We start from the raw sequence: 57,671 nt of genomic DNA, 5'->3' as shown, positions 1-57,671 counted from the left end.
CACCTCGCGCGGACGCGAGTGGTGCGTGCAGATGATGACACAGTCGAACGTCGTGTCACCAATCGCCGCCCACGTTACTAGCCATGCGGGGGGCAGGGCAAAGCACTTCGGCGTGGTGGCGCAACGTCCGGGCGCCAGGCGCGTTAGAGAGGCGTGGGGGCTTCGGCCTCCGTCGGTCGGGGACGGCCGGGAGCGGTCGGCCCGCTGCCCACCACCCCGCCGTTCGTCGTCCGTCATCCGTCGCATCCGCGGTCGTCCGTGGTGGTCCGTGATGGTCCGTAATGGTCCGTGATCATCAGCGGTCGTCAGGGGTAGCTACGGGCAGCCAGTGAGCTTCCGTGATCGTCAGCGGTCTCACTGAGCGTCCGTGAGCGCCCCGCGGCCCTCCTGTGGGCGACCGTCCGCGATGCAGAGATACAGGAGCCCGCATGCTGCGCCGTCTCGCCCTCACCACCGTCGTATCGCTCGCCGCGCTGTCCACCGCCGTACCCGCCGCGACCGCGTCCGGTCCGCTGCCCTCGGCCCTGCCCACCTCCGGGCCCCTCTCCACCGCCCACCCCGCCCTCGGGCCGCTGCCCGTGCCCCTTCCGCCGCTGCCCTCGTTCCTGGACGGCGGCGGCGCGGGGAAGGACGAGCCCGCCGCGCGGACCCGGCTCACCGTGACCGTGGAGCGTTCCGGGGTCGCCGGGGCCGACGGGACGTTCGAGCTGACCTGCGGGCCGACCGGGGGCACCCACCCGCAGCGGCAGGCCGCCTGTGACCGGCTCGCGGAGGTCGGGGCCACGCGGGCGGGGCAGGAGCTGTTCCGGCCCGCGCCGGAGGGCACCATGTGCACCATGATCTACGGCGGCGACGCCTCCGCCCGGATCGTCGGCACCTGGGAGGGCCGGGCCGTGGACACCACCGTGACCCGGGGTGACGGCTGCGAGATCGCGCGCTGGAACAACCTCGTGCCGGTGCTCCCCGACCTCCGATAGCACCCTCTCCGGGCCCCTCTCCGGGCTCCTCCGCTGAGCGTCCGCGCACGTCACAGAGTGCGCGGACGCTCACGTCATAGGCCCATGGCGTACACCGCGTGCACAGAACCTTGGTGAGAGCTCCCCCTCATCCGCCGCCCCCGGACCCTCCCCTGGCCTTAGACTCCTCCAGTGACAGTCTGCGGCCCGAGGGGCAAGATGGGGCCCGCTGTCGGCAAGGTGCGGTAACCAGGGAGGAAGCGTCGTCGTGAGCAGCAGGCCATCCCGAGGCACTGCTCGCCTCGCAGCCATACTCGATGCCCTCCCGGACGGGCTTCTGCTCGTCAATTGCAACGGCACGGTCGTCAACGCCAACGCCATCGCCCTTGAGATGTTCGAGACCCCGGGCACCGCGCTCGTCGGTCGCGGACTGCTCGATCTGCTGCCGGAGTTCGACTCCAAGCTGATCCCGGGATCGATGCGCCGGCCCGAGGCTGCGGACGAGCAGGGCAGGACCAAGCCGACGCGCATGATCGCGCGCCGCACCGACCGGCACGAATACCCCGTCGAGGTCACCAGCGCCAGCCTGGACAGCGGTCAGGCCGCGTACAACGACATCCACTCCAGCTACACCGGCGACGAGCTCCTCATGATCGTCGTACGGGACCTCTCCGGCACCGTCGACACCGAGGCCGAGCTGGCCCGTTCGCAGCGCCAGACCGAGATGATCCTGCGCGCCGCCTCCGAGGGCGTCGTGGGCACCGACACCGACGGGCGCGTCGTCCTCGTCAACCCCGCCGCCGCACAGATCCTCGGCTTCCGGGCCAGCGACCTCGGCGGCCAGGAGCTGCACCCGCTGATCCTGCACTCGCGGGCGGAGGGCGAGCCGTTCCCGTACGAGGAGTCGCCGCTCGCCGACACCCTCAAGTCCGGGCGCAAGCACCGTGTGCGGAGTCAGGTGCTCTGGTCCAAGAGCGGTGCGCAGGTGCCCGTGGACCTGACGACCGCGCCGGTACGCGACGGGGACCAGCTCGTCGGCGCCGTGATGACCTTCACCGACCGCAGGCCGTACGAGGAACTCTCCGCCCAGCACAAGAACGTCGTCGCCGAGCTGACCACGAGCCACTCCGACGAGGTCACCGCGCTCAAGGAAGCGCACGCGGCCGAGCTGGAGGCGCTGACGGAAGCGCACGCCACCGAGCTGGCCGACCGGACCGAGCGGTTCGCCGCCGAGCTGGAGGAGCAGGCCGAGCGCCTCGCCGCCCTCGGTGGCCGGCACTCCCAGCTCACCGCCGTCCTCGGCGGCTCGCTGCGCGGGCCCCTGGAGGAGCTGCGCGGGGAGCTGTCCATGCTCGCCGCGGACCCCGCCGGGCAGCTGTGGCCCGAGGCCAACCAGATCCTGCACCACCTCGCCGCCGGGTACGCCCGGATGACCACCCTGGTCGACAATGTGCTGGGCTACCAGCGCCTCGACGCGGGTGTGGAGGGGCTGCACAAGGCCCCCGCGATGGTCGACGGGATCGTGACGGGCGGTATCGACGGGGCGGTGGAGCTGATCGGGCCCGGGCGCGCCCAGTTCGCCGTGCACGCCCCGCCGATCGAGGCCGAGGTCGACGCGCGTCAGCTCGCCACCGCTCTCGCCCATCTCGTCGCGGACGTCTGCGGTGTCGATTCGACCGGCAAGACCCGGGCCGTCTCCGGGGGCGGATACGTCGATTCCACCGTCGTCGTGGCCGCCGCCCAGCGCGGTGACGTCGTCCGGATCGAGGTGCGCGGGCCGTTCCCCGGGGGGGACCCGGTGCACGAGCCGATCGTGCGCGGCATCGTCGAGGCGCACGGCGGGGTGCTCCAGACCCACGAGATGCCGGGGATGAGCGGAAGCGCGTACGTGCTCGACATCCCGATCGGCGCCGGCTCGGGCACCGTCGCGCCCCCTGACGTGCCGGTGGAGCCGTCCCTGACTCCGCCCCCGCAGACCTCGCAGCCCTCGCCGTCCGAGGGTGTCGGGGCGCCGGGCGTCACCAGTGGCGGGCGGCGCCGGGCGCGCCGGTCGTCGACCGACGCGTTCCTGGGCAGCCCGGGCGGTGCGCCCGAGGCCGACGGCGCGGACGCGGGGTACCGGGGCGACGGTCCCGTCGCCGAGCCGACCGGGCGGCGCCGGGCGCGCCGGGACCCGGCGGCCCCCGAGGAGCAGGCGGCTCCCGAGCTGATCCCGGCCCAGCAGAGCGAGGGATCGGGGCGCCGGCGCGGGCGGCCCAGCCCGGCGGAGACGGGTGCGATGGGGAGTGGGGCGGTAGGCAGCGGGACGGCAGGCAGCGGGACGGCGGGGAACGGGGCGGCGGGCAACGGGCCTGTCAGCAACGGGCCCGTGGAGATCGCTCCGCCCTCGGTCGGGCCTGCTTCGGTCGGCACGTCTCCGGTCGGTTCGCCCTCGGTCGGGCCGACTCCGGTTCCCCCGACCGGAACCGGAATGCCGGGCGGCGGGCAAGGGGGCGCCCAGCGGCAGGCACAGCAGCAACCGCAGCAACCGCAGCGCCAGGCTCTCGCGCTGACCTCCGCCGCCCCCTCCGAAGGTTCCGTCGTCACCGCGGCCGAGGGTGCCCAGGGCGCCGGTGGGCGTCCGCAGCGCGGGCAGACCGTGCCGCCGCAGGGCGTGCCGGTGGACCCGCAGCAGCCGGTGCCCCCCACCGGGCGGCGGGCGCGGCGCGAGGGGGAACACCGCCCGGCGCTCCCCGCCCTCGCGGCCGGTCACGGCAGCACGGGCTCGGAGGCGGGCCGGAGCGGCCACGACGACCGGAACCAAGCCCAGGAGGAGGCCCTCGCGCTGAGCCAGGCGCCGGCCCAGGGGCAGCCCCCGGCTCAGCAGCCCGGTGGGCGCCGGGCCCGCCGAGCGCTGGCCGCCGCCCAGGAGCGCACCGCCGCCGAGGCCGGTCCGCGTACCGCCTTCGCCCTGCCGCCCGCCGACGCGGACCGGGCGCCGGTCGCCCCGGGGCAGGCCCCCGAGTCCGTACGGGCACCGGGCGCCACCCCCGTACCCCCGCCCGGCGACGAGAGCCACCACGAGCGCACCGCCCCCGAGGCCGCTCACGCGCCCCCGCCGGCCCACCCCGGGGCACCGCACGCCCCCCGCGGCGACTGGTCCGGCGCCCCGGCCCAGGACCCGGGTGACGGCGTACCGCCCTTCGGCCCGAACGCGGCGCCGGACGAGCAGCCCTGGGCCCCCGCGCCGCGGACTCCGGACGCGGCCTCCCCGAACGGCCCCCGCCCCGCCCCGGACGACCGTTCCCGGGGCGGTAACGGGCAGACCACCCACGCCACCGGCACCGCGGCCGTCCCCGCGGCGCACCCGGCCGACGACGCCACCGGCGATCCGGTGCCGGACGCGCGGCGGCAGTCGCTGCCCGCCGAGGAGCCGATGCCGGGCGGAAACCCGGACTCCACCCAGGGGCGCGCGTTCAGCGTGCGGACGCTGGGTCAGGGCGTGCCGTTCGCCCAGCACCTCACCCACCAGCAGAACCAGCCCGCCCAGCCCAACCAGCCCGCTCCCCCCCACCAGCAGCACCAGAGCCTCGGCGGTGCCGGCCGGCGCCGTAAGCTCGCCGCCCCGCCGGAGGGCGAACGCCCCACGGCACAGCCCCCCGCCACCGGAACGGACCTCGCCGCCCCCGTTCAGGGCTCGCAGGGCCGGCCGGGGCAGCAGGGGCAGCAGCAGGGCGAGCCGGGACCGCAGGGCCGGTCGCACGGCCAACAGCCCCACGGCGCCCAGCAGCCCCCTGCACCCCAGTCACCCCAGCACCCGGAGGCCCAAGGGTCCTCCGCCACCGCTCATGGCTCGGGACAGTTGCTAGCGCCCGCGGTGGCCGAGGGGCGTGCGTACGCCATAGGGGCGCCCGACGAGGGCGCCGAGGGTCCGGAGCCGCTGGACGGGCCCGGCGGCGCGGTCGAGGTGGCCAACCGTCCGCAGCCCCGCCCCCTCGACGACGAACTGCCGCCCGAGCCGCTGGACAACCCGCGCCGGCTGCTCGTCTGGCCCGCCCCCGACGTCCCGACCCAGCAGGCGCTCAGCGACCGTGGCTACCGTCCGGTGATCGTCAACTCCCGCGAGGAGGTCGACGCCCAGATCGCCGCGTTCCCCGCCGCGCTCTTCGTCGACCCGCTGACCGGGCCCATCACCCGTACGGCGTTGCAGTCGCTGCGCCAGGCCGCCGTCGCCGCCGAGGTTCCGGTGCTGGTCACGGCGGGGCTGGGGCAGGCGACCCGGGAGGCCGCGTACGGGGCCGACCCGGCCGTCCTCCTCAAGGCGCTCGCCCCCCGCGACAGCGAGCAGCACCCGCCTCGCGTCCTCCTGATCGAGGAGCACGAGGAGATCGCGGCGGCGCTGGCCCAGACCCTGGAGCGGCGCGGTATGCAGGTCGCCCGGGCGGCGACCGACAGCGAGGCCGTCGACCTGGCGGGCCGGATGCGGCCGAACCTGGTGGTCATGGACCTGATGCAGGTACGCCGTCGGCGCGCCGGAATCATCGACTGGCTGCGGGCCAACGGGCAGCTGAACCGCACCCCGCTGGTCGTCTACACCTCGGCCGGGATGGACCCATCGGAACTGCCCCGGCTCGCCTCCGGGGAAACCGTTCTCTTCCTGGCGGAGCGGTCCACCAGCGACGAGGTGCAGTCCCGGATCGTCGACCTGCTGGCGAAGATAGGCACCAACTAGACCGACCGGGACACCGAGGGCGCATACACAACAGGGCGGGGGCGGTACGGAGTTCCCGTACCGCCCCCGCCCTGTCTGACGTCCCCGGCTCTGTCCCCCGGCCGCCCCGCCCTGTTGCACGTGAAACAGGTGAGGTTTCACGTGAAACAGGCGAGGCAAGGCCTCAGAGCTGCGTGACGTCCAGCTCCCCGGCCGCGTACTGCTTCCGGATCACCTTCTTGTCGAACTTGCCGACGCTCGTCTTCGGCACGGCCGGGATCACCGACCAGCGCTCCGGCAGCTGCCACTTGGCGATGCCCGACTCGGCGAGGAACGTCTTCAGCGCCTCGTAGTCGGTCTCCGTGGCACCCTCCTTGAGCACCACCGTCGCCAGCGGCCGCTCGCCCCACTTCTCGTCCGGTACGGCGACGACGGCCGCCTCCGCGACGTCCGGGTGGGCCATCAGCGCGTTCTCCAGCTCGACGCTGGAGATCCACTCGCCACCGGACTTGATGACGTCCTTGGCCCGGTCGGTGAGGGTGAGGTAGCCGTCGGTGCTGATCACGCCGACGTCGCCGGTCTTCAGCCAGCCGTCCGCACTGAACTTGTCCTCGGGGCGCAGGTGCTCGCTGTCAGCCCCGCCGTAGTACGCGGCGGCGATCCAGGCGCCGCGGACCTCCAGCTCACCGGCCGACTCGCCGTCCCACCGCAGGTGCTCGCCCGCCGGGCCGACCAGCCGGGCCTCCACACCGGCCGGGAAACGGCCCTGGGTGACGCGGTACGGCCACTCCTCCTCGGCACTCAGCCCGGCGGGCGGGTGGGCCATGGTGCCCAGCGGGGAGGTCTCCGTCATGCCCCAGGCATGGCAGAGCCGGACGCCGAGCTTGTCGTACGCCTCCATCAGGGAGGGCGGGCAGGCCGCGCCGCCGATGGTCACGTTGGCCATGGAGGTGAGGTCGCGCGGGTTGGCGGTGACCTCGGCGAGGAGGCCCTGCCAGATGGTGGGAACCGCGGCGGCGTGGGTGGGGCGCTCGCGCTCGATCATCTCGGCGAGCGGGGCGGGCTGGAGGAAGCGGTCCGGCATGAGCATGTTGACGCCGCTCATGAACGTGGAGTGAGGCAGCCCCCACGCGTTCACATGGAACTGCGGGACGACCACCAGCGTGGTGTCCCGGTCGGTCAGCCCCATCGACTCGGACATGTTGACCTGCATGGAGTGCAGGTAGATGGAGCGGTGGGAGTAGACGACGCCCTTGGGGTCCCCGGTCGTACCGGAGGTGTAACACATCGCGGCGGCCTGGCGTTCGTCCAGCTCAGGCCAGTCGTACGTGGTCGGACGGCCCGCGATCAGCTCCTCGTACTCGTGCACCCGCGGCGCGACCCCGGCGAGCGCCGAGCGGTCACCGGGGCCGGACACGACCACGTGCTCGATACTCGGCAGGTGGGGCAGCAGCGGCACGAGGAGCGGCAGCACCGAGCCGTCCGCGATCACCACCTTGTCGTCCGCGTGGTTGACGATCCAGGCGAGCTGTTCCGGCGGCAGCCGGAGGTTAAGGGTGTGGAGCACGGCCCCCATGGAGGGGATGGCCAGGTACGCCTCCACATGGACGGCGTTGTTCCACATGAGGGTCGCCACCCTCTGGTCGCCGTCGATGCCAAGCTCGTCGCGGAGCGCGTTGGCCAGCTGGGTCGCGCGGATGCCGATCTCGGCGAAGGTGCGTCGGTGCGGCTCGGGTTCGCCGGTCCAGGTCGTGACCTGCGACTTCCCATGAATCGTCATCCCGTGGTGCAGGATGCGGGTGACAGTCAGCGGTACGTCCTGCATGGTGCTCAGCACGGCGTCCTCCCGGTGGGCGCTACGCGGCAGTAAGGTTGCGCTGATTCTGCGCACATACCACACGGTATGTCACTACTCGCGGAAAAAATTCCTGTCCGGGGCCCGTGTGGGGGAGCGTACTGAGTGATCCCGATCAGCGGATCGGCGTCAGCTCCGGGTCCTCGCGGAGCTTGCCGAGAGCGCGGGAGACGGCGCTCTTGACCGTACCGATCGACACGCCCAGCACCTCGGCCGTCTGTGCCTCGCTGAGGTCCTCGTAGTACCGCAGGACGACCATCGCGCGCTGGCGGTCCGGGAGCTTGAGCACCGCGCGCCACATCGCGTCGTGCAGCGTCTGCTGCTCGGCAGGGTCGGGCGCCGGGATGCCGCCCTGCTCGGGCAGCTCCTCGCAGGCGAACTCGTCGACCTTGCGCTTGCGCCACTGCGAGGTCCGCGTGTTCAGCAGGGCCCGGCGTACGTACCCGTCCAGCGCGCGGTGGTCCTCGATCCGCTCCCACGCGACGTACGTCTTGGCTAGCGCGGTCTGCAGCAGGTCCTCCGCGTCGCACGGGTTCGCGGTGAGCGAGCGCGCGGTGCGCAGCAGGACCGGTCCCCGGGCCCGTACGTACGACGAGAACGACGCGTAGGGCGGGTGCGGGTGGTGGTGGCCGGCGGCGGTGGCGGAGGCCGCTCTGGAGGCGCCCGTGCAGACTGGCGTGGTCATGCAACCCACGCTAGGAGCGGGGCCCGTCCGGGGGATCGGCCCCAGGTCCCGAAGCGCCGTCCGCCTCAGGTTGTAGGGGCGGCGCGCCCTCCACCTCCTGAAGGTGGACGGGCCCGCGCCCCGCCGTCAGGGTCCGTCCCCGACTCCGGCCGGGGCGGTTCAGCCGTCCGCGCCGAGGACCAGCCCGGACGTCGGGACCCCCGTACCGGCCGTGACCAGGGGCCTCGCCGCCCCCGCCACCTGGTTCACCGACGTACCGCGGATCTGCCGGACGGCCTCCGCGATGCCGTTCATCCCGTGGAGGTACGCCTCCCCCAGCTGACCCCCATGGGTGTTCAGGGGCAGTACGTCCGCGGCGACGAACGCCCCGCCCTCCCCCGGGCCGCAGAAGCCGAACTCCTCCAGCTGCATCAGGACGAACGGGGTGAAGTGGTCGTAGAGGATGCCCACGTCGATATCGGCCGGGCCGAGTCCCGAGCTCCGCCAGAGCTGCCGGGCGACCACACCGCTCTCCGGCAGACCGGTCAGCCCGTCCCGGTAGAAGCTCGTCATCTGCTCCTGCGACCGGCCCGCACCCTGTGCCGCCGCCACGACGACGGCGGGCGGCCGGGGCAGATCGCGAGCGCACTCCACGCTGGTGACGACGAGGGCCTGGCCGCCGTCCGTCTCCTGGCAGCAGTCGAGCAGCCGCAGCGGCTCGACGATCCAGCGCGAGGCGGCGTGGTCGGCCGACGTGATCGGTTTCCCGTAGAAGTACGCCGCCGGGTTCCGCGCCGCGTGCCTCCGGTCGAGGACCGCCACATGCCCGAAGACCTCCGGTCCCAGGCCGTACGCGTACAGATAGCGCTGGGCCGCCATCGCCACCCAGGAGGCGGGGGTGAGCAGCCCGGACGGCAGGTTCCAGCCGAGCGCCGCGCCCTCGGCGGTGGGCTCGCGTCGCTGGACGCCGGAGCCGAAGCGGCGGCCGGAGCGCTCGTTGAACGCCCGGTAGCAGACGACGACGTCGGCCACCCCGCTCGCCACCGCGAGGGCGGCCTGCTGGACGGTCGCGCAGGCCGCGCCGCCCCCGTAGTGGATGCGGGAGAAGAAGGACAGCTCCCCGATCCCGGCCGCCTGGGCGACGGTGATCTCCGGGCTGGTGTCCATGGTGAAGGTGACGAGGCCGTCGACGTCGGCGGGGGTGAGGCCCGCGTCGTCGAGGGCGGCGCCCACGGCCTCGACGACGAGCTTCAGTTCGCTGCGGCCGGAGTCCTTGGAGAACTCGGTGGCCCCGATGCCGACGATGGCCGCTTTCCCGCCGAGGGTGTCGGGCCTGCGGACGCTCATGCGCCGGCCTCCCTGGTGATCGCCACGGTGACCTTTCCGGTGACGTGTCGCCCCATACGGTTGTCGCCGGCGACCGCGACCTCTATGAGGGCGTGCTTTTCGCCGTCCAGAGCCACGATGCGGCCGGTCAACCGCATGACGTCGCCGGGGTAGTTGGGGGCCCCTAGCCGGATGACCACCTTCCGGAGGCCGGCGGTGGGCCCGAAGTGGTCGGTGATGTAGCGGCCGACGAGCCCGTTGGTGGTGAGGATGTTCATAAGATGTCCGGTGAGCCCTTCTCCCGGGCCAGTTCGGCGTCGTGATGCACGTCCTGGTAGTCGCGGGAGGCGATGGCGCCCGCGACGATGAGGGTGCGGGTGACGGGGATCTCCAGGGGCGGCAGCTCGTCGCCGACGCGGTACGCCTCCGTCATGACGCGCCCTCCATCCGGTCGCTCCCGATCAACAGGCCAAGCTCCTGGTGGACTTCGCCCCCCGAGCCGAGGTACGCGTCGAGCTGGCGGCCCCAGAGGAAGTGCCGGTGCACCGGGTGGTCCAGGTCGGCCCCGGTGCCGCCGTGCAGGTGCTGGCCGGTGTGCACGACCCGCCGGCCCGCCTCCGACGCCCACCGGGCGGCCGTCAACGCCTGCGCCGCGTACGCCATGTGCTGGTCACGCCGCCAGGCCGCCTCGTACGACGTGACCCGGATGGCCTCGGCGTCCATGGGGGCGTCGGCGGCACGGAGCAGGACGCCCTGGTGGGTGGAGAGCGGGCGCCCGAACTGCTCCCGGGTGGTGGTGTGCCGGACGGCCCGGGCGAGGGAGCCCGCACAGACGCCCGCCTGGAGCCCGGCGAAGGCGATGCGGCTCGCGGCGAGCACCGCGGAACAGGCCCCCGGGCCCGTACCGAGGGACTCTTCCCGTACGCCGTCGAGGCCGAGCCGCCCCGCCGACCAGGGCGCGGTCGTCTCCACGGGCGCCACGGTCACCCCCGGCGCCCCCACCTCGACGACCCACACATCCCGCTCGGCGTCCGCGACCACCACATGGGTGGTGTCCCGTAGCCACGGCACCCAGGGCACGGACCCGGACAGCGCCCCGTCCACCGCCGTCACTCCGCCCCGCGCCGGAAAGGCGCCCGTCGCCACCGCCGTACCGTCGCGCAGCGCGGGCAGCAGGCGCTCCCGCTGCTCCGCCGTACCGTGCTCGGCGACCGCGAGGAGCCCGTACACACAGGTCGCCGCCAGTGGGACCTGGGCGGTGGTACGGCCCTGTTCCTCCAGGAGCAGGACCGGACCGAGGAGCCCGATGTCCTCCACCGCGCCGGGCAGCCCGGCCGTGCACAGCTCCTTCCACAGCCCGGCGTCCGTCCCCGTCCCGGCGGCCACCAGCCGCTCGTGCGTCGACAGATCGCCGGAGATCCGCGCGGCCAGACCCTGCGCCGCGGCCTGCTCCTCGCTCGGGGTGAAGTCCATCTCAGCCGCCTTCGCTCGCCCGGAAGACCGGTAGTTCCAGGCCGGGGTCGGTACGGAGGAACTCCAGCCGTACGGGCAGGCCGACGCTGACCTTGTCGTACGGCACCCCGGTCACGTTGCCGACGACGCGGACGCCCTCGGCCAGCTCGATGAGCGCGACGGCGTACGGGCCGCCCTCGCCCGACGGGTCGAAGGCGGGGAAACGCGGGTGGTGCATCACGACATGGCTGAACACCGTGCCCTCGCCGCTCGCCTCGACCGTGTCCCACTCCAGTCCGGCGCAGGCGTTGCAGCCGGGGAGCCAGGGGAAGCGGAGGGCGGTGCAGCTGGTGCAGCGCTGGATGAGGAGGCGGTGCTCGGCGACCCCGGCCCAGAATCCGGCGCTGTCGCGGTTGATGACGGGCCGGGGGCGCAGGGGCGGCTCCTTCTTCCGCTGCGCGGGCCGGTACGTGAGGACGCGGAAGCGGTGGGTCCCGGCCGGTTCGCCGTTGGCGCGAACGTTCATGCGGGTGGTGACGAAGTACCCGGTGCCGAGCTTGGTCGTCTTGCGCCGGGAGACGGACTCGATCACCGCGTCGAAGGTGATCCGGTCGCCGGGCCGCAGCGGCCGCAGGTACTCCTGCTCGCAGTCGGTCGCCACGACGGAGGTGTACCCGGCGCCGTCGAGCAGGCCGAGCATGTCGTCGTACGCCGTCGAGCGGCCCGTGCCGTCGTCCGACTCCGAGTCCTTGGAGAGGCCGCGCATCGTCCAGGCCTGGAGCATGGTCGGCGGGGCGACGGCGTCGGGGCCCCGGTAGGCGGCCGAGGTGTCGCCCATGGCCTCGCACCAGTGGCGGATCATGGGCGCGTTGACGGGTCCCTGCCGGTGCCGGCGGTGGCGGCGGGGCGGCCCGCGTAGCCGGTGAGCCGGTCGTACAGGGGGTCCGGGGCGTCGGCCCGCGCCCCCTGGGTGTCCTGCGGGCCACTCATCGCCGGCCCCGCGTCATCCCGAGCCGCATCGTTGCGACCATCTCGCGCCGCACTTCGCTCACGCCGCCGCCGAAGGTGTTGATCTGCGCGGCCCGGTTCATCCGCTCCAGCTCACCACCACCACCCGCACCACCACCGCCGCCGTCGGCGCCCGAGCACCCGGGCGACCCGCCCCGGAGGAACGCGGCCTCCCCCACCACCTCCTGGCACATCCGGTAGACCTCGACGGCGCTCTCGGTCCCCGCGAACTTCACGCCGCTCGCCTCCCCGGGGGCCGGAGCGCCCGCCCCCACGGCGCCGACCAGGCGCCAGTTCAGCAGCCGGGTCGCCGCGAGCCGGACGTACGCCTCCGCGAGCCGGGCGCGTACCCACGGCTCGTCGATCCGGCGGCGCCCCGTGGCGGGGTCGGGGGTACGGGCGTGGGCGAGGGCCTCCTCGGAGAAGTCCTCGGCCTGCATGCCGATGGCGGCCTGGGCGACGCGTTCGTGGTTGAGCTGGTTGGTGATGAGCCCCCACCCGTCGTTCTCCGCACCGACGAGGTTCGGGGCGGGGACGCGTACGCCGTCGTCATACGTGGCGGTCGTCGTCAGCCCGCCCACCGTCTCGACGGGCGTCCAGGAGAAGCCGGGATCGTCGGTGGGCACGAGGATGATCGAGATACCGCGGTACCTGGGAGCGTCAGGGTCCGTACGGCAGGCGAACCAGATCCAGTCCGCCTGCTGGGCGTTGCTGGTGAAGACCTGCTGGCCGTCGATCACCCAGTCGTCGCCGTCGCGCAGGGCGCGGGTGCGCAGGGCGCGGGTGCGCAGGGCCGCCAGGTCCGTGCCGGCTTCCGGTTCGCTGTATCCGATGGCGAAGACGAGGTCGCCGCTCAGGATTTGGGGCAGGAAGTACGCCTTCTGCTCCTCGGTGCCGTACTTCATCAGGGTCGGGCCGACGGTGTTGAGGGTGACCATGGAGACGGGAGCGCCGGCCCGGTACGCCTCGTCGAAGAAGACGAACTGCTCGTCGGGCCCCCGGCCCTGTCCTCCGTACGCGACGGGCCGGCCGAGGCCGAGCAGGGAGTCGGCACCGATCCGGCGCAGCAGCCTGCGCTGTTCCGCCGGGTCGTCCTGCCGGCCTCCCCCTTCGGGCAGCACGGCCGCGAAGTAGGCGCGCAGTTCGGTACGCAGCCGCTGTCGGCGCTCCGTCGGGGCGAGGTGCACGGCGGGCCTCCAGGGGGACGGATCACGGCAACCGAACGGTTTCTGACTGCCCGTCAGATTCATCGCCCCTGTCAAGAGCAACGCGGACAGCCCGCACGGAGCACCGGAGTGCCGCCGCACGGGCTGCTGTTCGGACGACCGGAACCCACCCCCCGGGAGGTCCCGGACGCCTGATCACCGAAGAGATGTCACGGAAGGGGCGTCACGGAAGAGGTTTCACGAAGGAGGCGTCGCCGAGGAGGCGTCGCCGAGGAGGCGTCACCTGCGGGTTCATCACCAGAAGAACGGGGTGAAGTTCACGTCGACGCTGTGGTCCGACTGGTCGATGGCGGTGAAGGCCGAGCCGCTCACCTGGGCCGAGGTGTTCTGGTTCGACGCTCCCGAGCCGACGGCCTGCTGCTGGGTCGTCGCGTTGTTGCCGGCGTTGTCGCCGCCGACCCCACTGCCGCCGATCGTCGCCACGGCCGCGTTCGATCCGTCGTTCGCGAAGGAGCCGTTGTCCGCCAGGGCCACCCCGCCGCAGAGGGCGACGGTCAGGGACAGGGCGGCGACTGCGGCGAGAACACGAGCGGTACGGATGCTTGCCAGGTGAGTTCCTCCAGGAGCGGGAAGTGCCGGCTTCATAGGTTCATGTGCGGCTGGTTCCGGAGAGTTGGCCGACCGCTCCGGTGCTGGTCACGACGTCGCGTGAGCAGAGTTGCCCAGCACTCCCCGGCGAACCGTGCCGGGCCGCCTGATTCCCTCGCACGAATGAGGAAGGCGCGCTAAACCTCCTACGCACCGGAGCAGGCCCGGCCACCCGCCGCGCTCGCCTCACCCCTTGCCCCGCAAAGGAAGAAGCGTTCCGCCACCTGCTCCCGTCGACCCCCTCCGCATGGCTTCTGCGAGCAGGGGGCCCGCTAGAAGGTGTACCGGGTGTGACTGAACACCCTGCCGTCGTGCCCGAAGCCGTACGCCGTGACGGGTGCCACCGCGAACAGCAGGTCTCCGCCCTCGCGGATGCTGTCGCCGAAGCCGAAGAAGGCCCCCTCCGACGAGGTGATGTGGTCCCCGTACTGCGTTTCGAACGCGGCGATGGCCTCGCCCTGCCGCGCCGGATCCGTCACCTGCTCCGCCGTGCCCTCGACCACGATGTCGAGACCTCCGGCGAGCGAGCCGTGCCCGGTGGTGAGTGCGCAGTGGGCGTTGCCGGCCAGGTTCTTGGCCTTCTGCTCGCCCGGCCCGGTGCTGAAGTACAGCGTTCCGTCGTGCCAGGCGGCCATCAGCGGCGTGACGCGCAGTCGGCCGTCCGGCCGGACGGTGGTGACCCAGAAGACCTCGGCGGCCCGCAGCCGGCTCTGGGCCTCTGCCCAGTCGGTGGCGGTGACGTTCTCCGCGCCGGGGCGCGGGTTGAGCGCGGAGCTGTATCGGGAGTCGAGCTCGGTCCTGGGCTGCTGGGGAGTCATGCGGAACTCCTTCCCTCTCCTTACGACGAAGGCTACGCAGCCCGGCCCGGCGGCGCTCGGCCCCACTTCCCTTATTCGAACGCGTGTACGAGAATAGAGCCATGGCCATCATCGACCGGCAGACCGCCACCCTGGCCCTCGCTAACGCCCTCTCCGCCGCCGGGCGCGGGCTCCCCGTCTTTCCCCTGTCCGCCGGCAAGCTCCCGGCCCTGCGCTCCCCGCACCGGGGCGAGCAGCCGCCGACGCGCTGCCGGGGCGAATGCGGTCTGCCGGGCCACGGGGTGCACGACGCCACCACCGACCCGGCGGCCGTGCGCGCCCTCTTCGCCGCCGCGCCCCGGGCCACCGGCTACGGCATCGCCTGCGGCCGCGCCCCGCATCGCCTCATCGGCGTCGACCTGGACATCGACACCGCGTACGGCAACGACTCGGTGGGCGCGCTCCGGCAGCTGGCCCTCCAGCACCTGTTCACCATCCCGCCGACGGTCACGGTGCTCACCCCGAGCGGCGGCCGCCACCTCTGGCTCACCGGCCCCGCCGACGTGACGGTCCCCAACTCCGCCGGCCGCCTCGCCCCGGGCATCGACATCCGCGGCACCGGCGGCTACCTGGTCGGCCCGGGCTCGGTCACCGCCCACGGCCACTACCGCCTGGCCCCCGGCACCGCCCACCTCACCCCGGCCCCCTGCCCCCGCGCCCTGCTCCGCCTGCTCACCCCACCACGCCGCCCGACCACGGCCACCGGCGCCACGGGCCCGACGGAGGCTCCGGGCCGCCGGGGCGAGGGCTTGATCCAGTTCGTCCTGGCCGCCCACGAGGGCCAGCGCAACACCCGCCTGTTCTGGGCGGCCTGCCGCGCCTACGAACACGGCTTCGGCGACGCCCTGGCCGACGCCCTCACCGCCGCGGCGATCCGCACCGGCCTCACGGAACAGGAGGCCCGCGCGGCGATCGCCTCGGCGGAGCGGCTGACACGGGGGCGGGGCTGACGGGGTTCGGGCGGCCGCGCTTACCGAGGACGGCGGCAAGAGAACGGCCCCCGACCGATCCACCTGGTCAGGGGCCGTTCATCTGCGGTGGGTGTGGGATTTGAACCCACGGTGACATCGCTGCCACGACGGTTTTCAAGAGAGTGCTGCGAGCAGCGACTTCGTCGTGCATGACCTGCACGTTCCCCCACCTCCGGGTCACTCACCGCCGCTGGCGGTCCACACCTGGTCCACTAGCCCATCAGATACCTCTAGGCAGGTGCTCAGACGGGGCGAGCGTCTGGGTGATCCAGCGCGCAGGCGCCTTGGCAGGAGTGGAGCTCCGGTGCTGGTGGCGGGTCTCCTCGCCACGCGCGTTGCGCAGCACGCCAAGAGTCGAAGACTCCAGGTAGTTGATCAAGCAGGCCCTTGGCAGCGAACAATGCAACGCTCGCCACGCCCGAGCCGGCCAGAACCCAGAGCGTGATGGTCACATCCACTGGTTCCATGCTCCTCTCACCGTCTGACAACGCGTCCGTTGATGGGGACACGCTCCAAGGGAAGCTGTGCGTCCCAGCTGTCCACCAGCCCCTCGGACGTTCCTGCTGAACTCCGGACAGTCGGCTCACCGCGCCCTAGTCTGAACGGAACTGAGCTGGACAGTTGTGGCCGATGCTGGACGACTCTGGACAGGCGGCGGCAACGAACCATGAGACGGGGCGGGGCGATGGATGACTCCCTGGCGAAACAGCTGGGCCGCTTGCGTGTCCGGGCTGGCAACCCCTCGCTGCGAGACCTGGAGAAGCTCACCGATCGCCAAGGCAGAAGGATGAGCCGGGCCTCTATCCAGGATAAGTTCTCCGGAACTAGTGGTCTGAAAATGGTCCAGGTGCTGGCTCTGGTTCGAGCATGCGCCGACTACGCGCATTCGATCGGCGCTCCACTTCCGCCTGAAGATACCGACGAACAAGTTTGGCAAGAAAAGACAGCACACCCCACTGCGCCCAAAAATCGGCATGCCGTTGAGCCGCCACACGAGACGGACCCCCAGGAATCCCTGGATCAGAAGACCGGCGACCCATCTGATCTAGAGGCACTAATCCCGCCCCTCATCAACGCAGGCATGGACGATATTGCAAATCTCGTAAGACAGGGGGCAGGCCAACCCCTAGAAACATGGCTGCCAGCTGTCGTTGTTGCACTCGGCCACGCACATATGGATTACCAAGGTTTCCTCAACTTGGCCGCCCATGCACCACCTGGCCAGATAGTGGAAATCCTCGAATCGATCGCCGAGGACGGTCCCGAAAATATCGGCAACCGATACTTTCAGACCTGCCTGCTGACTCAGCACCCCTCCGAAATACCCAAGCTTCTAGTCGCACTTCGCCGGTCCGAAGGGGAGCTGAGCTTCTGGTACGCACATAATTTCGTTGACGCCATTCTCGGCAAAGGCGACTGGCTAGGGGGCACCAGGCCAGATCTGGCCGAGGTCCTGAAAGCGCTGCGCGCGGCCACACTGAAGGACGACGCCGATAAACTCGCAGAGGATATCGGGCTGCACGCATGGCCCAGAATAACATTGGCGACCGCCGGAGCTATCCCTGAAGCCTTTCTCGGGGATCGAGAGCTCATCCTACATGCAGGATCACAGGGTGGACCGCATCGACTCTTGAGGTTGATCGACTGTCTGAAAACAGAGGAGATTCCGGGAATCGAATCGCACACGACACTGGAATATCTACTGGCAGCGGTACCCAAGGGCAAGCATGCGGATTTCTCTCGCATGCTCAACGACGCCGGAATGCAGCCCGAGGCTCAAAGATTGCTGGAACTGGAAACAGAAATTCCATTCTGACACTCTGGCAACTGCGGCATACATAGAATGCACACCCCCGGTCCACATCAGACTCGGGGGCGTGCGCGCGTAGGTCAATTAGCGGGTGCTCTTCCCCCACTCACATCTAGCGATGATCAGCTGCACGCCTTCTCGATGGCCTCGAAGATGTCGGCGTCGGTCTCCTGCTGCCAGGACGGCAGGTCAGGCCAGTCCGCCACGTAGCCCGGCTTCGGCTCCTCGAAGTGCTTGAACATCTGTGCCGTCCAGCACGTCGCGACGAACCGGCTCTTCTGCTCGCGGGACAACCTCGACGTGTGGCCACCGCTGATCTCGATGAACTGTCGGACCTGGTCGTAGACCGAGCCTGCGGCCTCGCGCTCCCACTGCGGGGTGTCTTCCCACGGGGTGACGTAGCCGGCCTTCGGCTCCCCGTGGAAGTGCTGGTGCACTCCCGCGATCCAGGTCTCCCGGAACAGTCGTGCACCTTCGGTCTGCGACATGCCTACCCCTCTCGTCACGGCGTGCTCAGCGTGGCGATCTCCGCCCCCAGCTCCGCTACGCGGTGGTCGCGGCTCAAGGGGCCGAACTCGTCGCACAGGGCTTGGAGTCTACGGGCGACGTACCCGGAGGCTGAGGCTCGGGCCAGGCCGATGGCTTCCCGCCCGTACGCAAGAACCTGATCGGGGTCACGCCGCTTCGCGCCGATGGCGGCCAGGCTGGTCAGCACTGCGCCCCGGCGCCGATACGACTGGCCCGACGCAAGGGCCGTCTGCGCCAGTGCGGTCTTCAACGTCGTCTCCGCCAGGTCCAGGCGTCCGAGCTGCACATACCGCGCTCCGCGTTCCTCGGCCAGGCGGGTGCCGTCGAACCGGAGCCATCCGCCGTTCGTGCTGTCCGCGGTGAGGTCCCTAACTTGCTCGGCCTGGTCCAGTGCGCGTTCGCACGCTGTGAGGTCTCCAAGGCCGGCGTACGCCTCCGCTTGGACCGACGCGACCCAATGCCGCGTCGATAGGTCGTTGTCCCCTCGACCGGCCAGCCGTTCGGCCGCACCCAGCATCTGCGCCGCCTGGCGGTAGCGCTGCTCGGACATGTCCACGTAGGCGTGGCGTACGAGGGCACAGGCCCACAGGTCGTACGCGCCCGCGTCTTTGCTGACCGAGGCCGCGAGAGAGTACGAGGCTGCGGCGTCGGTGTACCGGTTGCCGTCGAAGGCGACTTCGCCGGCCATCTGGAAGAGGTCGGCCGCCGCGCTCAGGAGGGGGCGGGAACTGCCTCGACTGGCGGCCAGTGCTTCGTTCAGAGTCGTCAACTGGTCACGGATGACGGGGTAGACCGAGCCTTTGGAACGTGCCAGTTGGTAGACCTGCCATAGGTGGCTGTTCATCCGCTCGAAGTCGGCGGGCATCCCCCTCAGCACCCCGTCGGTGAGGGCTTCGGCCTCGTCGACCGGCAGGGCCGTCAGGGCCCCGCTGACGGTGAGGATGCGGAGGAATTCACGGCGGATCATTTCGTCGGGGTCTCCCGCGCTCGGGTGGTCACTGGACTGCTGCCCTGTGGCCTCCTGCCCTGCGGCTCGTAGCTCTGTCAGGAGGGCGTCAAGCTCTTGGAGGCTGACTTCGAGGGCGATGGCCAAGCCTCGCCGCTGGGGTGGCTGCGGTTGGATCCTGCCGCTCTCCCAGCGTCCGACCGTCGTGCGGTCCACGCCGAGTAACCCGGCCAATTTCTCCTGACTGTAGCCCAGGGTCTTGCGCCGTTCGGCTAGCCCCATGAGGCCCCCTTCCCGCGACTTCGAAGCCTGCGGAACCCGTGCACGGATCTGATCCAAGAATGCGGCATGTATGCCGTGGAGTCTGTCGACTTCCAGCGGTTTCCTGGGAGTTGTCGCGAACGGACCGGGCATGAGGCAGCGGAAGGGTGCGGATATGGCAACGCAGAACGGCGCTGAGGGACACGTCCACGAACGGCTATCTCGGCCTCTCGACCTCGTTGCGAAGCCTCGCCTCCTCATGACGCTTCGGGTGTCCCGCGACTCCGGTCGTACGTGGTCTCAGACGACGCGTGTCCAGTCGGGTGACCCGTATGTCATCCTCTCGGACCCGGGCCGCTACCCGCCGTGCGAGTGCCCGCGCTGTGGCGGCCAACCGGTATCCGCCCGTGTACTCAGCCCGGCGGACGTCAAGCCGGGGGCGTCGTAGTGGATGCCTTACAGCAAGCACGACGGAGCCGCCGTCACCCGCGGGGTTGGCGCCAACAGCTCGCTGTATTGCTCTACTTCGTCGGCGTGAGCGTCGTGGTGGTCGTCCTGGCCCTCGCTGGAGATCCCGGCTACTGACCCTCAGATCTCCGGCTCGCGCTTCCTGAGCGCGTCCGGGGTGGATGCACCACCCGCAAGTGGTGGATGCCCCACCTACCTGGCCCTTTCTTCTGTATGGAGTTCCTACGTGGAAAGCGCACCCCTCGCCCCGTCCCAGCGCCTTCGCCCCCCTCGCAACGAGAGCTGCGGGGACTGCGGAGGCAGTGGTGCCGACTCGTCCGGCCGGAGCTGCGGCACGTGCAACGGACTCGGCGAGATCTACTGCCGCGCTGGCCGTCAGGGCTTGCGCGTGCCGTCATGTTCCGTGATCTGGAAGGAAGGGCACTGATGGCCCACGCTCTGATCGCTTCCCCGTTCCTCGACGGGCATCTACTCCTCAAGCCCGGAGCTCGGTCCGGGGCCCGGATCCCCGCAGCCGACTACAGGGAGCTGCGGACAGCCGCAGCCGATGGCGAGGCGCTGCCCGCATGGACGGTGCAGACCGCCGCCGAGTTGTGGGGCCTGGATCTCATCGGCCGACGCGCGCAAGGCACAGTGCTGGTGCGTGAGCCGTCCCCGTACGGCTACTGCCGCGCCTCCTGGGAGATCAACCTCGGCTGCAACTTCGGCTGCAAGCATTGCTACCTCGGTGAGCGCCCTTTCTCCGGCCTCGGCTGGGAGGACAAAGTGCGGCTGCTGGACATCATGCGCGAGGCTGGTGTCCTCTGGCTCCAGATCACTGGCGGCGAGCCCACCATGGACCCGGACTTCCAGGGCGCTTACCGGTACGCCTGGCAGGCCGGGATGATGCTCACCATTTCCACCAACGGCTCGTTGCTCTGGCGGCCGGACCTCCTCAAGCTCTTCCGGGACTGCCCGCCCTACCGGCTGGTCGTCAGCATGTACGGGGCGAGCGAGGAGTCCTTCGACACGCTCACCCAGCGCCGTGGTGCGTGGAAGGCGTTCCGGCGCGGCATGGACGCTGCACGCGAAGCGGGCCTGCCTCTGCGCATCAACGTCGTGGTGACGGAGGACAACGCCTCCGAAGCGGACGAGATGGCCGCCCTCGCCGATGAGTGGAACGTCGAGAACCACGCCTACACGAACATGACGCCCACGATCTACGGCGGCGGCGAGCCGCTGCTCGCCCAGTCCGCCGCCCATCTGCGGCAGCGCAAGCCGTTCGCCGGCTGCAACGCGGGACACACCTTCTTCCACGCCGACCCGCACGCCAAGGTGTCGATCTGCAAGGTCGGCCGGGACGACCAGATCGACCTCATGGCTGAAGGCGTCGACGGCCTCACCCGGCTCGGCGCGATCGCCGACCGCCTCATGCTTCGCACCGGAGGGTGCGAGGGCTGCGCCCTGTCCGGCACCTGCCGGGTCTGCCGCCCCCTGGCCAAGCACTACCAGGAAGCCAAGGCGCCGCTGCACAGCTACTGCCAACACGGCGACAAGGAGAACGCATCATGACACCGCCCGTACTGGTGGACCTTCTGCCCGGACCGCCAACCTCGGCCCGCCGCGCGGCGCCGCCCGTCGCAGCTCTCACGGTGACCGCCGTCCTGGACCTGGACGACGTCGTGGAGAGCGCGGAGTGCTCCTGCGACGCCGGCGACGACAACCCCCACTGACCGACAGATCCAGTCGGTTCCGCTCAGGCCCTGGCGTGTTCGCGTCGGGGCCTGAGCCCTGACTTGCCGACCGCTAGGGTGCCGCTCATGCTCTTCCGCTGGGACTGGCTGCGGCCGGTACTGACCGCGCCGATCGTGCCGACTCTCGGCCCCGTCCACCCCCACGTCCTCACTGTGGACCTCTTCGAGGACACACTGCGCGCGGCCGTCACCGACCGGTCCTTCCTTCACTACGACAAGGACCGACGCTGGAGCAGCGAGAAGGACGAAATGGTCCTCCGCGGCGACGTGGTGCATCAGCCTGACCACACCCTCATCCCCACACTGACCCGGCGCGGACCCGACACCGTCAAGGTCTTCGCCTACGGGCACCGTGGCAGCGTCGTGGATGAAGCCGCCGAATTGGCCGCGAAGCTCGCCGCTGTGCACAACGCAGGCAATGCCCGGGTCGTGCGCCCGCTTGGCCCCGAGACAGGGTTCCCGCGTGGCACGCGAATCCAGCTCCAGGACTTCACCGCCCGCCCGTGCCCCGACCCCGGCGCCGCGGTCCGCCCCGTCACCGACTGGCCGACCGCCGTGCAGAAGACCTTCGCCCCGTTCGCCACCGCCATGGCCGCTGATGGCCTGGCCTTCCTCCACGCCCAAATGCAGGCCGGCCGGTGCGGCCCAGTCCTCGCCGCCGCCGTCGAGGACCGAATCGTGGGCGCGATTGGCCCGATGGAAGTACGGCCCGACGCGATCGGATGCCCCCAGCTCATGCCCCAGTACTTCGCCGTCCTGCCCAAGGCGCGAGGGCAGGGCCTGGGCCGCACCCTGTGGCGGTCCGCGATGCACTGGGGCCAGTCCCATGGCGCCGCCTACCAGCTCCTCCAGACCGAGGTCGGCGGCCCATCGGACAGGCTGTGCCAAGCCGAAGGACTGATCTCCCTTGGCTTCAGCCACACCACACAGGCGTAGCCACTCCGGCGGCCTTGCGTTCGCACACCAACTACCGTCAGCGGGTTGACCGTTACCTGCATCGGCCGGCCACTCTCCCACGCCGGTGGCCGGAGCGGCTTTGGCCGGTGTCCTGTTCGGGTTGGGGTCGGGCATGTTCAGGGGGCCTTACGCTGTCCGGCAACTCGGGCAGGCTTTGATCCTGCCCGGAATTTGATCGAGTGGCCCCCTGGACTTGCCCGACGCGGGCCCCGAGTCGAACAGGTGGGTAAAGCCGCGGAGGCCGCCGGCCCCGACCACATGTGGGTGGACAGCAATCCGCGGTGACCTGTGCGGGCTTGGCGTGCGCCCCGTTGCTGTCGGCCGTGCTCGCCCTCGGACAGCTCCGGAGTTCCTCCGGGTAACGACGACCCGCTTCCCCGGATTTGCGGCGCGAGTGGGCGGGGCCGTCGCGGGCGGTGGCGGAGACATGGAGCCAGCGGCGGCCTGGGGCCGCCGCGCCGCGCGGCCCGCGCCAGCGGGCCGCCTTGATCCAGTAAAGAAACTTTGGACAGCTCATCCCTGGGCCGCTTCGGCCGCTAGGTATGGGCGTGAATTGTTGCTCCGCGTCTCGGCCATCAACCGCGAAGCACGCAGGCAGACGAAGAGCATCTTCTGTTTCCGGCCGCAGGCGATCCCTGGTGCTGGTCCATGGCAGTGGGAGGACGGTCGATGACTCGTCGGGAAATGACAGGCGAAGGCCAAGCACAATGATTGGCTTCGCTCCAGTGTTGTGGAGCACCAGCGGAAACCGGGGCCGCGCCTTCGCTGTATCTGCCACGATGGCGAACGAATGCGGCTCCCAGGTCTTCAGACGCCCTTGTCGAGCATTGAGCCATCAGAACGAAGCCACGGTGAAGACCAGGGCACATGTAGCGACGAGCGCCGCCGCCGGAAGCGAGGCTATGTTGTCCCGCTGTACTGCCAGGTTGAGTGGGATCACGCGGTGAGTGTGCCAGGGGATTGCTCGCAGCGCTGCTGTTCGGGCGTGTGCGCCGGCTGATCCGTCCACGGACCGTGGTCCACACCTGGTCCACACACCATGATCCAAAGCGGTACACGAGCGGGTCAGGGTGAGACAGGACCACATGACGAAGGGGTGCCCCTGGTCGGGACACCCCTTCTGATCAGTACGTTCTCTGACCTGTGGCGGTGGGTGTGGGATTTGAACCCACGGTGACTCTCGCCACGACGGTTTTCAAGACCGTTCCCTTAGGCCGCTCGGGCAACCCACCCCGCGTCGGCGGCCCGCAAGCCGTGATGGCCGAGGGGCCGTCAGGGACCCGTGGGGCCGGTTCGACGCTTGGGACAGCCTAGCCGGTCAGCTGTCGCCCTGGCGCTGGCCCAGGGTGACTTCGGCCGTTGCCGTCTTTCCGTCACGCTCGTAGGTGATGGTCACCTTCTCGCCGGGCTTGCGGGTCCAGATCTCGCCGATCAGGGTCGGGCCGCTGTCGATCACGGTGTCGTTGAACTTCGTGATCACGTCGCCCGCCTTCAGGCCCGCCTTGGCCGCCGGGCCGTTCGGGGTGACGGCGGGGGTGCCGTCCGCGCCCTTGGCGGAGATCGCGGCGCCGCCGGTCTTCTCCTCCATCGTCACCGTCGCGCCGATCACCGGGTAGACCGGCTTGCCCGTCTTGATCAGCTGCTCGGCGACGTTCTTCGCCTGGTTGACCGGGATGGCGAAGCCGAGGCCGATCGAGCCGGCCTGGGACTGGCCGAGGCCGCCGCCCGTCGACTGGATCGCGGAGTTGATGCCGATGACCGCGCCCGTCGCGTCCAGCAGCGGACCGCCCGAGTTGCCCGGGTTGATCGAGGCGTCGGTCTGCAAGGCGCTCATGTACGAGTTCTTGTTGCTGGAGCCGTCCCCGGAGGCGACCGGGCGGTTCTTCGCGCTGATGATGCCCGTCGTGACCGTGTTGGACAGGCCGAAGGGGGCGCCGATCGCGATCGTCGAGTCGCCGACCGCGACGCTCTCCGAGTTGCCGAGGGGGAGGGGTGCCAGACCCGGCGGCGGGTTCTTCAGCTTCAGCACGGCCACGTCGTAGCCCTGTGCCCGGCCGACCACCTCGGCCGCATACTTCTTGCCGTCGGAGAACGTCGCCGACAGGTCGCCGGACTCCGCCGCGGACGCCACCACGTGGTTGTTCGTGAGGATGTGGCCCTCCTTGTCGTACACGAAGCCCGTACCCGTGCCGCCCTCACCTTCGCCGCCCTGCGCGTCGATCGTGACCACGCTGGGGAGCGCCTTCGCCGCGACCCCGGCCACGGTGCCCGCCGGGCGCTTGATGTCCCTCGGGGTGTCCGACGCCGAGACGGTGGTCGAACTGCCGGAGGAGCCGTTGTCGTTGCGGTCGGCCGCCCAGAAGCCGAGTGCGCCGCCGACGCCGCCCGCCACGAGTGCCGCCAACGCGACGGCCGCGACCAGCCCGCCCGCGCCCCGGCGCTTCCCGTTGCCGTGGGACGGGCCGTGGGAGGGGCCGTGGGAGGGGTCGTGGCCGGGCTGGGGGGCCGGGGCGCCCCAGACCGGGCCGTTGCCGCCGCCGTCACCGGGACCGCCGCCGGGCGTGTGGGCCGCGCCGCCACCCGCGTACGAGGGAACCGCCGGCGGGGGCGGGGGCCAGGAGGCGGCGCCCGCGGGGGGTTCGGGCGCCGTCCCGTACGGGGAGTGCTGGGGCTGCTGGGGGGTGTGGGGCGAGTGGTGCGAGTGGGACGCGGTCGGGTCGGGGTGCGCCGGAGGGTCCTGGTGGGTGGCCGCGTGCGCCGGCGCGCCCTGGTGCGTGGGGGTGTGGCGCGGTGCTTCGGCGTACGCCGGTGTCGGGGGCGCGGTCGGAGGCGTGGCCGGGGCGGTCGGCGGCGTCGCCTCCGTACCGGAGCCATCCGTGGCGCCGTCGCGTACGCCGTCCGCCGCCGGAGCCGCCGGACGTACGGCATCCGCCGGAGCCGCGGCCCCGTCCGTCGTCGGTTCGGGAGTGGTGGCCGGCACGGGAGGTGCGGGCGGAACGGACGGCACGGCCGGTACCGCGTTGCCCTCGGTGCCCTCGTTCTCGGTGCTCACAGCTCTTTACTCCTCGGTTCCACTCGGCATCCAGTCGGCTTCAGGCAAGAAATCCGCTGTGCACGTGTCTGCGGTCAGCTTTTCCCACAACACGTCGGGCCACTGTAAGCAGGACCTGTGCATCCGCACACCAATCTTTACATCAGACAAAAAGGTCCTCCAGGCTGACATGTGCTCGCCTACCCCCACAGCGGTGACACCATGGCCCGGGTGACCCACGCCCGGCAGCGCACCCCGCACAACTCGATCCAGGTCGTCGCCCATCGCGGGGCCTCCGACGACGCCCCCGAACACACCCTGGCCGCCTACCGCAAGGCGATCGAGGACGGTGCCGACGCCCTGGAGTGCGACGTCCGGCTGACCGCCGACGGCCACCTCGTCTGCGTGCACGACCGCCGGGTGAACCGTACGTCCAACGGGCGCGGTGCCGTCTCCGCCCTGGAACTCGCCGATCTCGCCGCCCTCGACTTCGGCTCCTGGAAGGACCGCGAGGAGTCGCCCGACTGGGATCCGGTGCCGGGCGAGCTCACCTCCGTACTCACCCTGGAACGCCTCCTCGAACTCTTCACCGAGGTACGGGCCACCGGGCGACCGCTGCAGCTGGCCATCGAGACGAAGCACCCCACGCGCTGGGCCGGACAGGTCGAGGAGCGGCTCCTGCACCTGCTGGACCGCTTCGGCCTGGCCGAGCCGCCGGCCGACGAGCCCGCACCCATCCGGATCATGAGCTTCTCCGGCCGTTCCCTGTACCGCGTCCAGGCCGCCGCGCCCTCGCTGCCCACGGTCTACCTGATGCAGTTCGTCTCACCCCGGCTGCGTGACGGGCGCCTGCCCGCCGGTTCCCGGATCGCCGGCCCCGGCATGCGGATCGTACGCAATCACCCCGGGTACATCGACCGGCTGCACCGGGCGGGCCACCGGGTCCACGTGTGGACCGTGAACGAACCCGGCGACGTGGAGCTCTGCGCCGAACTCGGCGTCGAAGCGATCATCACCAACCGCCCGAAGCAGGTTCTGTCCCAACTGGGCCGCGTTTAGCACACGCAGCCCGCATCCAGCGCGTGAACAACCCCCCAGCACCACCATGACGGGGAGTACACCGGCGCATTCAGCGCGCGTTCAGATGTGTCGAGTGCGTCACCGGCAGACCCTTGGCCGGTTTCCGGTGCAGCTCACTGGGGCATCCAACCCGTGGCGTGGGGCAAAGGAGGTCTCGGGGGTGGCGTTGGTGGTGGCACAAGAGGTGCCTGCGTCGTCGAGCATGGCTGTTCCCCACGGCCCTGCGGGCGTGGGGCAGGCACGGCACCGGATGCGTGAGCAGTTGCGCAGCAACGGGGTGTCGGACGCGGTCGTGGACGACGCTGTTCTCATTCTTTCCGAACTGCTCAGCAACGCCTGCCGGCACGGCAGGCCGCTGGGACGGCACACGGATGTCGGTGACGGCGACGTCCTTGCCGCCTGGCGCGTGGAGTCGGGCGGCGGTCTGACCGTGGAGGTCACGGACGGGGGCGGGCCCACCCGCCCGGTTCCGGCCACCCCCTCGGTGACGGCACGCGGCGGCCGGGGGCTGAACATCATCAGCGCCTTGGCACAGGAGTGGGGTGTACGGGACGACTCGTCGGGTGAGGTCACCGTCTGGGCCCTCGTCTCCTGCCAGAAGCCACCCGGGCTGCACGGCGGCGGACCGGGCAGGGACGCGTCGGGTGCGGTCGGCGGGCTGACCGGGTTCGAGGGGCTCGACTTCTCCGACGTCCTCGACGACGCGAGCTGACGCCGCGCCCCGAGCTGACACCGCCGCCCGAGCTGACACCGAGACCCGAGCTGACACCGCCGCCCGAGCTGACACCGAGACCCGAGCTGACACCGAGACCCGCGCGGCACGTCGAGGCGGCAGCCCGACGCACGAGTTCAGCGGCAGTCCCGACGCACGAGCTCGGGAGGGCCGCCGCAGGCACGTGTACGGCGGTGGCCCCGCGGGCCGCTAGGCTCGCGCCGAGACCGCACTGTCGCAATCGGGAGAATGCCCACCATGGCCAAGAAGCGCCCTCAGACCAAGGCCGGGAAGCAGCAGCTCAAGGACGGTGAGATCCCGGTCGTCGGGGCCCGTGAGCCCTGCCCGTGCGGTTCGGGCCGTCGCTACAAGGCGTGTCACGGACGCGCCGCCGCCCAGGCCGTGACCGAGCTCGTCCACCGCCCGTTCGAGGGACTGGCCGGCGAGTGCGACTGGGTCGCCCTGCGCGAGCTGGTGCCCGCCGCCACGGTCGAGCTGACGCTTAAGGGCGGGCTGCCCGAGGGCGTCCCGTCGGTGACGCTCGCCACCGTTCTGCCGATGGCGTGGCCGGCCCTGCGCCGCGACGACGGTTCCGTCCTCCTCGCCCTGCAGAACGACACCTCCTCCGGCGACCTCAGCCGCGACCTCGCGGACACCCTCCAGCGCGCGCTGGAGGTCGAGCCCGGCACCCCGGTCGCCGCCCGCCGCGTGCCGGCCGACGGGCCGCGCCTGCAGGATCTGCTCGACCCGGACGCCGCGTTCGAGCCGGTCGTCCACACCGGGTTCGAGTTCTGGGTGCCCGACGCGGAGAACGCCACCCCCGAGGTGTCCGCCTCCCTGGAGCGCGCGAACGCCGCCGCGATCCCGACGACGCTGCTCTCCGGCGTCGACGCCGCGTACTGGTGCGAGACCCCCGAGAAGAACCACCTGCGCTGGGTCATGCCGCACCCCGAGGAGCAGCTCCTCGACGCGCTCGCCCGGCTGCACGCCGCCGGCACCTCCTCGCTCGGCGACGACACCCGGCTGGTCGGCTCGTTCCGGGCCCACGGTCTGGTCGTCCCGGTCTGGGACCTGCCGAGCACGATGGGCGCCGAGGCGTGCGAGAAGCCGGCTGTCGCGTTCGCCGAGCGGCTGGCGACGGCGCTCGCCTCCGACGCCCCGCTCACCGCCGAGGAGCGCCGGGCCCGCGGCGGCCTCACCAACCGCCAGGTGACCCTCAGCTGACGCTGCCGGCACCTCCGCGCGAGTCGGTGACCCGCGTCACAACTCCCCGTACTCACAAGTAAATCGCTGTCCCTGTAAGCGAGATCGAATTTGCGAACGGCAGATCTCTTGTTACCGTTCTAGAAGCCCGGTCGCTGGTGCATCCCCCGTCGCCAGCGACCGGGCGTTTTCGTTTCGCCTCCGTCGGCTCAGTCCGATGTGCCCGGTGCCCGCTCGGATCCGGCCCGCAGCAGCAGCGGCGCCTCCTCCACCGGCCCCGGGCCGGCGTACTCCGCCACCGCCGTGTAGGCACCCGGAGCGCCCGTCGAGGGTCCTCGTGGCGTCTCGCAGCTGCCCGGCTCGTCGTGGGGCGCCAGGACGCAGTGCAGCTCCACCGTCCGCCCGCCCGGCCCCATCAGCGTGAGTACGGAACGAAGTTCCGCGCCGGAGGTGTTGCGGTAGTAGGCACGCGCCCAGGTCTCGCCGCCCCCGGTCATGACACAGGTCTGCGCCTCGACGCCCTCCGGTGAGACCAGCTCGGGACCGCACCATGCCGCACCGTCGGAGGCGTCCGCGCTCTCAGCACTCATTCTCGACGACGATTTCGGCCGTGCCGGTGAAGAGGATTCCGTCGCTTCTGCGGACAGGTCATCAGAAAGCTTTTTTTCATGGATTTCTGATGGCCTGTCCGCAGATTTGTCACCGGTCGGCAGGGCATCCGGAGATCCTCCGGGATCTGCGGAAGCGACGATCGGAATCAGGCACGCGGACATCACGACAGCCGTGAGACCGGTCATGCGGAGATTCATGGTGGCCCCCTTGCCGACCGCGCGGCAATCGCGGGTATATCGGGTATATGGGGAGCGACGATATCGACGTGGGACCGGCGGCCGGGCCGTCCGGCACCCGTTCACCGCGCATACGGCCCGGCTCACACCCGTACGAGTGAGAGCCGGGCCGTCCGTCCGTCAGTACGCGAGTCGGCTGCCGCCGTCCGGGGCGCTGGTGCTCGCCTCGACCAGGGCGTCCAGGACCGCCTCGACGTCCGGGAGCCAGGGGCTCGCCTTCACCGCGGCGCCGCCACCCTTCGTGACTCGGCGGAGCACCGGGCCCGCCGGAGCGGGGTCCACCAGCGGCGACGGAGCCCGCTCCCAGCGCACCTGGCCCGCGCCGATCTCGGACGGCGGCAGGACGAGGTACCCGCCCTCCCCGTGGAACCGGAGCGAACTAGGCACCCAGTCCTTGCTGTACAGCAGCTCGCCGAGCCGCTCCAGCGTGTACGGGGCCACCAGCAGCGACCACCGGGTGGGCGTGGCGACGACGGGGCCCAGCCGCATGCCCATGTGGTCGAGGGCGACCAGAGCCTTCGCCCCGGCCAGGGCGGGCAGGCTCACCGCACAGGGGGCGCGCCCGCCGGTGGCCAGCATCACCGGGGCGGTGGGGCGGTTGCCCCACCACCAGCGCACCATGCGCTCGTCCGTGGTGGCCGCCAGCAGTCCGGGGTCGAGGGGGTGCGCGCCGGGAACGGCGCAGTCGGGGTCGGGGCAGGCGCAGCCGAGGCCGCGCCCGTCGCGCAGGGCGGCCGACGCGGTCCCGGCACCGGGGAGCACGGGCCACTGCCATGCGGTGGCGAAGGTCAGGGCCGCGTCAAGCCGGGCGGCACCCTCCTTGCGCCGGAGCCGGAGCCTGCGTCGCCTTCCGAGGATCTCGCGCATGAGCGCTCGTTCCTTTCCGTTGAACGCCGAGTCCACATGACGCCACGCGTGAGGGACACCGCGTGTACGTCTCTTCGCTGTGCGTACGTGCTCATCAGGTTCTGCGGTACGGGCGTGCCTTCGGTACCGAGCGTGAGCCGAGCCGAGCCGAGTGGAACCGATCCGAGTGGAACCGATCTGGGGTGGTGCCGAGCTGCGTGGAGCCTGGGGCGCCCACCACGGGCGCCTCGTGCCTGTCGGCCGGGCCCGAACCCCGCCGCGAGGGGCGGAGGCGCGACCGTCACTGATCGCGGCCGTCACGGGTAAGGACGTCCGGACTCGCTGTCAGGTTCCTGGGCGATCATGTCCACCCTTGAGCGTCTGCCCGGGCACCTGTCCTGAGCGTCTGCCTGAGCACGTGCCCCTGAGCGTCTGCCCTGGACGTCGTCGATTACGTACCCGGCCTGCCCGGAATGACGCCGCCCCTGGGACTTCACCCCGGAGCACCCCTGGTTGAGCCTTGTCGAGCTGCCCCAGTCGACAGCAAACAGCTCCCGGATGGTGCATTTTTCAGCCAAGTTGACTGACACTGGAAAGGCGCGAGTCCGGCGAGCCTCCAGGGGACAATGCTGGACATCGGGTTACTTGTGCGTGTACATGTGGATGCATTGATAGTGGCGCAGAATCACATGGGGGTTTGCGATGCTATTCGACGAATCGCACTGGCCGGAAAGCTGGCTGCCATGAGCGCCCCACACCTTCCGAAAGTGGCTGGAATCGATCCAGACGTTCCGGTTTCAACGCATACTTCCGCTCCCCTGAGAGAGGTTCCGGCAGCGCCCGGCGCCTTCATCCAGGACCGGCTCGCGGGCTGGGTCTCGGATCTCACGACGCTGCACGAACTCACCGAGCGACTGGCCGGGACCACCACCCTCGACGCCGCCCTCGACGAGCTGCTGCACGCCGGAGCCGCCCTCGTCGGCGCCCGCCGCGGGCTCCTCGTACTGGAACCGGCGTACGCCGGTGCACCGTCCACCACCCTCGGCCTCGGGCTCACCCCCGCCGACCTCGGGCACATCGAGACCGTGCCGCGCTCCGTCACCGCACTGGGCCGCCTCCTCGACGGCCACCCGGCCACCGCGGACGGGATCACCAGCCCCGACCTGCTCGGCGACAAGAACCTGGACCCCCGCCACCGCGAGGTCGCCACCCGGCTCGGCTACGCCGCCAGTTACGCCCTGCCGCTCGCCTCCGAGGCGGCCGGACGGCTCGGCGGCGCCGCGTGGCTCTACGACGAACCCGGGGAGCCCTCGGAGAAGCAGCGCCATCTCGTCGGCCTCTACGCCCGGTACGCCACCGAGCACCTCGCCCGCCTGATCGAGCTGGAACGCGCCCGGGCCGACCTCGCCACCGTCGCCGGGGAGCTGCTGCCCAGCCGGCTACCCCGCATCCCGGGCGTACGGCTGGCCGCCCGGCACCGGACCGGGCCCCGAGGCGGCGGCGACTGGTACGACGCGCTGCCGCTGCCCGACCACGCGCTCGGGCTCGCGGTCGGCTCCGTGGGCGGATCGGGGCCGAGCGCGATGGCCGCCATGGGCCGGCTGCGCGCCAGCCTGCGGGCGTATGCCGTGATGGAGGGCGAGGACCCCGTCGCCGTACTGTCCGATCTCGAACTCCTGCTGCAGCTGACCGAGCCCGCGCGCACCGCCACCGCCCTCTTCGCCTACTGCGAGCCCGCCGCGCGCAAGGTCGTGCTCGCCGGGGCCGGGCACACCCCGCCGCTGGTCCTCGGCGAGAGCCGCTGCGAGTTCGTCGAGACCACGCTCTCCGCCCCGCTGGGCATGCTCTCCTGCTGGGAGGCGCCGAGCGTGGAGTTCAGCCCGGCGCCCGGCGAGACGGTGCTCCTCTACACCGACGGCCTGCTGCGCCGCACCGGTGACGCGATGGACCGCGCCTTCGCCCGGCTGCACTCGGCCGCCGCCTCCGTGCCGAAGGCGGGCCGACCCGATCCGGCCGCCGTCGCCGATCACGTACTGCGCACGATGCTGCCTGACGGGCTCGACCGCAGCGACACCACCGAAGACGTGGTGATCCTCGCCGCGCACTTCGACTGAGTCCCCCGCGTCTCTGGGACCTCCTGTACCTCTGGGGCCTCCTGCATCTCTGGGACCTCCTGCACCTCTGGGACCCTCTGCGTCTCTGAGACCCTCTGCGTCTCTGGGACCTCCTGAGTAACCGAGCCCTCCTGAGTAACGAGTCCTCCTGAGTATGAGGTCCTTGGGCCCTGAGCCCCCTTCCGTACGCCCGTACGATGGGTGGTGGTCCAGTGTCGTATCAAGGAGAGACAAATCGTGTCTGAGGAGCTCATCCCGGAAAACCCGGAGCAGGAGACCGAAGAGAACGAAGCGGCGAAGCCCATCAAGCAGCGGAAGAACGGCCTGTACCCGGGTGTCTCCGACGAGCTTGCCGAGAACATGAAGTCCGGCTGGGCCGACACCGAGCTGCACGAGCTCGAACCGATCGCCCAGGCCGAGCACACCGCCTCCCGGCGCGCCGCGCTCTCCGCCCGCTTCCCCGGCGAGCGCCTGGTCATCCCCGCGGGCAACCTGAAGACCCGCTCCAACGACACCGAGTACGCCTTCCGCGCGTCCACCGAGTACGCGTACCTCACCGGCGACCGGACCCAGGACGGCGTCCTCGTCCTGGAGCCGTCCGGCGAGGGCCACGAGGCCACCGTCTACCTGCTGCCCCGCTCCAACCGGGAGAACGGCGAGTTCTGGCTCGACGGCCAGGGCGAGCTGTGGGTCGGCCGCCGGCACTCCCTCGCCGAGGCCGAGCAGCGGCTGGGCATCCCCGCGAAGGACGTCCGCGAGCTCGCCGGCGCGCTGGCGGAGGCCACCGGCCCGGTCCGTAACGTGCGCGGCCACGACGTCTCCATCGAAGCCGCCCTCACCGACAAGGTCACCGCCGAGCGCGACGAGGAGCTGCGCGTCTTCCTCTCCGAGGCCCGCCTGGTGAAGGACGCCTTCGAGATCGCCGAGCTGCAGAAGGCGTGCGACGCCACCGCGCGCGGCTTCGAGGACGTCGTGAAGAGCCTGGACAAGGCCGAGGCGACCAGCGAGCGCTTCATCGAGGGCACGTTCTTCCTGCGCGCCCGCATCGAGGGCAACGACATCGGCTACGGCTCGATCTGCGCCGCCGGCCCGCACGCGACCACCCTGCACTGGGTCCGCAACGACGGTGCGGTCCGCGCCGGCGAGCTGCTGCTCCTGGACGCCGGTGTGGAGACCGACGAGCTCTACACCGCCGACGTGACGCGCACCCTGCCGATCAACGGCACGTTCTCGCCGCTCCAGCGCATGATCTACGACGCGGTGTACGAGGCCCAAGAGGCGGGCATCGCCGCGGTGAAGCCCGGTGCCACCTTCCGCGACTTCCACGACGCCTCGCAGCGGGTGCTCGCCGAGAAGCTCGTCGCGTGGGGGCTGCTCGGGGACCTTTCGGTGGAGAAGGTCCTGGAGCTGGGGCTTCAGCGCCGCTGGACCCTGCACGGCACCGGCCACATGCTCGGCATGGACGTCCATGACTGCGCCGTCGCGCGCACCGAGGCGTACGTCGACGGCATCCTGGAGCCGGGCGTCTGCCTGACCGTGGAGCCGGGCCTGTACTTCCAGGCCGACGACCTGACCGTGCCCGAGGAGTACCGGGGCATCGGCGTCCGGATCGAGGACGACATCCTCGTCACCGAGGACGGCAACCGGAACCTGTCCGACAAGCTGCCTCGCCGGGCCGACGAGGTCGAGGCCTGGATGGCGCAGTTGAAGGGCTGACCGTCCGGCCCTCCGGCGAAGGGCGCGCCGCTCACACCATGAGCAGCGCGCCCTCCCGCCATTTCAGGACCTTGTCGAAGCTCACCACCGCACCCCGGCCCGGCCGGTTGCCGAACTGGACGTGGTCGGCGAGCTGCTCGATGAGGTCCAGCCCGCGGCCGCTCTCGGCGACGCAGGGGATGTACGCGACGAACGCGGGCTGCGCACCGACGGGCTCGGGGTGCTCCGTGCGGTCGACGTGCTCCACGCGTTCGATGTGCTCCACGCGGTCGATGGGCTCCACGCGTTCGACGTGCTCCACGCGTTCGATGTGCTCCACGCGGTCGATGGGCTCCACGCGGTCGACGTGCTCCGTACGTTCGATGTGCTCCACGCGGTCGACGTGCTCCGTGCGGTCGACGTGCTCCGCGTGTTCGGTGTGCGCGGCTGGGCGAAGCGCGCGGCGGGCGGGAAAGCCCGGCCCCGAGTCGGCGACCTCGATACGGCACTTCTCGCCGTCCAGGTAGGCCGTGACCCGGTACTGCCCGGAGTCCGCCGAGGCTTCCCCGGCTCCGCCGTCCCCGTACTCCGCGAGGCCCGACCGGTCGCCGCCGTGTTCGACGGCGTTGGCGCAGGCCTCACTGAGCGCGACCGACAGGTCGAAGGAGATATCGGGATCCACTCCCGCGGTCTCCATGGTGCCGAGCAGAAAACGCCGGGCGAGCGGAACGCTCGCAGCTTCGCGCCGCAAATGGAGTGACCACCAGATGCTCATGCTCCAGCCTCCTGGCTGCGGCTCGACGTACCGATACGTATTGCCGCACAAGGCACTTCGTAAGCGCGGATCGGCCGACAGAGCCCTCTTTCGGCGGATGCGGATATTCCGCGCGCCGGTGTATGGCACGCCGGGCGGTACCCCGGCGGAGGCCGGGGCGAGTCGCGGCGGGGGCCGGAGCGGGTTCCGGAAGCGGCGAGTCCACAGTCCGTACATCCCCCGCCAACAGCCACAACAAGCGCGCTTGCGGACGGAGGCTGATGTTCCGGACCTGCCGTACCGCGGACGGGTGCGCAGTGCGATGATGTCCCGGCCATGTCCACGCCTGTCGCACACGCCGGAGCCGGTCTGCGGCTCATGAGGGCCGCGCTGTTCACCGCGGTCTGCGTCGTGCTGTCCGCGGCGGGGCACGCGTTCGCCGCCGGCGCGCCCGTCCCCGCGTGGACCCTGCTCGCCGGATTCCTCGGCGTCCTCGCCGTGGCCGCGGCCCTCGCCGGACGGGAACGCTCCCTGCCGTCGATCGCGGGCGCGCTGGCGGGCGGGCAGGTCGCCCTGCACGTCCTCTTCGCGTACGGCAGCCACGGCAGCGCGCAGGCCGTCGCCGCCACCGCGCCCCGGGGCAGCGGCGAGAACCCCGTGATCCGTTTCGCCGCCGGACTGGTGTGCGGGGGAGGGCCGGGGCAGATCGACGCCGCCGACGCCCACCGCATCGTCACCACGGCGGGCATAGACCCCGCGACGCTTTCCCAGGGCCACGGTCACCTCGCTTCGGAAGCCGCCGCCACGGCGGCCCTGGACGGCGGATCGGGCCTGGCGTCGGCGTACGCCGCGGTGGCCGCGCTGCTGCCGGGCCTGCCGATGTTCCTGGCGCACCTGCTGGCCGCGCTCGCCGCCGGCTGGCTGCTGCGGCGCGGTGAGGCCGCCCTCTTCCGACTGGCCCGGCTCTCGGCGCACGGCGCCCAGGAGCTCGCGGCCGGGGCACGGCTGCGCTCGCTGCGCGCCGCGCTCGCGCTCGTACGGGTCCTGCGCGCCGGAGCGCGCGAGCAGCTCGTGTGCGGCCCGCGCGCCCCGCGTACCGCCGACGACGACCCGGCACCGGCTACCGGGGACCCTCTGCAGCACCTGGTGGTCAGGCGCGGGCCTCCGGCCCCGTACGCCCTCGCAGCCTGACACGACACCCGCGCCCAGTTCCGCACGGACCTGTACAGATCTGCACGGGCCTGCATGGACCAGTACGGACCTGTACAGACCCGCACGGGCCTGCATGGACCAGTACGGACCTGCGCAGACCCTTACAGACCAGTACGGACCCGTACGGACCACCGTTCACGACGTCTGTCCTTCTCCTGGACCGCGCGTGCAGCGGCTCTTCGGCGGCCGTGCCCGGATCCCTCACGGACCGGACGAGGTGTCGTGCTGCCGTCGCGCACCCGCGCGCCGGACCACCGTGTTCCTCTTGCCCTGTGGAGTGATTCCTGCCATGAACGCCCTCAACGTCTCCCGCATCGCCATCGCCACCGGCGTCGCCGCCTCCACCGTCCTGCTGCTCGCCGGGCCCGCCGCCGCGCACGTCAGCGTCCAGCCGCAGGGCGAGGCCGCCAAGGGCGGTTACGCCACCCTCAACTTCAAGGTGCCCAACGAGCGGGACCAGGCCTCCACGGTCAAGCTCGAAGTGAACTTCCCGGCCGACCACCCGCTCTCCTCCGTCACCCCCGAGGCGATCCCGGGCTGGAAGATCGCCATCACCAAGGGCAAGCTCGACAAGCCCCTCGAGGTGCACGGCAAGAAGATCGCCGAGGCCGTCACCAAGGTGACCTGGACCGCCGACGGCTCCAAGATCGCGCCCGGCTACTTCCAGCAGTTCCCGGTCTCCGTCGGGCAGCTTCCCGAGGACGCCGACCAGCTGGTCTTCAAGGCCATCCAGACGTACGACAACAAGGAAGTCGTCCGCTGGATCGAGGAGCCCACGGGCGGCGAGGAGCCCGACAGCCCCGCCCCGGTCCTGAAGCTGTCCGCCGCGACCGAGGACCACCACGGCGGCGGCGCGGCCGACAAGGGCGGCGACGACGACCACGAGGCCGAGGACACGGCCGCTTCGGCCGAGGGGGAGAAGAAGGAGACGCACGCCGCGTCCTCCTCCTCCAGCGACACCACGGCCCGCACCCTGGGCATCATCGGCATCGTCGTCGGCATCGCGGGCGTCGCGTTCGGCGTGCTCGCCGGCCGTCGCCGTACGGCCTGACCAGCCGGTCCCACCACCCGCACCACATTCAGGACACCGAGTCATGCGCAACAGGAAAGCAGTGACGGCCGTGGCGTTCGCCGCCGCGGCCGCACTGGCCCTCTCGGCCTGCCGCAGCGGCGACGACAAGGCGGGCTCCTCGTCCGTCGCCGATGTCGAGGCCTCGCCCAAGACCAAGGCCGCGACCGTTCTCGACCACCCGTTCACCAAGCCGGACCTCGTCCTCACCGACACCGGCGGCAAGGAGTACGACTTCCGCGAGGCGACCAAGGGCAAGCCGACGCTCATCTACTTCGGCTACACCAACTGCCCCGACGTCTGCCCGCTGACCATGAGCAACATCTCCATCGCCAAGCGGGACCTGCCCAAGGCCGACAGGGACAAGCTCCAGGTCGTCTTCGTCACCACCGACCCCGAGCGGGACACGCCTGCCTCGCTCGGCAAGTGGCTCAAGGCCCAGGACCCCACCTTCACCGGCCTCACCGGCGACTTCCCCACCATCCAGGCGGGGGCGCGGCAGATCGGCATCGGCATCGAGGCGCCGACGAAGGAGAAGGACGGCACCGTCGTCTCGATGCACGGGGCGCAGGTCGTCGCGTTCTCCCCGAAGACGGACGGCGGATACGTGCTGTACGGCGAGAACACCACCGCCGAGGAGTACGCCAAGGACCTCCCCAAGCTGATCAGGGGGGAGAACCCGTGAACCGCCGCACGGCCCTCGCCGGCGTCCTCGCCCTCACCACGGGGCTGGCGGTGGCGGGGTGCTCCACGGACAGCGAACCCGACCTGAAGGTCGTGGGCGCGTTCATGCCGCAGCCCGTCAGCGACATGGCGGCCGGTTTCCTCGTCGTACAGAACAGCGGGTCGTCCGCCGACCGGCTCACCTCGGTGACCAGCCCGCTCTCCGACGACGTCACCATCCACGAGACGAAGAACCAGAAGATGCGCGAGGTCGCGTCGTTCGAGGTGCCGGCGAACGGCGAGCTCGACCTCGAACGCGGCGGCAACCACATCATGTTCATGAAGCTCAAGCAGAAGCCCAAGCAGGGCGAGAAGGTCTCCGTCGAGCTGCACTTCGAGAAGGCCGACCCCATCACGGTCGACCTGCCGGTGAAGGAAACCACCCACAACCCGAAGAAGCAGTGAGGGACCGACCGTCATGACTGCCACCGCCCCGCGCCTCGGAGCGTCCCCGATACGGCGGCCGTTCGCCGCCGCCGCGCTCGTCGCCGCCCTGGTCAGCCTGCTCCTCGGGCTGATGGTGGCCGGCGCCGGCCCGGCGTCCGCGCACGCCGCCCTCACCGGGAGCGATCCGCAGGACGGGGCGGTGGTCGCCACCGCACCTAAGGAGGTCACCCTCACCTTCTCCGAGGCGATCGCCGTCGGCGACGGATCGATCCGGGTCCTGGACCCCAGCAGCAAGCGCGCCGACACCGGCGCCGAGCCGAAGGACCTGTCCGAGGGCTCCACCGTCCGGTACGGCGTCGAGCTCCACTCCGGCCTGCCGGACGGCACCTACACCGTGGCCTGGCAGGCCATCTCGGCCGACAGCCACCCCATCTCCGGCGCCTTCACGTTCTCCATCGGCGCCCCCTCCGAGACCACCGTGGCCCTGCCCTCCGAGGAGGCGGGCGGCGGCCCGGTCGGCACGGTCTACGACATCGCGCGGTACGCCGCGTACACCGGGTTCATCCTGCTCGCGGGCGGCGCGGCCTTCGTGCTGGGCTGCTGGCCCCGGGGGGCGAACGCCCGGCCGATGCAGCGGCTGGTGGTGCGCGGCTGGATCATCCTGACCGCGGCGACCCTGGCCATGCTGCTGCTGCGCAACCCGTACATCGGCAGCGGGAAGTTCGCCGACGTCTTCGACCTGGACGGGCTCCAGGCCGTCCTGGACACCAAGCCGGGCGCCGCCCTCGTCTCGCGGCTGCTGCTGCTCGGCGCGGCCGCCCTGTTCATCGCCGTCCTGTTCGGTACGTACGCCCGGCGCGAGGACCCGGTCGAGAAGAGGGACCTCACCTTCGGCCTGGCCGTCGGCGGCGGGGTCGTCGCCGCGGGCATCGCCGCCACCTGGGCCATGTCCGAGCACGCCTCCACCGGCCTCCAGGCGGGGGTCGCCATGCCGGTGGACGTGGCTCACCTGCTGGCCGTCGCCGCCTGGCTCGGCGGTCTCGTCTCGCTCCTGGTGGCGCTGTACCGGACGCCGGACATCGGGAGCGGTGCCGTACGGCGGTTCTCCCGGGTCGCGTTCGGCAGCGTGCTCGTCCTCGCGGCGACCGGGATCTACCAGTCGTGGCGGCAGGTCGGCTCCTGGTCGGCGCTGACCGGCACGCGGTACGGGCAGCTGCTGATCATCAAGGTGGCGCTGATCGCGGTCCTGCTCGCCGTGGCGTGGTTCTCGCGGCGGTGGACGGGACGGCTGACGGATGCCGCGGTGTCGTCCTCCGACGGGCCGGAAGCACCTGGTGCGGTGGAGCCCGTGGACGATGTCGATCCCGGGCGTGCCGCCCAACTGGCCCGCCAGCGGGCCGCTCTGACCGCGACCAAGGAGAAGCGGACACGGGACGCCGACCCGGAGCGATCCGGGCTGCGCCGCTCGGTCCTGGCCGAGGCGGCCGTCGCCGCGGTCCTGCTGGCCGTCACCACCATGCTGACGTCGACGGAACCGGGCCGTACGGAGGAGGAGGCCGCGGGCGCCTCCACCGCGGTCACCGCGCCCGCGGCGGGACCCGTCGCCCTGAGCATGCCCTTCGACACCGGCGGCCGGATCGGCAAGGGCACCGTCCGGATCGACATCGACCCCGGACGCACCGGCTCCAACGAGCTGCACGTGTGGGTCGACGGCAGCGACGGCGAGCCGATGGACGTCCCCGAGCTGAAGGTGGCCCTCACCCTGGAGGCGCAGGACATCGGCCCGCTGCCGGTCGTACCCGATCGGCTCGCCGAGGGGCACTGGTCGGCGAGCGGCGTCCAGATCCCGATGGCGGGGGAGTGGAAGGTCGAGGTGACGGTACGGACGTCGGACATCGACCAGGTAACCATCGACGAGAACGCGAAGATCGGCTGAGTGCGGTGAGCAGGACCAGGAAGCAGAACCCGAACGGGAGCGGTACGACCGGCTCCCCGGAGCCCGTAACCCCGGACAGCGCCTCCCCTGGCGCCGTGGTCCCGGACGCCGCCGCCCTTCGCGCCGTGGCCCCGGGCCCCGGCCCCGCCGGTGTTTCGCGGCGGCGGTTGCTGGGAGGCGTGGGCGCGGCGGGCGCCACCGGTCTGGTGCTGGGCGCGGCGGGCGGAGCGGCCGGGTACGCCACGACCCGTCCCGAGGCGCCGACCGCCCTGACGACCGTCGGCTCCACCGAGGTGATGTTTCACGGGAAACATCAACGGGGGATCACCACTCCGCTTCAGGCCCGGGGCCACCTCGTCGCCTTCGACCTGGTGGCGGGTGCGGGCCGCAGGGAGGCCGTGGCCCTGATGCGGCGCTGGTCGGCGGTGGCGCGGGAGCTGATGGCGGGCCGCCCGGCGGCGGGCTCGGCGGACGGGCCCGGCCACGACACCGGGATCGCCCTGGACGCGGGCCCCTCCTCGCTCACCGTCACCTTCGGCTTCGGCCGTACGTTCTTCGCGCGTACGGGCCTCACCTCCCGGCTGCCCGCCGGGCTCGACCCGCTGCCCGCGTTCTCCTCCGACCGGCTCGACGCCAAGCGCTCCGACGGCGACCTGTGGGTGCAGATCGGCGCCGACGACGCCCTGGTGGCCTTCCACGCCCTGCGGGCCGTACAGAAGGAGAGCGCGGGAACAGTAAAGGTGCGGTGGCAGATGAACGGCTTCAACCGCACCCCTGGGGCCACGTCCCGGCCGATGACCGCCCGCAACCTGATGGGGCAGATCGACGGGACCGGCAACCCGAAGCCGGCCGACGAGGACTTCGACCGGCGGATCTTCGTGCCGGCCTCCCCCGGCACCCCGCACGCCTGGCTGGAGGGTGGTTCGTACGCCGTCGTCCGCCGGATCAGGATGCTGCTGGACGACTGGGAGAAGCTTCCGGTGGACCGGCAGGAGCGGGTGATCGGGCGGCGCAAGGCGGACGGGGCCCCACTGAGCGGCGGGAGCGAGACCACCGCGATGGACCTCGACGAGGCGGGCCCGGACGGCCGGCTCGTGATCCCCGACAACGCCCACGCCCGGATCTCCTCCCCCGAGAAGAACGGCGGGGCCGCCATGCTGCGGCGCCCGTTCTCGTACCACGACGGGATCTCGCCGGACGGCACTCCGGACGCCGGGCTGCTCTTCGTCTGCTGGCAGGCGGACCCGTTCAAGGGATTCGTACCGGTGCAGCGCAAGCTCGACCGGGGCGACGCGCTGTCGCCGTTCATCCGGCACGAGGCGAGCGGGCTGTTCGCGGTGCCGGGCGGGGCTGCGGAGGGCGAGTACGTGGGGCAGCGGCTGCTGGAGTCCTGAGGCTGCCGCTCTCTGGCCCGGGTCGCACCGCCGACGTGGTCGACGGCCCCCGTATGCCCGGCCCGGACCGGATGATGAGACGGCCCGGCCCTCGTCGTACGGCGCAATAGGGTGAGCGTATGTCAGCCACGCGCTACGCCTATCTCGGCCCCGAAGGCACCTTCACCGAGGTCGCCCTTCGCACGCTCCCGGAAGCCGCCACCCGCGAGCTCCACCCGATGGTCTCCGTACCGGCCGCCCTGGACGCCGTACGCAGCGGGGAGGCGGCGGCAGCCCTCGTGCCGATCGAGAACTCCGTCGAGGGCGGCATCACGGCCACGCTCGATGAACTGACCAGCGGCGAACCGCTGATGATCTACCGCGAGGTGCTGCTCTCCATCACCTTCGCGCTGCTCGTCCGGCCGGGCACCGAGCTGTCGGACATCAAGACGGTCACCGCGCATCCGGCCGCCCAGCCGCAGGTCCGCAACTGGATGGCGGCCCACCTCCCGCAGGCCGTGTGGGAGTCGTCGGCGTCCAACGCGGACGGCGCCCGGCTGGTGCGGGAGGGGCGCTACGACGCCGCGTTCGCCGGTGAGTTCGCGGCCGCCACCTACGGTCTCGAACCGCTGGTGACGGAGATCCACGACGCGGAGAACGCCCAGACCCGCTTCGTGCTGGTGGGCCGCCCGGCCAGGCCGTCCGCCCCGACCGGGGCCGACAAGACGTCCGTCGTGATCTGGCTGGGCGACGACCACCCCGGCGCGCTGCTGGAACTGCTCCAGGAGTTCGCGGTGCGCGGCGTCAACCTGATGCTGATCCAGTCCCGCCCGACCGGGGAGGGGATCGGCAACTACTGCTTCGCCGTGGACGCCGAGGGGCACATCGCGGACCGGCGGGTGGGGGAGGCGCTGATGGGGCTGAAGCGGATCTGCCCGAAGGTGCGGTTCCTCGGTTCGTATCCGCGGGCGGGCGTCTCCGCCGACGAGGTCCGGCCGCTGCAGGCGGGTACCTCGGACAGCGCCTTCACCGAGGCCTCCGACTGGCTGGCGCGCAGCCAGGACGGGCGGATCTGACAGCGGTCACCGCGGCTCGGCCGGGGCTGCCGACGCGGCTCCCGAGCCGTTCTGTGCGCTGCGCTGTGGTCCTACCTACAGATAGTCATTCACCCACAGAGTTATCCACAGGTTGGCAGCCTTGCCTGGGGACAAGTCGACACCCACATGCGACATGGTCGACATATCAACGCAGCGACCCTGGACGCACCCACAGCGGGCCGACTCGGCACCACCCCTCACGGGTCGTGCGAATTCCCTTGATCAACTCACCAGAGCGACGAATTACCACCCGAATGAGCGTGCGGGGCGGGTTTCAGCGGGGAGGGCAGGGGGATTGTCAGGCCCACTCCCACCTTCCGGAGCATTCCGTTCCGACATCCACAGAACTTCTTCACAGCCTGTGGATAACTATCCCGGATCAGCCGCCCCTGTGGACAACACCGAGGGGTGCATCTGGGGAAGGACCCTCAACTCCCCTTCCACCGAAGGCCCGTACGTCAAGAGAGCCTGCGCCTTCTGCCCTGTTCAGGGGAGTTAACCGCCGTTATTGCCGCATGATGGACGCACAGGGGGCCGAATCACCGCCCCACACCGTGCGATTCGCCCCAGGAATATCAATTCCGGCAATTAGGTCAAAGTGACACGCTCGGCCATATCGGTTCGAGTGCGAGATCCGCGCACCGGTAGCCTGGAGGGGTGATTGACCTTCGCCTGCTCCGTGAGGACCCCGACCGAGTTCGCGCCTCCCAGCGCGCCCGTGGAGAGGACGTCGCGCTCGTCGACGCCCTGCTCTCCGCCGACGAGCTGCGCAGGTCGTCCGGCGTCCGCTTCGACGAACTCCGCTCCGAGCAGAAGCAGCTCGGCAAGCTGATCCCCAAGGCCACCCCCGAGGAGCGTGCCGAGCTCCTGAAGAAGGCCGATCAGCTCAAGGCCGACGTCAAGGCGGCCGACGCCGCCCAGGACGAGGCCGACGCCGAGGCCAAGCGGCTGCTCCTCCAGCTCGGCAACATCGTCCACGAGGACGTGCCGGTCGGCGGTGAGGAGGACTTCGTCGTCCTGGAGACGCACGGCACCATCCGCGACTTCGGCGCCGAGGGCTTCGAGCCCAAGGACCACCTGGAGCTCGGCGAGGCGCTCGGCGCCATCGACATGGAGCGCGGCGCCAAGGTCTCCGGTTCGCGGTTCTACTACCTGACGGGCGTCGGCGCCCTCCTGGAGCTCGCCCTCGTCAACGCGGCGATCGCCCAGGCCACCGAGGCCGGCTTCGTCCCGATGCTGACCCCCGCGCTGGTCCGCCCGCGCGCCATGGAGGGCACCGGCTTCCTCGGCCAGGCCGCGGAGAACGTGTACCACCTGGAGAAGGACGACTACTACCTCGTCGGCACCTCCGAGGTGCCGCTCGCCGCGTACCACATGGACGAGATCGTCGAGGCGGACAAGCTGCCCCTGCGGTACGCGGGCTTCTCCCCCTGCTTCCGCCGCGAGGCCGGGACGTACGGCAAGGACACCCGCGGCATCTTCCGGGTGCACCAGTTCGACAAGGTCGAGATGTTCTCGTACGTCGACCCGGCGGACGCCGAGGCCGAGCACCGCAGGCTCCTGGAGTGGGAGAAGCAGTGGCTCACCGGACTCGAACTGCCCTTCCAGGTCATCGACGTCGCCACCGGTGACCTCGGCGCGTCGGCCTCGCGCAAGTTCGACTGCGAGGCGTGGATCCCCACCCAGGGCAAGTACCGCGAGCTGACCTCCGCGTCCAACTGCGACAGCTTCCAGGCCCGCCGCCTCTCCGTGCGGATGCGCGAGGGCAAGAAGGTCCAGCCGCTGGCCACCCTGAACGGCACCCTCTGCGCCGTACCGCGCACCATCGTGGCGCTCCTGGAGAACCACCAGCTGCCCGACGGTTCGGTCCGGGTGCCCGAGGTGCTCCGTCCGTACCTGGGCGGGCGCGAGGTCCTGGAGCCGGTCTCCAAGTGACCTTCCCCTACAAGCTCGTCGCCACCGACCTCGACGGCACACTGCTGCGCGGGGATGACACGGTCTCCGAGCGCACCCGCGAAGCTCTGGGCGCCGCCACGGCTGCCGGTGCCGCGCACATCATCGTCACCGGCCGCTCGGTCCCCTGGACCCGGCACATCCTGGACGACCTGGGTTACGACGGCCTCGCCGTCTGCGGCCAGGGCGCGCAGGTCTACCACGCGGGCGAGCACAAGCTGCTGACCTCGCTGACCCTGGACCGGCAGCTCGCCGGGCTCGCCCTGTCCAAGGTCGAGGCGGAGATCGGCCCGCTGGCGCTGGCCGCCAGCCGCGACGGGCTGGAGGGCGAGGTGCTGGTCGGCCCGGGTTACCGGGTGCAGGAGGGGCCGCTCCCGTACGTGTTCGTGGACGACGCCGCCGAGATGTGGACCGCCCCGCTGAACAAGGTCTACCTGCAGCACCCGGAGCTCGACGACGACGCCCTGGCCATCGCCGCGCGGGCGGCCGTGGGCAACCTGGTCGACGTGGTCATGGCGGGACCCGGCGTGGTGGAGATCCTGCCGCTCGGGCTGAGCAAGGCCACCGGCCTCTCGCTGGCCGCCCGCCGGCTCGGTGTGAAGGCCGCCGACACCATCGCCTTCGGGGACATGCCTAACGACATCCCGATGTTCGGCTGGGCGCAGCACGGTGTGGCCATGGCCAACGCCCACGACACCCTGAAGGCCGTGGCGCACGAGATCACCGCGTCCAACGAGCACGACGGCATCGCGGTGGTCCTGGAGGAGCTGCTCCGCACCAAGGCCGTGGCCGTACCGCACTGACACCGACCTGACGGCCCTGCCCGCCGCCGCCGCATTCCCGGTGGCGGCGGGCAGGGCCTTTTCGGTCGGCCGCCGGCCCTCGTGGCTCAGCGGCGCCCGGTGCGGCGCCGCAGGTCCTTCAGCTGGTGCGCGAAGGCCTCCATGCGCGCGTCGAACCGGGCGTCCATCCGTACGACGTCCTGCGACAGGTCCGACAGCCGCACGCTCATCGCGCCGACCACCTGCTGCGTCGCCTCCACCTTCCGGTCCAGGCTGTCCAGCCGCTCCGACATCCGGCAGAGCACCGGACCCAGTTCCTGGAGTGCGCTGCCGACGTCGGCGAGGCAGCTCTCGATCCGGGTGACCCGCACGTCGAGCGAGTCGTACTGGGCCCGCAGCGACTCCTCGGCGTCGAGGAGGTAGGTACGGACGCATCGGGCGATGTCGCTGTCGCGAAGAAGCATGGCGACGTTGAGGACGGTGCGGCGGGTGTAGAGCGTCAGCTGAGTGACTGCCTGTGGATAACTTTCTCCTCCCTCACCCTTCCATAGGGACAACATGTCCCTATGGAAGATCTGCAGCTCAGAGCCTCGGATCAGTCTGAGACCGTTCTCCGTCACCTCTTCTCGATGGCGTTGGGTCACCTTCTTGACGACCTCTGTGGATACTTCGAAGTAACGTGCCACATCCTCTGTGCGAACGTGAATTCCGTCCGGGAGCATGACAAGGCTCTTCACCTTGTCGAGGATGTCGACGCGCCCCATCTGCTCGACGCGCAGCGCGCGTGATTCGAGCAGGGCGACTTCCGTGGGCATGGGCATGCCTTCCGTACGAGGGAATGACAAGGGATGGCCCTTACCCAGGGCTGCAGGGGTGGAGGACGCTCACGGTTGCCACTCACTCGATGACCGGACCGGTGGGCTCTGCCCCATCCGGGTCCGGCACTCCCCGATTTCACGAACGCTACGACGCCACGGATTCCAGTTCCCTCCACGCACCTTGTTCAACGACCCGATAAACGTACGGTTACGCGCACATCTGTCCTGGTCATACGACAACCCCCGCCCGAGGAGGGGCGGGGGTTGCGGGGAAGGCGGCCGGCGTCAAGCGGCCGGGATCACTCCTCCCCGGCCAGCTTCAGCGCGCGCAGCTTCTGGCCCGCGTACCAGGCGGCGGCCACGGTGACGGCGGCCAGCAGGACCGTCGCCAGCGGCAGCCCCACCTCCGAGGTGACCATGCCCTGTCCGGCCACCTTCTCGGCGACGGCGAGGGACCACTGCTGGACGCTGAGCGTCCGCGCGCCCGGCACCAGGCTGCCGAAGAGCGCCTCCCAGACCAGTGCGTAGACCAGGCCGATGACCACCGCGTGGCGGCTGATGGTGCCCAGGAGCAGGAAGAGCGCGCTGTACGCGATCGAGGCGACCAGTGCCGCGATGGTGTAGGCGATCGCGATCTGCTGCCCGTTGCCGTTCAGGATGAGCCCGGCGAGCAGGGTCGGCAGGGCGGAGAAGACCATGGTCACCGCGATGGCGACGATCAGCTTGGTGAAGATGATCGTGGGGCGCTTCACCGGCTTGGCCAGCAGGTAGACGATCGAGCCGTCGTCGATCTCCGGGCCGATCGCACCGGTTCCGGCGATCACCCCGATCAGCGGCACCATCGTGGCGATGGCGAACCCGCCGAGGACGTTGGCGGCGACCTGGTCGTCGGCTCCGGCGAACATGCGGACCGCCACCGCGATGACCAGCAGCAGGGCGGGAAGGACGAACAGGATGGCGGCCCGGCGCCGGCCGAGCAGGGCCCGGTAGGTGAGCCGGGCGACTGTGGGGTCGTACATGACGGTGCACAGCTCCTTTCAGGCCACTACTCAGGCCGCTACGAGGTAGGAAAAGACCGATTCGAGGGATTCGTCGGACGGTGAGACGGTCAGCAGCCGGATGCCGTGTTCCCGGGCGACCTTCGGCAGCAGTTCGGTGAAGCGACCGAAGTCGACGGCCTGGATGCGCAGGGCCTTCTCGGTCAGGTCGACCTCGATGCCCGCCGTCGACGGGTCGGCGATGAGCGCGGCCGCCAGCGCCCGGTCGTCGCTGGAGCGGATCAGGTAGCGGTGCGGCCGGTCCGTCATCAGGCGGCGGATCTTCCGGAAGTCGCCGGACGCGGCGTGCCGTCCCGCCACGATCACCTCGATGTGCGAGGCCAACTGCTCGACCTCTTCGAGGATGTGCGAGGAGAACAGGACTGTGCGGCCCTCGGCCCCCATCCGCCGCAGCAGGTCCATCAGCTGCATCCGCTGGCGCGGGTCCATCCCGTTGAACGGCTCGTCCAGCAGCAGCACGGAGGGCTCGTGGACCAGCGCGGACGCCATCTTCACGCGCTGGCGCATGCCCTTGCTGTACGTGGAGATCTTGCGGTCCTGCGCATACTCCATCTGGACCGTGGCCAGCGCCCGCCGCGCCTCCGCGCCCCCCAGGCCGTGCAGTTCGGCGTTGGCGACGACGAACTCCTTGCCGGTCAGGAAGTCGTACATCCCTTCCCGTTCCGGGACGATGCCGATCGCCCGGTAGACGCTCTCGTTGCGCCAGATCGGCCGGCCGTCGAGCGTGACCTTCCCCGTCGAGGGGGCGAGGAACCCGCCCATCATGTTGATGAGCGTGGACTTCCCGGCGCCGTTCGGGCCGAGCAGTCCGGTGACGCCGGGGCCCACCCTCATGGAGACGTCGTTGACGGCGACCACATTGCCGAACCAGCGCGAGGTGTGGTCGATCTCGATGGTGGTCACAGCCCGACCCTCCGGTAGCGGCGCATCAGGACGGCGTACGAGCCGGCGACGAGCGCGAGAACAACGAACAGGTAGACCACTCCCGTACCGGCCCCCGGGCCTTCCCCTCCGGGGAAGGCGGAGGTGGCGCCGAGGAACGCGGTCTGTACGCCGTCGATCAGCGTGATCGGCGAGAAGAGGCCGAGCCACTCCACGGCCCCCGGCGAACCGGTCTCCCAGGCGATGGCCTGGACCGTCGAGACGGCACCGTAGGAGATGGTCAGCACCGCGATCACCGCGGCGACGCCGAAGCCCCGGCGCGGGGTCAGAGCGGCCATCACCAGGCCGAGCCCGGCGAACAGCACGGACAACAGCGCCACCGACACCAGCCCCTGGCCGAACCACTTGGTCTGGTCGACGAAGTCGAACTTCGCGAGCAGAGAACCCACATAGAGGACGAGCAGCGGCGCAGCGGTGAGGATGAAGAGCGCGGACGCCGTGGCGGCGAACTTGGCGACGACGTAGTCGACGCGTTCGATCGGCCGCGAGAAGTACAGGGGGACGCTCTTGAAGCGGAGGTCCCTGGATACCGCCTGCGGGGCCTGTGCGGCGATGAAGAGGCCGATGACCGCCTGCAGGTAGATCGCGTACGACGTGTACTTGACCACGAGTTTGGTGGCGTCCGGCGCGGCCATCGAGACGGCCACCAGGATCGCCGCGACCAGGGTCATCACGCCGAACAGCAGCATGGGCAGCACCTTGGACTTGGCGGAACGGCCGAGTCCGAAGGAGCCCCGCAGGGTCTGCGAGTAGAGCGAGCGGCGGGCGTAGGCCCGGCCGAGCCGCCTGCCGTCGTAGGAGCGGTAGCCGATGTTGTGGATCCGGGAGGTGTCGCGCCCGGCCGCGGTCCCGGTCTCAGTGCTCATCGCGACCGCTCCCCTTCTGCTGGTACGGCCCCGAGGTGGCCTGCTGCACGGCCCCGGCGGTGGCGGCCTGGGCCGGGACGGCGGTGGTGCGCGCCCCGTCCTGCTCGGTACGGAAGACCTCGGCGATGTGGTGGCGGCGCTGCTCCATGCGGACGAGGCCGAGACCGAGCCCGGCGACGCTGTCGCGGACCAGGTCGTACGTCTCCTCGCCGGTGGCCTCGACCAGCAGGATGTGGCCCGCGCCCGGCAGGCCTTCCGCGTCGAGCCCGTCGTGGCCGACCAGGGTGACCCCCGCCTTCGTGAGGATCCGGCGCAGGGCGTCGGTGCCGTCGGGGTGGGTGTCGCTGTCGGTCACCTCGACCGCGAGGGTGGTGGTGATCTGGGTGAAGTCGCTGGTGGAGCTGGAGCGCAGCAGGGCGCCGCCGTCGATGACGACGACGTGGTCGCAGGTGCGCTCCAGCTCGCCCAGCAGGTGCGAGGTCACCAGGACGGAGATGCCGAAGTCGGTGTGGATGCGGCGGATCAGGCCGAGCATCTCGTCACGGCCGACCGGGTCCAGGCCGTTGGTCGGCTCGTCGAGGAGGACCAGCTGCGGGTCGTGGACGAGGGCCTGGGCCAGCTTCACCCGCTGCTTCATGCCGGTCGAGTAGCCGCCGATGGGGCGGTAGCGCTCCTCGTAGAGGCCGACGTGGCGCAGGGTGTCGGCGGTGCGCTCGCGGGCGGCGGTCGGCGGCAGCCCCGACATGCGGGCCATGTGCACGACGAATTCGGTGGCCGACACGTCGGGCGGGAGGCAGTCGTGCTCCGGCATGTACCCCACCCGTTCCCGGATGGCGGCGCCGCTGGTCGCCACGTCGAGCCCGAGCACCGCGGCCCGGCCCTCGGTGGCGGGGGAGAGACCCAGAAGGATCTTGATCAGCGTGGACTTGCCGGCTCCGTTGGAACCCACCAGACCGGTCACACCTGGTCCGATGTCCAACGTGAGCCGGTCGAGCGCGGTCACCCGGGGGAACCGCTTGCTCAGGGCTTCGGTGGCGATAACGGCAGTCACGGATACGACGGTAGTGGCGCGGGCCACAGGGATCGTCAGCCCTGACGGCTGGATCGGCATCAGACTCCAGGCGTACGGCCCCGTAGGGGGACCCGCGAAGGAGGACTACCGGACCTCCGGGTGCGGGGAGCGGCGCCGGGCCCGGAGTTGTCCACAGGCCGTGCACCCCCCTTGACGTAGCCGCCGGACATTGTCACATTCATCAGTGTCACGTTACGGGCACGTACCGCTCACAGCAGGGAACGGACGGTGGCATGGTCGCGGCAGCGCAGGACGGAAACGCCCCGGGACTGCGGGGGTTCAGAGAAGTGCAGCGCCTCGCCTTCGCCTGCGCCGAAGCCGTCGCCGGCCAGCTCAGACCGGGGGTCACCGAGCGTGAGGCGGCCCGGATGCAGCGCGTGTGGCTGCGGGAGCAGGGCGTGAGTGACTGGTTCCACCTCCCCTTCGCCTGGTTCGGTGACCGGACGGCGTTCGCCGGGTTCAAGGTGCCGCCGCAGTTCTTCCCGACCGACCGGAAGCTGGAGCCGGGCATGCCGTTCATCCTCGACATGGCCCCGGTGTACCGGGGCTGCACCGCCGACATCGGCTACTCGGGCTGCCTCGGGCTCAACCCCCTCCACGACAGGCTGCTGGCCGACCTGGAGGCGCACCGCGAGCTGATCCTGCGGGAGGTGCGCGAGCGCCGCTCGCTCCGCGAGATCTACGAGGACGTCGAGCGCCTCATGACCGCGCAGGGCTATGCGAACAGGCACCGGGCCCACCCCTTCGGCGTGATCGCCCACAAGGTGGACCGCGTCGCCGAACGGCGTTGGTCGCCGCAGGTGTTCGGGTTCGGCACGCGGGCCCTCAAGGGGCTGGTGAGCGACGCGGTGCACGGTCACCGGGACGGCTGGTCACCGCTGTGGAGCCCGTACCGCTTCTCCGACCACCCCCCGCGGCCCGGCCTGTGGGCGGTCGAACCCCACCTCGGATTCCGGGGTACCGGCGCGAAGTTCGAGGAGATCCTGGTCGTCACCGACTCCGAGGACCCCGAGCAGAGCGCCTTCTGGCTGGACGACGATCTGCCGCATGTGCGGCGCTGGGCCGAGGAGAGGGTGGCGGCGTGAATCTGCCGGGAGCGCGCGAGCGCCGGATACGAACGGGCGGCATCGAGCTGTGTGTCGCCGAGCTGGGGGACGCGGACCGGCCGACGGTGGTGCTGGTCCACGGGTACCCGGACAGCAAGGAGGTCTGGTCCGAGGTCGCCCTGCGGCTGGCCGAGCGGTGGCACGTCGTGCTGTACGACGTCCGGGGACACGGCAGGTCGACGGCGCCGAAGCCGCTGCGCGGCGGCTTCACCCTGAAGAAGCTGACCGACGACTTCCTCGCGGTGATCGACGCCGTCAGCCCGGACCGGCCGGTCCATGTGGTCGGGCACGACTGGGGGTCCGTGCAGTCCTGGGAGTTCGTCACGGTCGGCCGGACCGAGGGCCGGATCGCCTCCTTCACCTCGATGTCCGGTCCGTCCCTGGACCACTTCGGGCACTGGATCAAACGGCGGATGGCCCGGCCCACCCCGCGCCGGGTCGGTCAGCTGCTGGGCCAGGGCGCCAAGTCCTGGTACGTGTACCTGCTCCATACGCCGGTGCTGCCGGAGCTGGCCTGGCGCGGCCCCCTCGGCAAGCGGTGGCCCGGAATCCTCCAGCGGCTGGAGAAGGTACCCGCGGGCGACTACCCGACCGCCTCCCTGCCGGACGACGCGGCGCACGGGGCCTGGCTCTACCGGGACAACGTCCGCGCCCGGCTGGGCAGGCCGCGCGCCGACGCCTACGCCCACGCACCGGTCCAACTCATCACGCCGACCGGCGACTCCTTCCTCTCCGAGCGGCTCTACGACGACCTGGAGCACTGGGCCCCCCGCCTGGTGCGCCGGTCGCTGCCGGCCAAGCACTGGGGGCCGCGTACCCGGCCCGACCAGCTGGCCGCGTGGATAGGCGAGTTCGCCGCCTCCCACGAGGTGGACGGCCAGGAAGGGCCGACGGCCCAGCAGCCCGCGGCGAAGGGGCCGTACGCGGAGCGGTTCGGCGGCCTGCTGGTGCTGGTGACGGGTGCCGCCTCCGGGATCGGGCGGGCCACCGCCTTCGCGTTCGCCGAGGCGGGCGCCCGCGTGGTGGCCGTGGACCGCGACGCGGACGGGGCTGCCAGGACGGCGGAGCTGGCCCGGCTGGTCGGGGCTCCGGCGGCCTGGGGCGAGGCGGTCGACGTCAGTGACGAGGCGGCGATGGAGAAGCTCGCCGACAAGGTCGCCGCCGAGTACGGCATCGTCGACGTCCTGGTCAACAACGCCGGGATCGGGCTCTCCGGCCCCTTCCTGGAGACCACGAGCCAGGAGTGGAAGCAGGTCCTCGACGTCAATCTCTGGGGCGTCATCCACGGCTGCCGGATCTTCGGCAAGCAGATGGCCGACCGGGGCCAGGGCGGCCATATCGTCAACACCGCCTCGGCCGCCGCCTTCCAGCCCTCCCGGGCCCTGCCGGCGTACGGCACGTCGAAGGCGGCCGTGCTGATGCTCAGCGAGTGCCTGCGGGCCGAGCTGGCGGAGAAGTCGATCGGGGTCAGCGCCATATGCCCCGGCATCGTCAACACCAACATCACCGCCACCGCCCGGTTCGCCGGGGCCGACGCGGCGGAGGAGCAGCGCCTGCGGAAGCGCACCACCCGGCTCTACGGGCGGCGCAACTACCCGCCTACGCGGGTCGCCGACGCGATCCTGCGTGCGGTCGTCCGCAACCAGGCCGTGGTGCCGGTGACCCCCGAGGCACGCGGCGCCCGGCTGCTCTCCCGGGTCAGCCCCGGGGCGCTGCGGGCAATCGCCCGGCTGAAGCCGCCGCTGTGAGCGGGCGGGAGGCCGGAGCGCCGAGCGGGCGCCAGACCGCCACGGGCTCCGGACCGGGCCCCGCGGCGGAGGGCCGGAGCGCCGCCGAATACCGGATCGAGGGCCTGGCCCACGCCAGCGGGGTCACGGTGCGCACGATCAGGGGGTACCAGGACCGGGGGCTGCTGCCCACGCCGGAGCGGCGCGGGCGGGCCAATGTGTACGGGGAGGCCCATCTGGCCCGGCTGCTCCAGATCGCGGACCTGCTGGAGCGCGGGTACACCCTGGCCAGCATCAAGGAGCTGCTGGAGGCGTGGGACGCGGGGCGGGGACTGGGCGGGGTGCTGGGCCTGGTAGCCGAGGTGAGCGGGCCCTGGACCCACGAGGAGGCCGCCCGGGTCACCCGTGAGGAGCTCGACGCGAGGTTCGGCGGAACGCAGGACGACGAGGCGATCGCCGAGGCGGTGGAGCTCGGGGTGCTGGAGCGCGTCCCGGGCCGGGTCGACGAGTTCCTCGTGCCCAGCCCGCAAGAGCTGGCGGTGGCGGTGGAGTTGCACGCGGCGGGTGTCCCGCTGCTCGCCATCTCCGGTCATCTGAAGGAACTTCGCGGCCAGGTCGAGCACATAGCGTCCCGATTCCTGGAGTTCACCACCGAGCACGTCTTCGCCCGCTATCTCGGTCACCGCCCGCCCACCGACTCCGACGCGGCCGAGGCGGCGTCCCTGGTGCGTCGGCTGCGGCCGCTCGCCCAGCAGACGGTGGACGCCGAACTGGCCCGGGCGATGCGGATATTCGCCACGCGCCACCTGCATCACCACCTCGGTTCGCAGGAGAGCGCCGTCGAGGACAGCGAGACCCGTCCGGTGCTGCTGCCCTCCCGTACAACGCGGGCCGTCGAGGCGCTGGTCGGCGCGGACCGGGTGGCGGCGTTCGTGACCGCAGCCGCCGAACGCGAGGTGCAGGCACGCACTTTGAACACGCTTGCCGCATCTCTTCCGATAGCCAACAAAGTTGACTAAAGGGGCCAAATCGCCTAGCAGTTGTCCACAGAATGGCCAAACAGGCTGTGGATAACCGGAGTTGGCTGTGGATCAAACATAGATACGAGAAAAGCCGAAAAGAATCCTGTCAGAAATCCGGATGCACCGGTGATCTGCTCACCGGCACTCTGGCGGGATGGACGAACGTCGCACCGTCAAGGTGTCCAAGTACCTCTCGAAACATCTGCGGCACCAGCCGGAGCGCCTCGGCATCACCCTCGACGACAACGGCTGGGTGGACGTCGAGACGTTGCTGCACGCGGCGGCCCGGCACGGCTTCACCATCACCCGTACCGAGCTCGACCACGTCGTCACCGTCAACGACAAGCGCCGCTTCACGGTGGACGGCGACCGCATCCGCGCCAACCAGGGTCACACCGTCACCGTCGACCTGGACCTGCCGCCCGCACAGCCGCCGGCGTACCTCTACCACGGCACGGTCCCCCGGGTGCTGGACGCGATCCGGGCCGAGGGGCTGCGCCCCATGGCCCGCCACCACGTCCACCTCTCCCCCGACCGCGAGACGGCCACCCGGGTCGGCGCCCGGCGCGGCCGCCCCCTGGTGCTCACCGTGGACGCCGGCGCCATGCACCGCGCCGGCCATGTGTTCCGGGTCAGCGCCAACGGGGTCTGGCTCGCCGACGCCGTACCCCCTCGGTTCCTGCGCCTGCCCGGATGAGCCGCCGCCGGGGGAAACCGGGCTGTCAGGCCAGCTGGGCGGGCGCCTCGGTCACGATGCGCTCGTAGACGGCCGGATCGGTGTCGAAGACGGAGTCCGGGATCGGGGCGTGGATGGCGATCTCGGTGAATCCGAGCTCCGCGTGCCGGCCCGCGAAGTCGACGAAGGCGTCCACCGACTCCAGCGGGGTGTTGCGGTCGGGTGTGAACCCGGCGAGCAGGATCCGCTCCACCTCGGAGGCGTCCCGGCCGACCTCCTCGCAGGCCGCGGCGAGCCTCTTGGTCTGGTCCCGAATCGCCTCCACCGACTGCTCCGGCGTCCCCTCCTCGTACAGCTTCGGGTCGCCCGTGGTGACCCACGCCTGCCCGTGGCGGGCGGCCAGCCGCAGACCGCGCGGGCCGGTCGCGGCCACCGCGAAGGGAAGCCGCGGGCGCTGGACGCAGCCCGGAATGTTACGGGCCTCCACGGCGGAGTAGTGCGTTCCGTGCTCCGTCACCGCGTCCTCGGTGAGCAGACGGTCCAGGAGCGGGAGGAACTCGCCGAAGCGGTCGGCACGCTCCCGTGGGGTCCAGGCGTCCTGGCCCAGCGCGGTGGCGTCGAACCCGCTGCCTCCGGCGCCGATGCCAAGGGTGATCCGGCCGCCGGAGATGTCGTCCAGGGAGATCAGCTCCTTGGCCAGGGTCACGGGGTGGCGGAAGTTCGGCGAGGTGACCAGGGTGCCCAGGCGCAGCCGCCGGGTGGCCGTCGCGGCGGCGGTGAGCGTGGGGAGCGCGCCGAACCACGTCCGGTCGCGGAAGCTCCGCCAGGACAGGTGGTCATAGGTGTAGGCGGCGTGGAACCCCAGGTCCTCGGCGCGCCGCCATGTGTCACGGCCTCCGTCGTGCCAGCGGTAGATCGGCAGAATCACAGTGCTCAGTCGCATGAGGGCGACCCTACGAGAGGTCGAGCAGGTGGCGCATCGCCTCCGCGGCACGGACCGCGGCGTCCCCGCAGCAGTTGTTGAACAGGACGTGGACCTCCCGCACCTGCTCGGCCGTCCCGCGGATGCGCGGGACCCACTCGGAGAGTTCCTCCGGCGTGTAGTCGTGCCGGAACCGCTCCTCCTTGGTGCCGGTCCCCCAGGCGCTGTTGCGGCCGTGGAAGCGGACCAGGGCGAGTTCCGGGGTGGTGACCCGGACGATCGGCGGTACGGACGCGGGAAGCGTCTGCACCATGTCCACGGCCACGGCGGTCGCGTCCAGCTCCGTCAGCAGGGCGGTCGTCGCGTCGAGGTGTTCCTCGCGCCACCACCCGGGGTGCCGGAACTCCACGGCCATCGGCCAGCCCGCCGCGCGCTCGCGGCACCGGCGCAGGAACTCCACCGCGGGCGGGCCGGGAACGAGCCGGTTCGGGAACTGGAACACCAGCGTCCCCAGCCGCCCGGCTGCGCGCAGCGGTTCGAGGGCCCCGCTGTAGCGGTCCCACACCTCGTCGAGCAGCCCGGGATCGATGCCGCCCCGCTCCGACTGCCGAGCGAGGGCCGGCCGCAGGTCGGCGGGGAGCGCTTCCGGCCGGGTCGGATGCCCGGTGAGCAGGGAGAATGCCTTCACATCGAACCGGAAGCCCTCGGGCGTGCGGTCGGCCCACAGCAGGCTGTTGCGGGTGCTGGGCAGCCCGTAATAGGTGGAGTCCACCTCCGCCACCGGGAACTGCTCGGCATAGTGGCGCAACCTGCCCTCCGCGTCGCGCCGTCCCCTCGGATACCAGCCGCTGGACACCAGCGCCTTGTCCGTCCACGAGCAGGTTCCGACCCGTATCTCTCCCATGCCGCCCGTCTTCCCCGCATGCGCCGGTGGACTCGCCCGGCCACCCGAGAACCGTTGACATATGCCGGAGGAATGTTTCGCAGATCAGCGACGTGACCACTCACATGTGCGTCCCTCCGCACGCACGTGCACCCCGGTGGGCGAGAATGGCGAGGTGACCTCCGCTACCGATGCGCCTCTGCCCGCCGTGACCCGGCTGATCGCAACCGACCTCGACGGAACCCTGCTGCGCGACGACAAGACGCTCTCCGCGCGCACCGTCGCCGCGCTCGCCGCGGCCGAGGAGGCCGGGATCGAGGTCTTCTTCGTGACCGGCAGGCCGGCCCGCTGGATGGGCGTCGTCAGCGCCCACGTACAGGGCCATGGGCTGGCGATTTGCGCCAACGGCGCCGTGGTCACCGATCTGCGGGCGGACCGCGAGCTGCTCACCGTACGGGCGCTGGAGCGCGAGGCCGCCCTGCATGTCGTGCACACTCTGCGCGAAGCCGCCCCCGGCACCTCCTTCGCCGTCGAGCTGACCACCGGCATCCACTACGAACCGTCCTATCCGCCCTTCCACCTGGACCCCGGCGCCACGGTCGCCATGGCCGAGAAGCTGCTGCACGAGGACGTGCCGGGTCAGGGCGCTCCCCTGCTCAAACTCCTCGCCCACCACACCGAGATGCCCCCCGACGCCTTCCTCGCCCTAGCCCGTACGACGGCCGGGGAACGGGCCTCCATCACCCGGTCCAGCCCCTCCGCGCTCCTGGAGGTCAGCGGCCTCGGCGTCTCCAAGGCCAGTACGCTCGCCGCCTGTTGCGCCGAGCGCGGTATCTCCGCGGCCGAGGTGGTCGCCTTCGGCGACATGCCCAACGACATCGAGATGCTCGGCTGGGCCGGTACCTCGTACGCCATGGGCAACGCCCACCCCGCCGCACTGGCCGCCGCGTCGGGGCGGACCCTCACCAACGAGGAGGACGGTGTGGCCGTGGTCATCGAGCGGATCCTCACCGCCCGCTGACCGCCCTTCAGCTCGCCTCCGCAGAGCGGCGTCCGGCCCACCGCACGAGTGCTGCGCGGTCACAGCGGCGCCTCCCACACCACCGTCGTACCTCCCCCGTCCTCCCCGATGCCAGGGCCGAACCAGCTCGCCCCGCCCAGCGACTCCGCCCGCCGGGCCAGGTTGCGCAGACCGCTGCGGCGCCCGCCCTCCGGGATGCCCACCCCGTCGTCAGCCACCGACAGACGCACCGCGGCCCGGCCGTCCGGCAGGGTCACCGTCGCGTCGACGACCACGTCGATCACCGAGGCCCCGGCGTGCCGGAAGGCGTTCGACAGGGCCTCGCGCAGCGCGGCGACGAGGTTCTTGCCGGTCAGCTCCCCGACGAGCGAGTCGACGGCGCCGAGGAAGCGGTGCGCGGGCTTGAAGCCGAGCGGGACCGCCGCCATGTTGATCTCCCGCAGGACG

The 57,671-nt window shown here is 71.2% G+C and carries 47 protein-coding genes, 2 tRNA genes and 2 pseudogenes (1 of these 51 running past the window's edge); 26 read left to right on the top strand and 25 right to left on the bottom strand.

What is annotated here, in order from left to right; translation table 11 throughout:
- Positions 1–428 precede the first annotated feature (428 nt).
- Both ACIQAK_RS12050 and ACIQAK_RS12045 read left to right on the top strand, forming a co-directional pair.
- Positions 429–977: an SSI family serine proteinase inhibitor gene (locus ACIQAK_RS12050; RefSeq protein WP_366391678.1), complete on the top strand. Its 549-nt coding sequence runs from the start codon at positions 429–431 to the stop codon at positions 975–977.
- A 247-nt stretch (positions 978–1,224) separates the two neighbouring features.
- A complete protein-coding gene (locus tag ACIQAK_RS12045) occupies positions 1,225–5,667 on the top strand; it encodes a PAS domain-containing protein (protein WP_366391677.1) in 4,443 nt (1,480 codons plus the stop codon).
- Positions 5,668–5,830: 163 nt separating this feature from the next.
- On the opposite strand, the gene ACIQAK_RS12040 is transcribed toward ACIQAK_RS12045, so the two are convergent.
- From ACIQAK_RS12040 to ACIQAK_RS12000, 9 genes and pseudogenes are all read right to left on the bottom strand, one after another.
- Positions 5,831–7,483 (bottom strand): long-chain fatty acid--CoA ligase, encoded by a 1,653-nt coding sequence (locus ACIQAK_RS12040; protein WP_366391676.1) that lies wholly within the window; start codon positions 7,481–7,483, stop codon positions 5,831–5,833.
- Between the two features lie 133 nt (positions 7,484–7,616).
- Positions 7,617–8,186 carry a SigE family RNA polymerase sigma factor gene (locus ACIQAK_RS12035; protein ID WP_366391675.1) on the bottom strand — a complete coding sequence of 190 codons (570 nt, stop codon included), beginning with the start codon at positions 8,184–8,186 and terminating at the stop codon, positions 7,617–7,619.
- 159 nt (positions 8,187–8,345) lie between these two features.
- The gene (locus ACIQAK_RS12030; RefSeq protein WP_366391674.1) at positions 8,346–9,512 is read right to left on the bottom strand and encodes a lipid-transfer protein; all 1,167 of its coding nucleotides are present in this window, start codon (positions 9,510–9,512) and stop codon (positions 8,346–8,348) included.
- Positions 9,509–9,924: pseudogene (locus tag ACIQAK_RS12025) on the bottom strand (MaoC family dehydratase). The gene ACIQAK_RS12030 and the pseudogene ACIQAK_RS12025 overlap by 4 nt, the downstream one beginning before the upstream one ends.
- On the bottom strand, positions 9,921–10,964 hold the full coding sequence (locus tag ACIQAK_RS12020) for an acyl-CoA dehydrogenase family protein (protein ID WP_366391673.1): 1,044 nt from the start codon (positions 10,962–10,964) through the stop codon (positions 9,921–9,923). The pseudogene ACIQAK_RS12025 and the gene ACIQAK_RS12020 overlap by 4 nt, the downstream one beginning before the upstream one ends.
- A gap of 1 nt (position 10,965) precedes the next feature.
- Positions 10,966–11,933, bottom strand: a pseudogene (locus ACIQAK_RS12015) (bifunctional MaoC family dehydratase N-terminal/OB-fold nucleic acid binding domain-containing protein).
- Positions 11,930–13,138: an acyl-CoA dehydrogenase family protein gene (locus tag ACIQAK_RS12010; protein ID WP_366391672.1), complete on the bottom strand. Its 1,209-nt coding sequence runs from the start codon at positions 13,136–13,138 to the stop codon at positions 11,930–11,932. Before ACIQAK_RS12010 ends, ACIQAK_RS12015 begins: the two are co-directional and overlap by 4 nt.
- A 273-nt stretch (positions 13,139–13,411) precedes the next feature.
- Positions 13,412–13,726 (bottom strand): hypothetical protein, encoded by a 315-nt coding sequence (locus ACIQAK_RS12005; RefSeq protein WP_366391730.1) that lies wholly within the window; start codon positions 13,724–13,726, stop codon positions 13,412–13,414.
- A 311-nt stretch (positions 13,727–14,037) separates the two neighbouring features.
- Complete coding sequence (locus tag ACIQAK_RS12000) at positions 14,038–14,583, bottom strand: pyridoxamine 5'-phosphate oxidase family protein (RefSeq protein ID WP_366391671.1); 546 nt, start codon at positions 14,581–14,583, stop codon at positions 14,038–14,040.
- Between the two features lie 101 nt (positions 14,584–14,684).
- Here ACIQAK_RS12000 and ACIQAK_RS11995 point away from each other — a divergent pair, with 101 nt between their 5' ends.
- Positions 14,685–15,572, top strand: coding sequence for a bifunctional DNA primase/polymerase (locus ACIQAK_RS11995; protein ID WP_366391670.1), 888 nt, complete (start codon positions 14,685–14,687; stop codon positions 15,570–15,572).
- Positions 15,573–15,657: 85 nt separating this feature from the next.
- On the opposite strand, the gene ACIQAK_RS11990 is transcribed toward ACIQAK_RS11995, so the two are convergent.
- A tRNA-OTHER gene (locus ACIQAK_RS11990) sits at positions 15,658–15,764 on the bottom strand.
- Between the two features lie 514 nt (positions 15,765–16,278).
- Here ACIQAK_RS11990 and ACIQAK_RS11985 point away from each other — a divergent pair.
- Positions 16,279–17,409, top strand: coding sequence for a hypothetical protein (locus tag ACIQAK_RS11985; protein WP_366391669.1), 1,131 nt, complete (start codon positions 16,279–16,281; stop codon positions 17,407–17,409).
- A 116-nt stretch (positions 17,410–17,525) separates the two neighbouring features.
- On the opposite strand, the gene ACIQAK_RS11980 is transcribed toward ACIQAK_RS11985, so the two are convergent.
- A complete protein-coding gene (locus ACIQAK_RS11980) occupies positions 17,526–17,891 on the bottom strand; it encodes a hypothetical protein (protein ID WP_366391668.1) in 366 nt (121 codons plus the stop codon).
- A 14-nt stretch (positions 17,892–17,905) separates the two neighbouring features.
- Positions 17,906–19,159, bottom strand: a complete 1,254-nt coding sequence (locus ACIQAK_RS11975) for a helix-turn-helix domain-containing protein (RefSeq protein ID WP_366391667.1) — start codon at positions 19,157–19,159, stop codon at positions 17,906–17,908.
- Positions 19,160–20,032: 873 nt separating this feature from the next.
- On the opposite strand from ACIQAK_RS11975, the gene ACIQAK_RS11970 reads away from it, so the two are divergent.
- The 3 genes from ACIQAK_RS11970 (at position 20,033) to ACIQAK_RS11960 (ending at position 22,275) form a co-directional block, all read left to right on the top strand.
- Positions 20,033–21,157, top strand: coding sequence for a radical SAM protein (locus ACIQAK_RS11970; protein ID WP_366391666.1), 1,125 nt, complete (start codon positions 20,033–20,035; stop codon positions 21,155–21,157).
- Entirely contained in the window at positions 21,154–21,318 is a 165-nt protein-coding gene (locus tag ACIQAK_RS11965; RefSeq protein ID WP_366391665.1) for a hypothetical protein, read from the top strand. The genes ACIQAK_RS11970 and ACIQAK_RS11965 overlap by 4 nt, the downstream gene beginning before the upstream one ends.
- Before the next feature lie 87 nt (positions 21,319–21,405).
- Entirely contained in the window at positions 21,406–22,275 is an 870-nt protein-coding gene (locus ACIQAK_RS11960) for a GNAT family N-acetyltransferase (RefSeq protein WP_366391664.1), read from the top strand.
- Positions 22,276–23,440: 1,165 nt separating this feature from the next.
- Here ACIQAK_RS11960 and ACIQAK_RS11955 read toward each other — a convergent pair.
- Both ACIQAK_RS11955 and ACIQAK_RS11950 read right to left on the bottom strand, forming a co-directional pair.
- Positions 23,441–23,528, bottom strand: a tRNA-Ser gene (locus ACIQAK_RS11955).
- Between the two features lie 86 nt (positions 23,529–23,614).
- Positions 23,615–25,348: a trypsin-like peptidase domain-containing protein gene (locus ACIQAK_RS11950; RefSeq protein ID WP_366391663.1), complete on the bottom strand. Its 1,734-nt coding sequence runs from the start codon at positions 25,346–25,348 to the stop codon at positions 23,615–23,617.
- A gap of 201 nt (positions 25,349–25,549) precedes the next feature.
- Here ACIQAK_RS11950 and ACIQAK_RS11945 point away from each other — a divergent pair, with 201 nt between their 5' ends.
- From ACIQAK_RS11945 to ACIQAK_RS11935, 3 genes are all read left to right on the top strand, one after another.
- Entirely contained in the window at positions 25,550–26,386 is an 837-nt protein-coding gene (locus tag ACIQAK_RS11945; protein ID WP_401848005.1) for a glycerophosphodiester phosphodiesterase, read from the top strand.
- Between the two features lie 94 nt (positions 26,387–26,480).
- Positions 26,481–27,119, top strand: a complete 639-nt coding sequence (locus ACIQAK_RS11940) for an ATP-binding protein (RefSeq protein WP_366391661.1) — start codon at positions 26,481–26,483, stop codon at positions 27,117–27,119.
- Between the two features lie 258 nt (positions 27,120–27,377).
- On the top strand, positions 27,378–28,343 hold the full coding sequence (locus ACIQAK_RS11935; protein ID WP_366391660.1) for a DUF5926 family protein: 966 nt from the start codon (positions 27,378–27,380) through the stop codon (positions 28,341–28,343).
- Positions 28,344–28,531: 188 nt separating this feature from the next.
- Here the strand turns inward: ACIQAK_RS11935 and ACIQAK_RS11930 are convergent, their stop codons facing one another.
- Both ACIQAK_RS11930 and ACIQAK_RS11925 read right to left on the bottom strand, forming a co-directional pair.
- Entirely contained in the window at positions 28,532–28,912 is a 381-nt protein-coding gene (locus tag ACIQAK_RS11930) for a hypothetical protein (protein WP_366391659.1), read from the bottom strand.
- Between the two features lie 378 nt (positions 28,913–29,290).
- Positions 29,291–30,037, bottom strand: coding sequence for a bifunctional DNA primase/polymerase (locus tag ACIQAK_RS11925; RefSeq protein WP_366391658.1), 747 nt, complete (start codon positions 30,035–30,037; stop codon positions 29,291–29,293).
- Between the two features lie 605 nt (positions 30,038–30,642).
- On the opposite strand from ACIQAK_RS11925, the gene ACIQAK_RS11920 reads away from it, so the two are divergent.
- Positions 30,643–32,130, top strand: coding sequence for a PP2C family protein-serine/threonine phosphatase (locus ACIQAK_RS11920; protein ID WP_366391657.1), 1,488 nt, complete (start codon positions 30,643–30,645; stop codon positions 32,128–32,130).
- A gap of 237 nt (positions 32,131–32,367) precedes the next feature.
- Positions 32,368–33,846, top strand: a complete 1,479-nt coding sequence (locus tag ACIQAK_RS11915) for an aminopeptidase P family protein (protein WP_366391656.1) — start codon at positions 32,368–32,370, stop codon at positions 33,844–33,846.
- Between the two features lie 31 nt (positions 33,847–33,877).
- Here ACIQAK_RS11915 and ACIQAK_RS11910 read toward each other — a convergent pair whose 3' ends face one another.
- Positions 33,878–34,507 (bottom strand): ATP-binding protein, encoded by a 630-nt coding sequence (locus ACIQAK_RS11910; RefSeq protein WP_401848003.1) that lies wholly within the window; start codon positions 34,505–34,507, stop codon positions 33,878–33,880.
- Between the two features lie 408 nt (positions 34,508–34,915).
- Here ACIQAK_RS11910 and ACIQAK_RS11905 point away from each other — a divergent pair, with 408 nt between their 5' ends.
- The 9 genes from ACIQAK_RS11905 to ACIQAK_RS11865 all read left to right on the top strand — a co-directional run bounded on the left by ACIQAK_RS11905 (position 34,916) and on the right by ACIQAK_RS11865 (position 45,132).
- Entirely contained in the window at positions 34,916–35,770 is an 855-nt protein-coding gene (locus ACIQAK_RS11905) for a hypothetical protein (protein ID WP_366391654.1), read from the top strand.
- 310 nt (positions 35,771–36,080) lie between these two features.
- Complete coding sequence (locus tag ACIQAK_RS11900; RefSeq protein WP_366391653.1) at positions 36,081–36,842, top strand: YcnI family protein; 762 nt, start codon at positions 36,081–36,083, stop codon at positions 36,840–36,842.
- A 43-nt stretch (positions 36,843–36,885) separates the two neighbouring features.
- Positions 36,886–37,545: an SCO family protein gene (locus tag ACIQAK_RS11895; RefSeq protein ID WP_366391652.1), complete on the top strand. Its 660-nt coding sequence runs from the start codon at positions 36,886–36,888 to the stop codon at positions 37,543–37,545.
- On the top strand, positions 37,542–37,988 hold the full coding sequence (locus tag ACIQAK_RS11890; RefSeq protein WP_366391651.1) for a copper chaperone PCu(A)C: 447 nt from the start codon (positions 37,542–37,544) through the stop codon (positions 37,986–37,988). The genes ACIQAK_RS11895 and ACIQAK_RS11890 overlap by 4 nt, the downstream gene beginning before the upstream one ends.
- Before the next feature lie 13 nt (positions 37,989–38,001).
- Positions 38,002–39,906, top strand: coding sequence for a copper resistance protein CopC (locus ACIQAK_RS11885; protein WP_366391650.1), 1,905 nt, complete (start codon positions 38,002–38,004; stop codon positions 39,904–39,906).
- 5 nt (positions 39,907–39,911) lie between these two features.
- The gene (efeB, locus tag ACIQAK_RS11880; protein WP_401847947.1) at positions 39,912–41,300 is read left to right on the top strand and encodes an iron uptake transporter deferrochelatase/peroxidase subunit; all 1,389 of its coding nucleotides are present in this window, start codon (positions 39,912–39,914) and stop codon (positions 41,298–41,300) included.
- A 119-nt stretch (positions 41,301–41,419) separates the two neighbouring features.
- Positions 41,420–42,355 (top strand): prephenate dehydratase, encoded by a 936-nt coding sequence (gene pheA, locus ACIQAK_RS11875; RefSeq protein ID WP_366391649.1) that lies wholly within the window; start codon positions 41,420–41,422, stop codon positions 42,353–42,355.
- Between the two features lie 678 nt (positions 42,356–43,033).
- A complete protein-coding gene (gene serS, locus ACIQAK_RS11870) occupies positions 43,034–44,311 on the top strand; it encodes a serine--tRNA ligase (protein ID WP_366391648.1) in 1,278 nt (425 codons plus the stop codon).
- Complete coding sequence (locus ACIQAK_RS11865; protein ID WP_366391647.1) at positions 44,308–45,132, top strand: HAD family hydrolase; 825 nt, start codon at positions 44,308–44,310, stop codon at positions 45,130–45,132. Before serS ends, ACIQAK_RS11865 begins: the two co-directional genes overlap by 4 nt.
- 86 nt (positions 45,133–45,218) lie before the next feature.
- On the opposite strand, the gene ACIQAK_RS11860 is transcribed toward ACIQAK_RS11865, so the two are convergent.
- From ACIQAK_RS11860 to ACIQAK_RS11840, 5 genes are all read right to left on the bottom strand, one after another.
- Entirely contained in the window at positions 45,219–45,926 is a 708-nt protein-coding gene (locus ACIQAK_RS11860; RefSeq protein WP_366391646.1) for a hypothetical protein, read from the bottom strand.
- A 302-nt stretch (positions 45,927–46,228) separates the two neighbouring features.
- Positions 46,229–46,948, bottom strand: a complete 720-nt coding sequence (locus ACIQAK_RS11855) for an ABC transporter permease (RefSeq protein WP_366391645.1) — start codon at positions 46,946–46,948, stop codon at positions 46,229–46,231.
- A 30-nt stretch (positions 46,949–46,978) separates the two neighbouring features.
- On the bottom strand, positions 46,979–47,890 hold the full coding sequence (locus ACIQAK_RS11850; RefSeq protein ID WP_366391644.1) for an ABC transporter ATP-binding protein: 912 nt from the start codon (positions 47,888–47,890) through the stop codon (positions 46,979–46,981).
- Positions 47,887–48,795 carry an ABC transporter permease gene (locus tag ACIQAK_RS11845; protein WP_366391643.1) on the bottom strand — a complete coding sequence of 303 codons (909 nt, stop codon included), beginning with the start codon at positions 48,793–48,795 and terminating at the stop codon, positions 47,887–47,889. Before ACIQAK_RS11845 ends, ACIQAK_RS11850 begins: the two co-directional genes overlap by 4 nt.
- Positions 48,785–49,906 (bottom strand): ABC transporter ATP-binding protein, encoded by a 1,122-nt coding sequence (locus tag ACIQAK_RS11840; RefSeq protein WP_366391642.1) that lies wholly within the window; start codon positions 49,904–49,906, stop codon positions 48,785–48,787. The genes ACIQAK_RS11845 and ACIQAK_RS11840 overlap by 11 nt, the downstream gene beginning before the upstream one ends.
- 194 nt (positions 49,907–50,100) lie before the next feature.
- Here ACIQAK_RS11840 and ACIQAK_RS11835 point away from each other — a divergent pair, with 194 nt between their 5' ends.
- The 4 genes from ACIQAK_RS11835 (at position 50,101) to ACIQAK_RS11820 (ending at position 54,419) form a co-directional block, all read left to right on the top strand.
- The gene (locus ACIQAK_RS11835; protein ID WP_366391641.1) at positions 50,101–50,952 is read left to right on the top strand and encodes a M24 family metallopeptidase; all 852 of its coding nucleotides are present in this window, start codon (positions 50,101–50,103) and stop codon (positions 50,950–50,952) included.
- Positions 50,949–52,721 carry an SDR family oxidoreductase gene (locus tag ACIQAK_RS11830; RefSeq protein WP_366391640.1) on the top strand — a complete coding sequence of 591 codons (1,773 nt, stop codon included), beginning with the start codon at positions 50,949–50,951 and terminating at the stop codon, positions 52,719–52,721. Before ACIQAK_RS11835 ends, ACIQAK_RS11830 begins: the two co-directional genes overlap by 4 nt.
- 95 nt (positions 52,722–52,816) lie before the next feature.
- Positions 52,817–53,719 carry a MerR family transcriptional regulator gene (locus ACIQAK_RS11825; protein WP_366391728.1) on the top strand — a complete coding sequence of 301 codons (903 nt, stop codon included), beginning with the start codon at positions 52,817–52,819 and terminating at the stop codon, positions 53,717–53,719.
- A 157-nt stretch (positions 53,720–53,876) separates the two neighbouring features.
- Positions 53,877–54,419, top strand: a complete 543-nt coding sequence (locus tag ACIQAK_RS11820; RefSeq protein WP_366391639.1) for an RNA 2'-phosphotransferase — start codon at positions 53,877–53,879, stop codon at positions 54,417–54,419.
- Positions 54,420–54,444: 25 nt separating this feature from the next.
- Here ACIQAK_RS11820 and ACIQAK_RS11815 read toward each other — a convergent pair whose 3' ends face one another.
- Positions 54,445–55,341, bottom strand: a complete 897-nt coding sequence (locus ACIQAK_RS11815; RefSeq protein WP_366391638.1) for an LLM class flavin-dependent oxidoreductase — start codon at positions 55,339–55,341, stop codon at positions 54,445–54,447.
- A gap of 10 nt (positions 55,342–55,351) precedes the next feature.
- Positions 55,352–56,224: a DUF72 domain-containing protein gene (locus ACIQAK_RS11810; RefSeq protein ID WP_366391637.1), complete on the bottom strand. Its 873-nt coding sequence runs from the start codon at positions 56,222–56,224 to the stop codon at positions 55,352–55,354.
- Positions 56,225–56,378: 154 nt separating this feature from the next.
- Between ACIQAK_RS11810 and ACIQAK_RS11805 the strand changes: the two genes are divergently transcribed.
- Entirely contained in the window at positions 56,379–57,224 is an 846-nt protein-coding gene (locus ACIQAK_RS11805) for a Cof-type HAD-IIB family hydrolase (RefSeq protein WP_366391636.1), read from the top strand.
- A gap of 59 nt (positions 57,225–57,283) precedes the next feature.
- Here ACIQAK_RS11805 and ACIQAK_RS11800 read toward each other — a convergent pair whose 3' ends face one another.
- A protein-coding gene (locus ACIQAK_RS11800; RefSeq protein WP_366391635.1) for a GAF domain-containing protein crosses the window boundary here: on the bottom strand, positions 57,284–57,671 show its end. 1,319 nt of this gene lie beyond the right edge of the window; 388 of the gene's 1,707 nt are visible here — the last part of the coding sequence; its start codon lies beyond the right edge, outside the window; its stop codon occupies positions 57,284–57,286.

The sequence above is a fragment of the Streptomyces sp. NPDC088706 genome (assembly GCF_044752765.1).
In the GTDB taxonomy this organism is placed as follows: Bacteria; Actinomycetota; Actinomycetes; order Streptomycetales; family Streptomycetaceae; genus Streptomyces.
Note: the sequence above shows the minus strand (reverse complement) of the source record. Positions and strands in the feature narration are given on the sequence as shown.

Coding starts and splice junctions, on each gene's coding strand:
- ACIQAK_RS12020 (WP_366391673.1), bottom strand. CDS start 10,964: ATGGACTTCACCCCGAGCGAGGAGCAGGCCGCGGCGCAGGGTCTGGCC.
- ACIQAK_RS11860 (WP_366391646.1), bottom strand. CDS start 45,926: ATGCCCACGGAAGTCGCCCTGCTCGAATCACGCGCGCTGCGCGTCGAG.
- pheA (WP_366391649.1), top strand. CDS start 41,420: ATGTCAGCCACGCGCTACGCCTATCTCGGCCCCGAAGGCACCTTCACC.
- ACIQAK_RS11810 (WP_366391637.1), bottom strand. CDS start 56,224: ATGGGAGAGATACGGGTCGGAACCTGCTCGTGGACGGACAAGGCGCTG.
- ACIQAK_RS11980 (WP_366391668.1), bottom strand. CDS start 17,891: ATGTCGCAGACCGAAGGTGCACGACTGTTCCGGGAGACCTGGATCGCG.
- ACIQAK_RS11925 (WP_366391658.1), bottom strand. CDS start 30,037: ATGCGCGAGATCCTCGGAAGGCGACGCAGGCTCCGGCTCCGGCGCAAG.
- ACIQAK_RS11885 (WP_366391650.1), top strand. CDS start 38,002: ATGACTGCCACCGCCCCGCGCCTCGGAGCGTCCCCGATACGGCGGCCG.
- ACIQAK_RS11960 (WP_366391664.1), top strand. CDS start 21,406: ATGCTCTTCCGCTGGGACTGGCTGCGGCCGGTACTGACCGCGCCGATC.
- ACIQAK_RS11855 (WP_366391645.1), bottom strand. CDS start 46,948: ATGTACGACCCCACAGTCGCCCGGCTCACCTACCGGGCCCTGCTCGGC.
- ACIQAK_RS11970 (WP_366391666.1), top strand. CDS start 20,033: ATGGCCCACGCTCTGATCGCTTCCCCGTTCCTCGACGGGCATCTACTC.
- ACIQAK_RS11840 (WP_366391642.1), bottom strand. CDS start 49,906: ATGCCGATCCAGCCGTCAGGGCTGACGATCCCTGTGGCCCGCGCCACT.
- ACIQAK_RS11895 (WP_366391652.1), top strand. CDS start 36,886: ATGCGCAACAGGAAAGCAGTGACGGCCGTGGCGTTCGCCGCCGCGGCC.
- ACIQAK_RS12000 (WP_366391671.1), bottom strand. CDS start 14,583: ATGACTCCCCAGCAGCCCAGGACCGAGCTCGACTCCCGATACAGCTCC.
- ACIQAK_RS11900 (WP_366391653.1), top strand. CDS start 36,081: ATGAACGCCCTCAACGTCTCCCGCATCGCCATCGCCACCGGCGTCGCC.
- ACIQAK_RS11815 (WP_366391638.1), bottom strand. CDS start 55,341: ATGCGACTGAGCACTGTGATTCTGCCGATCTACCGCTGGCACGACGGA.
- ACIQAK_RS11835 (WP_366391641.1), top strand. CDS start 50,101: ATGGTCGCGGCAGCGCAGGACGGAAACGCCCCGGGACTGCGGGGGTTC.
- ACIQAK_RS11975 (WP_366391667.1), bottom strand. CDS start 19,159: ATGGGGCTAGCCGAACGGCGCAAGACCCTGGGCTACAGTCAGGAGAAA.
- ACIQAK_RS11905 (WP_366391654.1), top strand. CDS start 34,916: ATGTCCACGCCTGTCGCACACGCCGGAGCCGGTCTGCGGCTCATGAGG.
- ACIQAK_RS12030 (WP_366391674.1), bottom strand. CDS start 9,512: ATGAGCGTCCGCAGGCCCGACACCCTCGGCGGGAAAGCGGCCATCGTC.
- ACIQAK_RS11965 (WP_366391665.1), top strand. CDS start 21,154: ATGACACCGCCCGTACTGGTGGACCTTCTGCCCGGACCGCCAACCTCG.
- ACIQAK_RS11995 (WP_366391670.1), top strand. CDS start 14,685: ATGGCCATCATCGACCGGCAGACCGCCACCCTGGCCCTCGCTAACGCC.
- ACIQAK_RS11930 (WP_366391659.1), bottom strand. CDS start 28,912: ATGAGTGCTGAGAGCGCGGACGCCTCCGACGGTGCGGCATGGTGCGGT.
- ACIQAK_RS11845 (WP_366391643.1), bottom strand. CDS start 48,795: ATGAGCACTGAGACCGGGACCGCGGCCGGGCGCGACACCTCCCGGATC.
- ACIQAK_RS12035 (WP_366391675.1), bottom strand. CDS start 8,186: ATGACCACGCCAGTCTGCACGGGCGCCTCCAGAGCGGCCTCCGCCACC.
- ACIQAK_RS11985 (WP_366391669.1), top strand. CDS start 16,279: ATGGATGACTCCCTGGCGAAACAGCTGGGCCGCTTGCGTGTCCGGGCT.
- ACIQAK_RS11920 (WP_366391657.1), top strand. CDS start 30,643: ATGCTGGACATCGGGTTACTTGTGCGTGTACATGTGGATGCATTGATA.
- ACIQAK_RS11945 (WP_401848005.1), top strand. CDS start 25,550: ATGGCCCGGGTGACCCACGCCCGGCAGCGCACCCCGCACAACTCGATC.
- ACIQAK_RS11820 (WP_366391639.1), top strand. CDS start 53,877: ATGGACGAACGTCGCACCGTCAAGGTGTCCAAGTACCTCTCGAAACAT.
- ACIQAK_RS12050 (WP_366391678.1), top strand. CDS start 429: ATGCTGCGCCGTCTCGCCCTCACCACCGTCGTATCGCTCGCCGCGCTG.
- ACIQAK_RS11935 (WP_366391660.1), top strand. CDS start 27,378: ATGGCCAAGAAGCGCCCTCAGACCAAGGCCGGGAAGCAGCAGCTCAAG.